The organism is Deltaproteobacteria bacterium RIFCSPHIGHO2_02_FULL_44_16 (assembly GCA_001798185.1).
Classification (GTDB): Bacteria; UBA10199; UBA10199; order 2-02-FULL-44-16; family 2-02-FULL-44-16; genus 2-02-FULL-44-16.
In genome coordinates, this window is sequence record MGRM01000009.1 from 1 (window position 1) to 57,671 (window position 57,671).

At 45.3% G+C, this 57,671-nt stretch carries 50 protein-coding genes and 2 tRNA genes (1 of these 52 running past the window's edge); 13 read left to right on the forward strand and 39 right to left on the reverse strand.

Annotated features, from left to right (window positions below; all coding sequences use genetic code 11):
• Positions 1–107: 107 nt before the first annotated feature.
• The 5 genes from A3C46_04465 to A3C46_04485 all read right to left on the reverse strand — a co-directional run bounded on the left by A3C46_04465 (position 108) and on the right by A3C46_04485 (position 5,231).
• Positions 108–1,151, reverse strand: a complete 1,044-nt coding sequence (locus tag A3C46_04465; GenBank protein OGQ22715.1) for a ferrochelatase — start codon at positions 1,149–1,151, stop codon at positions 108–110.
• Positions 1,111–2,001, reverse strand: coding sequence for an iron ABC transporter (locus A3C46_04470; protein ID OGQ22716.1), 891 nt, complete (start codon positions 1,999–2,001; stop codon positions 1,111–1,113). The genes A3C46_04465 and A3C46_04470 overlap by 41 nt, the downstream gene beginning before the upstream one ends.
• A 207-nt stretch (positions 2,002–2,208) precedes the next feature.
• On the reverse strand, positions 2,209–3,489 hold the full coding sequence (locus tag A3C46_04475) for a hypothetical protein (GenBank protein OGQ22717.1): 1,281 nt from the start codon (positions 3,487–3,489) through the stop codon (positions 2,209–2,211).
• Entirely contained in the window at positions 3,473–4,270 is a 798-nt protein-coding gene (locus A3C46_04480; GenBank protein ID OGQ22718.1) for a manganese ABC transporter ATP-binding protein, read from the reverse strand. The genes A3C46_04475 and A3C46_04480 overlap by 17 nt, the downstream gene beginning before the upstream one ends.
• Entirely contained in the window at positions 4,254–5,231 is a 978-nt protein-coding gene (locus tag A3C46_04485) for a manganese transporter (protein OGQ22719.1), read from the reverse strand. The genes A3C46_04480 and A3C46_04485 overlap by 17 nt, the downstream gene beginning before the upstream one ends.
• 185 nt (positions 5,232–5,416) lie before the next feature.
• Here A3C46_04485 and A3C46_04490 point away from each other — a divergent pair, with 185 nt between their 5' ends.
• The gene (locus tag A3C46_04490; GenBank protein OGQ22720.1) at positions 5,417–5,824 is read left to right on the forward strand and encodes a transcriptional regulator MntR; all 408 of its coding nucleotides are present in this window, start codon (positions 5,417–5,419) and stop codon (positions 5,822–5,824) included.
• A gap of 14 nt (positions 5,825–5,838) precedes the next feature.
• Complete coding sequence (locus A3C46_04495; protein ID OGQ22721.1) at positions 5,839–6,780, forward strand: hypothetical protein; 942 nt, start codon at positions 5,839–5,841, stop codon at positions 6,778–6,780.
• Here the strand turns inward: A3C46_04495 and A3C46_04500 are convergent.
• The 8 genes from A3C46_04500 to A3C46_04535 all read right to left on the reverse strand — a co-directional run bounded on the left by A3C46_04500 (position 6,777) and on the right by A3C46_04535 (position 13,834).
• Positions 6,777–8,300, reverse strand: a complete 1,524-nt coding sequence (locus tag A3C46_04500; GenBank protein OGQ22722.1) for a hypothetical protein — start codon at positions 8,298–8,300, stop codon at positions 6,777–6,779. The two genes, A3C46_04495 and A3C46_04500, sit on opposite strands and share 4 nt — an antisense overlap.
• Before the next feature lie 69 nt (positions 8,301–8,369).
• Positions 8,370–9,938 (reverse strand): hypothetical protein, encoded by a 1,569-nt coding sequence (locus A3C46_04505; protein ID OGQ22723.1) that lies wholly within the window; start codon positions 9,936–9,938, stop codon positions 8,370–8,372.
• Between the two features lie 11 nt (positions 9,939–9,949).
• On the reverse strand, positions 9,950–11,059 hold the full coding sequence (locus A3C46_04510; protein OGQ22724.1) for a chromate transporter: 1,110 nt from the start codon (positions 11,057–11,059) through the stop codon (positions 9,950–9,952).
• Positions 11,060–11,149: 90 nt separating this feature from the next.
• Complete coding sequence (locus tag A3C46_04515; GenBank protein ID OGQ22725.1) at positions 11,150–12,628, reverse strand: hypothetical protein; 1,479 nt, start codon at positions 12,626–12,628, stop codon at positions 11,150–11,152.
• A gap of 143 nt (positions 12,629–12,771) precedes the next feature.
• Positions 12,772–12,858 (reverse strand) — tRNA-Ser (locus A3C46_04520).
• 10 nt (positions 12,859–12,868) lie between these two features.
• Positions 12,869–13,228 carry a hypothetical protein gene (locus tag A3C46_04525; GenBank protein OGQ22726.1) on the reverse strand — a complete coding sequence of 120 codons (360 nt, stop codon included), beginning with the start codon at positions 13,226–13,228 and terminating at the stop codon, positions 12,869–12,871.
• A gap of 10 nt (positions 13,229–13,238) precedes the next feature.
• Positions 13,239–13,326 (reverse strand) — tRNA-Ser (locus A3C46_04530).
• 43 nt (positions 13,327–13,369) lie between these two features.
• Complete coding sequence (locus A3C46_04535) at positions 13,370–13,834, reverse strand: tRNA-specific adenosine deaminase (GenBank protein ID OGQ22727.1); 465 nt, start codon at positions 13,832–13,834, stop codon at positions 13,370–13,372.
• A gap of 121 nt (positions 13,835–13,955) precedes the next feature.
• Between A3C46_04535 and A3C46_04540 the strand changes: the two genes are divergently transcribed.
• Complete coding sequence (locus A3C46_04540) at positions 13,956–14,927, forward strand: hypothetical protein (protein ID OGQ22728.1); 972 nt, start codon at positions 13,956–13,958, stop codon at positions 14,925–14,927.
• A 6-nt stretch (positions 14,928–14,933) separates the two neighbouring features.
• Positions 14,934–16,094 (forward strand): hypothetical protein, encoded by a 1,161-nt coding sequence (locus A3C46_04545; GenBank protein OGQ22729.1) that lies wholly within the window; start codon positions 14,934–14,936, stop codon positions 16,092–16,094.
• Here A3C46_04545 and A3C46_04550 read toward each other — a convergent pair.
• From A3C46_04550 to A3C46_04565, 4 genes are all read right to left on the reverse strand, one after another.
• A complete protein-coding gene (locus A3C46_04550; GenBank protein ID OGQ22730.1) occupies positions 16,091–17,083 on the reverse strand; it encodes a hypothetical protein in 993 nt (330 codons plus the stop codon). The genes A3C46_04545 and A3C46_04550 overlap by 4 nt on opposite strands.
• Entirely contained in the window at positions 17,055–17,981 is a 927-nt protein-coding gene (locus tag A3C46_04555) for a hypothetical protein (GenBank protein OGQ22731.1), read from the reverse strand. Before A3C46_04555 ends, A3C46_04550 begins: the two co-directional genes overlap by 29 nt.
• Entirely contained in the window at positions 17,982–19,130 is a 1,149-nt protein-coding gene (locus A3C46_04560; protein OGQ22732.1) for a hypothetical protein, read from the reverse strand.
• Positions 19,131–19,192: 62 nt separating this feature from the next.
• On the reverse strand, positions 19,193–19,807 hold the full coding sequence (locus A3C46_04565; GenBank protein OGQ22733.1) for a hypothetical protein: 615 nt from the start codon (positions 19,805–19,807) through the stop codon (positions 19,193–19,195).
• 307 nt (positions 19,808–20,114) lie between these two features.
• Here A3C46_04565 and A3C46_04570 point away from each other — a divergent pair, with 307 nt between their 5' ends.
• Together A3C46_04570 and A3C46_04575 are read left to right on the forward strand one after the other, a co-directional pair.
• Entirely contained in the window at positions 20,115–23,381 is a 3,267-nt protein-coding gene (locus A3C46_04570) for a hypothetical protein (GenBank protein ID OGQ22734.1), read from the forward strand.
• 31 nt (positions 23,382–23,412) lie between these two features.
• Positions 23,413–24,639, forward strand: coding sequence for a hypothetical protein (locus tag A3C46_04575; GenBank protein OGQ22735.1), 1,227 nt, complete (start codon positions 23,413–23,415; stop codon positions 24,637–24,639).
• Positions 24,640–24,655: 16 nt separating this feature from the next.
• Here A3C46_04575 and A3C46_04580 read toward each other — a convergent pair whose 3' ends face one another.
• From A3C46_04580 to A3C46_04605, 6 genes are read right to left on the reverse strand one after another with little or no spacing between them, the layout of a single operon-like run.
• Complete coding sequence (locus A3C46_04580; protein OGQ22736.1) at positions 24,656–25,810, reverse strand: hypothetical protein; 1,155 nt, start codon at positions 25,808–25,810, stop codon at positions 24,656–24,658.
• A gap of 17 nt (positions 25,811–25,827) precedes the next feature.
• Positions 25,828–27,693, reverse strand: a complete 1,866-nt coding sequence (locus tag A3C46_04585) for an RNA polymerase sigma factor RpoD (protein OGQ22737.1) — start codon at positions 27,691–27,693, stop codon at positions 25,828–25,830.
• Between the two features lie 20 nt (positions 27,694–27,713).
• A complete protein-coding gene (locus tag A3C46_04590; protein OGQ22738.1) occupies positions 27,714–29,501 on the reverse strand; it encodes a DNA primase in 1,788 nt (595 codons plus the stop codon).
• An 11-nt stretch (positions 29,502–29,512) separates the two neighbouring features.
• Entirely contained in the window at positions 29,513–29,956 is a 444-nt protein-coding gene (locus A3C46_04595; protein ID OGQ22739.1) for a hypothetical protein, read from the reverse strand.
• 16 nt (positions 29,957–29,972) lie between these two features.
• The gene (locus A3C46_04600) at positions 29,973–30,173 is read right to left on the reverse strand and encodes a 30S ribosomal protein S21 (protein ID OGQ22926.1); all 201 of its coding nucleotides are present in this window, start codon (positions 30,171–30,173) and stop codon (positions 29,973–29,975) included.
• A gap of 58 nt (positions 30,174–30,231) precedes the next feature.
• Positions 30,232–31,344 carry a hypothetical protein gene (locus A3C46_04605; GenBank protein OGQ22740.1) on the reverse strand — a complete coding sequence of 371 codons (1,113 nt, stop codon included), beginning with the start codon at positions 31,342–31,344 and terminating at the stop codon, positions 30,232–30,234.
• A gap of 97 nt (positions 31,345–31,441) precedes the next feature.
• Here A3C46_04605 and A3C46_04610 point away from each other — a divergent pair, with 97 nt between their 5' ends.
• A complete protein-coding gene (locus A3C46_04610; GenBank protein OGQ22741.1) occupies positions 31,442–31,849 on the forward strand; it encodes a hypothetical protein in 408 nt (135 codons plus the stop codon).
• Between the two features lie 69 nt (positions 31,850–31,918).
• Here the strand turns inward: A3C46_04610 and A3C46_04615 are convergent, their stop codons facing one another.
• Positions 31,919–32,110 (reverse strand): hypothetical protein, encoded by a 192-nt coding sequence (locus tag A3C46_04615; protein OGQ22742.1) that lies wholly within the window; start codon positions 32,108–32,110, stop codon positions 31,919–31,921.
• A gap of 54 nt (positions 32,111–32,164) precedes the next feature.
• Here A3C46_04615 and A3C46_04620 point away from each other — a divergent pair, with 54 nt between their 5' ends.
• Together A3C46_04620 and A3C46_04625 are read left to right on the forward strand one after the other, a co-directional pair.
• Positions 32,165–32,374 (forward strand): hypothetical protein, encoded by a 210-nt coding sequence (locus tag A3C46_04620; protein OGQ22743.1) that lies wholly within the window; start codon positions 32,165–32,167, stop codon positions 32,372–32,374.
• Between the two features lie 10 nt (positions 32,375–32,384).
• Positions 32,385–37,376, forward strand: coding sequence for a hypothetical protein (locus tag A3C46_04625; GenBank protein ID OGQ22744.1), 4,992 nt, complete (start codon positions 32,385–32,387; stop codon positions 37,374–37,376).
• Positions 37,377–37,498: 122 nt separating this feature from the next.
• Here the strand turns inward: A3C46_04625 and A3C46_04630 are convergent, their stop codons facing one another.
• The 15 genes from A3C46_04630 to A3C46_04700 all read right to left on the reverse strand — a co-directional run bounded on the left by A3C46_04630 (position 37,499) and on the right by A3C46_04700 (position 53,269).
• Complete coding sequence (locus A3C46_04630) at positions 37,499–39,079, reverse strand: hypothetical protein (protein OGQ22745.1); 1,581 nt, start codon at positions 39,077–39,079, stop codon at positions 37,499–37,501.
• A 35-nt stretch (positions 39,080–39,114) separates the two neighbouring features.
• Positions 39,115–40,404 carry a cell division protein FtsZ gene (locus A3C46_04635; protein OGQ22746.1) on the reverse strand — a complete coding sequence of 430 codons (1,290 nt, stop codon included), beginning with the start codon at positions 40,402–40,404 and terminating at the stop codon, positions 39,115–39,117.
• A 16-nt stretch (positions 40,405–40,420) separates the two neighbouring features.
• Complete coding sequence (locus A3C46_04640) at positions 40,421–41,647, reverse strand: cell division protein FtsA (protein ID OGQ22747.1); 1,227 nt, start codon at positions 41,645–41,647, stop codon at positions 40,421–40,423.
• Between the two features lie 29 nt (positions 41,648–41,676).
• On the reverse strand, positions 41,677–42,447 hold the full coding sequence (locus A3C46_04645; GenBank protein ID OGQ22748.1) for a hypothetical protein: 771 nt from the start codon (positions 42,445–42,447) through the stop codon (positions 41,677–41,679).
• Entirely contained in the window at positions 42,444–43,391 is a 948-nt protein-coding gene (locus A3C46_04650; GenBank protein ID OGQ22749.1) for a hypothetical protein, read from the reverse strand. Before A3C46_04650 ends, A3C46_04645 begins: the two co-directional genes overlap by 4 nt.
• Positions 43,375–44,406 (reverse strand): hypothetical protein, encoded by a 1,032-nt coding sequence (locus tag A3C46_04655; GenBank protein ID OGQ22750.1) that lies wholly within the window; start codon positions 44,404–44,406, stop codon positions 43,375–43,377. The genes A3C46_04650 and A3C46_04655 overlap by 17 nt, the downstream gene beginning before the upstream one ends.
• Before the next feature lie 25 nt (positions 44,407–44,431).
• On the reverse strand, positions 44,432–45,508 hold the full coding sequence (locus A3C46_04660; protein OGQ22927.1) for an undecaprenyldiphospho-muramoylpentapeptide beta-N-acetylglucosaminyltransferase: 1,077 nt from the start codon (positions 45,506–45,508) through the stop codon (positions 44,432–44,434).
• Positions 45,509–45,519: 11 nt separating this feature from the next.
• Positions 45,520–46,641, reverse strand: coding sequence for a cell division protein FtsW (locus A3C46_04665; protein OGQ22751.1), 1,122 nt, complete (start codon positions 46,639–46,641; stop codon positions 45,520–45,522).
• Between the two features lie 106 nt (positions 46,642–46,747).
• Positions 46,748–47,824 (reverse strand): phospho-N-acetylmuramoyl-pentapeptide-transferase, encoded by a 1,077-nt coding sequence (locus tag A3C46_04670; protein ID OGQ22752.1) that lies wholly within the window; start codon positions 47,822–47,824, stop codon positions 46,748–46,750.
• Entirely contained in the window at positions 47,824–49,212 is a 1,389-nt protein-coding gene (locus tag A3C46_04675; protein ID OGQ22753.1) for a hypothetical protein, read from the reverse strand. The genes A3C46_04670 and A3C46_04675 overlap by 1 nt, the downstream gene beginning before the upstream one ends.
• Positions 49,213–49,221: 9 nt before the next feature.
• A complete protein-coding gene (locus tag A3C46_04680; protein ID OGQ22754.1) occupies positions 49,222–51,195 on the reverse strand; it encodes a hypothetical protein in 1,974 nt (657 codons plus the stop codon).
• Position 51,196: 1 nt separating this feature from the next.
• The gene (locus A3C46_04685) at positions 51,197–51,535 is read right to left on the reverse strand and encodes a hypothetical protein (GenBank protein OGQ22755.1); all 339 of its coding nucleotides are present in this window, start codon (positions 51,533–51,535) and stop codon (positions 51,197–51,199) included.
• Complete coding sequence (locus tag A3C46_04690; protein OGQ22756.1) at positions 51,532–52,476, reverse strand: 16S rRNA (cytosine(1402)-N(4))-methyltransferase; 945 nt, start codon at positions 52,474–52,476, stop codon at positions 51,532–51,534. Before A3C46_04690 ends, A3C46_04685 begins: the two co-directional genes overlap by 4 nt.
• Positions 52,460–52,813: a hypothetical protein gene (locus A3C46_04695; GenBank protein OGQ22757.1), complete on the reverse strand. Its 354-nt coding sequence runs from the start codon at positions 52,811–52,813 to the stop codon at positions 52,460–52,462. Before A3C46_04695 ends, A3C46_04690 begins: the two co-directional genes overlap by 17 nt.
• Before the next feature lie 15 nt (positions 52,814–52,828).
• Positions 52,829–53,269 carry a division/cell wall cluster transcriptional repressor MraZ gene (locus A3C46_04700; protein ID OGQ22758.1) on the reverse strand — a complete coding sequence of 147 codons (441 nt, stop codon included), beginning with the start codon at positions 53,267–53,269 and terminating at the stop codon, positions 52,829–52,831.
• A gap of 240 nt (positions 53,270–53,509) precedes the next feature.
• Here A3C46_04700 and A3C46_04705 point away from each other — a divergent pair, with 240 nt between their 5' ends.
• The 4 genes from A3C46_04705 to A3C46_04720 form a co-directional block, all read left to right on the forward strand.
• A complete protein-coding gene (locus A3C46_04705) occupies positions 53,510–54,316 on the forward strand; it encodes a hypothetical protein (GenBank protein OGQ22759.1) in 807 nt (268 codons plus the stop codon).
• Complete coding sequence (locus tag A3C46_04710) at positions 54,313–55,224, forward strand: hypothetical protein (GenBank protein ID OGQ22760.1); 912 nt, start codon at positions 54,313–54,315, stop codon at positions 55,222–55,224. The genes A3C46_04705 and A3C46_04710 overlap by 4 nt, the downstream gene beginning before the upstream one ends.
• A 160-nt stretch (positions 55,225–55,384) precedes the next feature.
• Positions 55,385–56,440: a hypothetical protein gene (locus A3C46_04715; protein OGQ22928.1), complete on the forward strand. Its 1,056-nt coding sequence runs from the start codon at positions 55,385–55,387 to the stop codon at positions 56,438–56,440.
• Between the two features lie 110 nt (positions 56,441–56,550).
• Positions 56,551–57,671, forward strand: partial view of a UDP-N-acetylmuramate--L-alanine ligase gene (locus A3C46_04720; GenBank protein ID OGQ22761.1) — the 5' portion only. It continues 352 nt past the right edge of the window; 1,121 of the gene's 1,473 nt are visible here — the first part of the coding sequence; the start codon lies at positions 56,551–56,553; the stop codon falls past the right edge of the window.

A 57,671-nucleotide genomic window follows, 5' to 3' on the forward strand; every position in this document is an offset into this window, starting at 1 on the left:
AGTGTATGAATGGAGTATGTCAATAAGTGCCGTGCACTTAATGTGAAAAAAGATGCCTTATAATGCACTTTCATCGCAATTAAGTGCACGGCACTTCATTGAAGAATTTATTTGCACCAAGCAGCTAAGGTCTCAATCCAAGCAGGATGATCATTCAGACAAGGAAGCAGCGTCAACTCCTCTCCTCCAGCTTCTCGAAAAACGTCTCGTCCCCGCATCCCAATCTCTTCCAAGGTTTCGAGACAATCGACTGTAAAGCCGGGAGAGAGGACGAGCAATTTTTTAACACCTCTTTTTGCTAAGGACCGAATCGTCTCTTCGGTAAAGGGGGTGAGCCACTCATCTTTTCCAAATCGAGATTGATATGCCATGGAATATTTTTCAGGTGAAAGCGAAAGTAAGTCCACGAGACCTTCGGTAGTTCGTTTTGTTTGTGCACGATAACAGGTTTCATGTGCAACCTGAAAAAGCACTGCCCCTCCCGTTGTTTGTGGTGGCGCACAACAGGCTTCAGAAGCAAGACAATATTTTCCCGTCGGATCAGTTTTGCGAAGATGACGAAGAGGGACTCCATGATATGTCAAAAGGAGATGGTCAAAATCTTTTGTGAGAAATGGTTTGATGCTTTCCACAATTGCCTTGAGGTAATCACGTCTTTCAAAAAACGGAGGGATAATTTTTAAAGTAACGTGACGAGCTTCTTTTTTTTGAAGAGAGCGCAGCTCTTTTTGCACTTCCACAACAGCCGTCTCATAACTTGCCATCGCATAATGAGGGTATTGCGGAATCAATAAAATTTCATCGAGCTCTGGATCAGAAAGTAATTCTTTCAGTGCTCCTCGAATGGAGGGATTTCCATAACGCATACCAAGCGCAACAGGGAACTTCGCTCTTTTCTGCACAAACCTTCGAACACGTTCACTGATAACGAGCAACGGAGAACCTTCTTCTGTCCAAATTTGCTGATAGGCATGTGCTGTCTGCTTCGAACGCTTTGGAAGCACACGACAACAAACAATGAACTTGCGAAGAAGATAAGGAACGTCCAGCACACGAGAATCCATCAAAAACTGATGAAGATAACGTCGCACATCAGCAATGGACGGGGAATCAGGAGAGCCTAAATTTACGAGTAAAACGCCGCGCGACATAAGAAGTCAGAACTCCATAACGGGGGCTTCCTAAAAAAGCGAGGAGAAAAAGAAATCCTGCGACGGCTGCCATAGCTCCTGCAATCGAAGCATCGAGGGCGTGCGCCAGAAGATATCCAAAAAGAGAAGAGAGCGCTCCGACGGCGGCCGCAATGACAAGCATCGATGAAAGTCGGTCGGTCAAAAGATAGGCTGTTGCCGCTGGAGCGATGAGCATGGCAACGACCAAAATAGCACCGATACTTTCAAATGCAGCAACCGTCGTCAGTGAAACAGCAGTCATGAGCATATAGTGAAAAAATCTCGTTGAGATACCGAGAGAATGCGCAAGCAGCGGGTCAAATGTGGTGACTTTCAACTCTTTATAACAGAAAAAAATAAAAAGAAGATCGAACAAAAAAATACTTCCTAAAATCCACACGGCTCGCGGTCCCCAGGAATTTCCGGCAACAATCCAGATATCCCAGGGAACATACGCAATTTCACCGTACAAAACACATTCTTGATCGAGATCTACTTGGCCTGCAAATGCAGAAATGAGAATCACTCCGAGCGCAAAAAGCCAGGTGAATGTCACGCCAATCGACGCATCTTGTTGAAGTCGTCCCGTACGATGCAAAAGTTCCGTGACAAACGCCGTAAGAAGTCCGCACGCTGCTGCGCCAAGCAGCATCGGAATGGGATGGCGACTGTTGGAGATGAGAAACGCAAGCGCAATACCGGGCAAAACTGCATGACTGATCGCATCACCAAGCATCGACATACGACGCAACACTAAAAAAGATCCCAGCATGCCGCACGATGCCGAAGCTAAAATACCGGTCATGATAATCCAAAAACTCGCTGTCATACTTTCCTCACTCTACTTATTACCAAACTGATTCACATTTTCTCTCGGGGAACCTCTGAAAAACTCTGACTCACTGCCGATGTTGTCATCCCTGCGAAGGCAGGGATCCAGAAGTGACTGACAATACTGGATTCCCGCCTACGCGGGAATGACATTATGAAGTTTTTCAGAGAGTCCTTAGGTCTTCGATCCATTATTTGCAGTGTATTATCCATGGTCGCTTTCAGGAATCGGTTTCAAATGAGGATCGCGCTTTGGATGCTGCAATAAGGTTTCAAGTTCTGCTTCCAGTTCAGGCGTCAAAATATGTTCGATCTCTTCTGCGTCAACGTGAACTTGTGTGTGACGCAGATGCAAATAGCGACTCAAATAGAGTTCCCAGAGTCGATGTCGACGTATCAGTTTCTTGGCTTCGGAGCGTCCATTGCTGGTGAGCTGCCAATGCTCAGGTTTTTCACCGCCAAGAATCAATTCTTTTTGTTCTAAGATCGAAAGCAATTGAAGTGCAGAGCGAACCGACAAAGCACGATAACGACGAATCTCATCCAGAGAAAAAAATCGCTCTGAGCCTTCTTCTTCTAAGCGATAGAACGTAAGTAAAATATTTTCGCAATTCATACGTCGGTGATTTCCTCGATGTCGTTGCCATCTCGGAAGAATGCCACGCTTTGGAGCCATGAGAATTGAAATCGCAAAAAAAAGTGTGATCGTCATCACAATCCAAGGACCTGTTGGCATGCGAGGAGCAAGCGCACTTGCAATCGCACCGGTTGCTCCTGAAAAAGCGCCAAAGAGACCAGCAAGCAGAAGCATGACCGGAAGACGATCGGTCCACTGACGAGCCGCAGCTGCAGGAGTAATCAGCATCGAGGCCATGAGCACAACACCGACCGCTTGAAGACCTGTCGTCACCACCAGAACAATGAGAAGGGTTAAGAAAACATCCATCAGAGTTGTGGGGAGTCCAATGGCTGAAGCAAAAGAACGATCAAACGCCATGAGTTTGAATTCTTTATACGCAAAGAAAACTGCAACGAGTAAAAGTACTGCGAGAGTTCCAAACACTTGAACATCGCGACCAATCAGAGAAGCAGCTTGACCAAAAAGAAATTTATCAAGCCCTGATTGATTTCCATAAGGTTGATGTTGAATATACGTAAGGAGTAAAATGCCGATCCCAAAAAAAACAGAGAGGACAAGTCCAATTGCCGCATCTTCCTTGATGCGACTTTTTTCTGTGATCACGTTGATTGCAAAACTTCCGAGAAGAGCTGTTGTTGCAGCTCCGAGAATAATCACGAGAGGATGTTTTGTCTGGGTCAGAAGATAGGCAATGCAAATGCCGGGGAGTGCCGCATGCGCGATAGCATCACCAACTAACGCACGCTTTCGAAGGAAAGCAAAACAACCGAGGACACCACTGCTGATCCCAAAAAAAACAGAACCGAAAAGAACATACTGAACATTCGCATCAAAGAGAATGTTCATGATCTTGTTCCTTCCGCTTTGCAATCTCTTCTCCCACTGCTGCTAACATATTCAGTCGTCCGCCGTATGTTTCTTGAATACGCTCTTCGGTAAAAACATCTTTGATCGGTCCAAAGGCAACCAAGCGTTGATTGAGAAGAAGCACATCATCAAAATAATGGGGAACCGTTTGAAGATCGTGATGAACGACCAGAATTGTTTTCCCCTGTTGTTTTAATTCGCGAAGCAGAAAAATAATCGCCTGCTCGGTCGCAGCGTCGACACCGGCAAAAGGTTCATCCATCAAATAAATAGTCGCTTCTTGCGCAAGCGCTCGCGCGAGAAAAACACGCTGCTGCTGACCTCCGGAGAGCTGACTGATCTGGCGATGCGCATAGCCTTGCATCCCGAGTTTTTCCAGACACTCCTGCGCAAACAAACGGTGTTGTTTGTTGGGGCGACGAAAAAGAGGAATCTTTCCATAGCGACCCATGAGCACCACATCGAGCGCGTTCGTCGGAAAATCCCAATCAACAGAACCACGCTGCGGAACATATCCTAAAAGATGTCGTTGACGTTTGAGTGATTCGCCAAAAACAGAAATCGTGCCGGAAGCAAGCGGAAGAAGTCCCATGATCGCTTTAATAAACGTCGACTTTCCCGCACCGTTTGGACCCACAATCCCGATCAAGCGACCTTCAGGAATATCAAGATTCACATTCCACAGCACTGGACGACGATGATACGCAACGGCCAGATCACGCACAGAAATGGGAGCTGCTTTCTCATTTGATGTCTGCATGATCCCCTCTCCCTAAAAGAGCATTGGTGATTGTGGTCACATTCGCACGGACCATGCCGATATAATTTCCTTCCGGAGTGCCGGGTTTCCCCATCGCATCAGAAAAAAGTGTTCCTCCAATAATGACATCGTGTCTTCGTTTTCGTACTCCTTCGACGACCGCTTCGATAGAGCGTTGCGGAATACTCGACTCTACAAAAACAGCTTTGATTTTTCGATCGACAATAAGATCGACTAAACGCTGGACATCTTTCAGACCAAACTCGGAAACCGTGCTAATCCCTTGAAGTGCCACGACATGAATATTGTAAGCTCGCCCAAAATATCCAAACGCATCGTGCGCGGTGACGAGTACTCGTTGTGGTGCTGGAATTTTTGCGATCGTATCACGACACCATTGATCCAGATGAAGTAACTCTTCGCGATACGCCTTCATATTGCGACGAAATTCATCAGCATGTTTTGGATCAAGATCAGCAAGCCCTTCAGCAATCATCGGAAGCGTTTCTGCCCAGAGTTTCACATCAAACCAGACGTGCGGATCATAGTGACCCTGAAACTCCGGAGGCTCACGTAACATCTCCGGATTCAAATTATCGGTGAGAGCTACCACAGGACGAGTGCGTGCCATCTTCACAAAAATATCTCCCATTTTTCCTTCGAGATTCAGACCATTATAAAAAATAATATCTGCATTCATGAGACGCTGAATGTCTCCTTCACTTGCTTTATACAGATGCGGATCAACTCCTGGTCCCATGAGACCCGTCACCTTTACGTACGAACCACCGATTCGCTCTACTGCATCAGCAATCATCCCGGTGGTGGTGACCGCATTGATCGGTGTCTCGATACTAAATGATTTCTTTGAACTTGAAGTCGTCGTTTCATCAGCTTTTGAGCAAGCGATAAGAAGAGCGAACACCATCATTCCAAAATAAAACCATCGAACTTTTTTCATACTCTCTCCTGTATTTTTAAATTACAACAAAAAAATCTATCGTCATTCCCGCATGTCGTAAGCGGGAATCTCATGAGATCCCCGCCTGCGCGGGGATGACATAAGTTTATTTTGTTACTCATTTTTAGTCATTACTTAAAATTTTAGCCTTGGCTAATTCTTTTCTCTGTGTAATAGGGATCGGCATGAGTGTCAAGAATCGAAAATTTACCAAGGTCCGTAACGATCATGTGCATGAAAAGGCGGAAGATTACGTCGAAATGATTCAGGAGCTGGTGAATGAACAGGGAGAAGCAAGAGTCACCGTTCTCGCAAAGCACTTTGGTGTCACTCCTGTCACTGCCCACAAAATTGTGGCTCGTCTGCAGCGAGAAAAACTTGTGACATCAAAACCCTATCGTTCCGTTTTTTTAACAGAGCACGGAAAACGACTCGCCAAACAAAGTCGCGAGCGACATCATATCGTGTATACCTTTTTACGAAAACTCGGAGTTCCGGAACCTATTGCAAATACTGATGCTGAAGGAATGGAGCATCACGTGAGTCCTGAAACACTTTCCAAAATGAAAGCATTTCTCAAAACCAAAATCTAAAAAGGAGTTATGACATGAAAAAATTTGGAGCTTATCTCATAAATCACTTTCATTGTCATTCCCGCGCAGGCGGGAATCCAGAAATATTAAAAACACTGGATCCCTGCCTTCGCAGGGATGACAAAAATGATCAAAAAGCCATTTATGAGCTGGGCTCTAGTTGGTTGCTCGCAATGATCTGCGTTGTATTCTTCGCGAACGAAGTAAACGCCGCTTCAAAAAATTGGGACGATGTTCTTGTCACCGATCGTCCTGACGCTGCAGAAGCAAGCGAGACTGTTGGAAAATATCGATTTCAAATTGAAACAAGTTTTGCCTTTGATCATGATGAAGATGCCGGTGTTTCAACAAACAATTACAATTTTCCAACACTCATCAAATTTGGGGTAACAGATTGGGCAGAAGTACGACTCGAAGCACCGTTTCTCAATATTCAAACACAAACTGGAACATCATCGACAACGGGGTTTACCGACATTGATCTTGGCACAAAAGTGCATCTCCAAGACAATGAGGGGGCTGCACCCTCTCTCGGGTTTCTCTTTCATCTGACCCTCCCGACAGGAAAAGATATTTTTTCAGCAAATACGGTCGAACCAAAATTTGTGGTGCTCATGGATTGGGAGCTTCCTCAAAAATTTTCGTTGGGAATAAACTTTGGGCTCGACATTCCTGTGACGGATGCTAACGGAAATAAATTTGCACGATTTCTGTATGCTGGAGCTCTTAATCGCCCTCTCCCTATTCCAGCGCTCGATGATCGTTTAGGAATGTTCATCGAATTTGCAGGAGCTGTCCCCATGATGGAAGGTCCAAAAGGAGAGCATCGCTTCGATACAGGTTTTGGGTTTCTCTTAACTCCTGACATGAAGATCGATACGTTTGCCCAAGTCGGACTGACTGAAGCTTCACCCGATATTGGAACTGGATTGGGTTTTAGTTGGAGAATTCTTTAACCCCCCACATCGGTCGGAGCAGTTGGAACCGTAAACGTGAAATCAGTGAGCGGAACCAAATTATTCGTGACATCACTTGTTGCTGCTGCACGATCGTTTGTGGGATTTCCACCATCAACTGAAGTATAGGTAAAATTGTCCCCTACTGAAGCATTGCAATCATTTTTGGGAGCAAACGTTATATTCGAGCTTGTCGCCGTAAATTCAGTGGCTCCACTTGCTTTGCTGATTTCCTGTCGCTGTGCTCGGGCAATACCAGTATGACTTTGTCCAGGACCCGCCCAATTACAAATAAATTTGGTCACCTTCCCGAGATCCGTTGTTGTTCCAATTTCAACACCCATACCTGCATACGCTGTTCCGGTAATATTTCCACTTGCGTCGGCTGTTGTCGTAATATTGAACACACGACTGCTATCATCACCCTGCCCTGCTTGCCATGCATACGCCACTGTCCCCGTTCCATTGCTTGGGTTAATGCTCGCAACCATATAGTTAGCATTATCTCCCCAACCACTCGCACTTGTTGCAAGCTGATCTGCAAGGCTGATGTTGTTATCACTATCGAGCTGTTTCCCTGTGCCGCAGAACTGGGCAAATTTCATTTCATAGCTCATCGCCGTTGCCGATGTCTTTTCATAGAGAATCGTTCCCGCTTGCGTCACACCACTTGCGCCGGATCCAGCACAATTTGATCCCTCACCTTGCGCTTGATTCATGGTCATTGATACTTTTCCTTTATACGTACTATTATCGGTCGCTGTGGGAATATGTTTTAAGACAATTTTTGCCGTTTGCGCGGTAGCCCCTCCAAATGACATCGACATCGTGAGCGTCGATTTATACACTGGATTTGCTCCAGAATCAGCAAGCCGCTCCAGCGTTGCAGCGCTAAAGGTCAAACCCGTCACAGAAACATAGGTTGAAAGAGCTGACGCAAGATCAACCGAGCTCCCAATCGCAGGGAGTGCAATGCTCGCCTTTTTTCCAGCACACGCAACGGCTCCAAAAACACTGACCATATTATCGACAATACTTGCCACTTTTTCCACGAGTTCCGTCATTTTTGCCGCAGCGCAGGCTTGAGTCCCTTGCGTCGCATTCCAAATCGCAAGATCCCCGCTTGGCATTTGTCCACTATTTGGTGAACCATCTGGATGACCGAGATAATTGACTGACGGCGCATAACAGGAAGTGGAGGTCACCGAGGGGAGCGCCATCGTAAATTTACAGTCATTAGTTCCAGCGATAAGAGCCTGAAGCGCTGTCTTTTTTGATGCAAAATCATCTGCAGCGGCATCACCCACTTCGGCCTTTGTCCAGAAAACGCGTTTTGAAATGGAAGTGCTGGCAGAGCTTGTCGCTGTCGGTGAACTAATCACAAGATCACCTGGGACAGTTTTCCCAGTGGTTGAATCAGTTGTTGTTGTCGTTGCAGTTGTTGTTGTCGCCGTCGTTCCACCACACGCATTGAAAAAAACGAGACTGACAAACATTCCCCAAATAGAAATCCGTTTCATTTCTCCCCCTTTGAGATTTTTAATTTTGCTATTATGCCTCAGACAAAAACATGTGGCAAAAGATTTATCTTACATTTTTTCAGAAACAGTTTGCCATTGTAAGAAACGAAGCAGGTGACTCCAATGTCCGGCTTTGTCATCAGTCCCTGATCCATACCATCCACCAAAAGGCTGTGTGCCGACATAGGCACCGGTACACTTTCGATTGAGGTAGGTATTTCCTGAACTGAATTCTGAAATCCGCGCTTGAAGTTTCGGATCCTCCGTAAAGAGCGAACCTGTTAAGGCATAAGGCGTTACATTTGCAATTTTTACTAACTCATCGAAATTTCGAGCTTTATAGATTCCAAAAACTGGTCCAAAAATTTCAACCGAAGCCATCTCACCATAAGGGTCTAAGCCTTCATGGAGACTTATGGGAATGCCGTATCCAGGATAACTATTTTCAGGTTTTCCTCCTACCAAAAACTTTCCACCTGCTTGCACGACTTGTCGACATTGTTCATCGATTGTCGTGAGGGATCGTTCATCGATCACACCTCCCATCATCGAAGAAGGCTCAAGCACATCCTTCAACGTGATCTTTGATAACCGCTCCACAATTCCTTGTTTTATATCATCATAAATATCTTCTTTGATAATAAGTCGTGATAGCGCAGAACATTTTTGTCCCTGAAATCCGGTTGCACTTGTTTCGATCGCATCAAGGAGTTGATCAAGATTGTTAACATCATGAACCGCAATAAAGTCACACCCTCCCATTTCAGCCACCACACGCTTGATCCACCTGGCGCTTGTTCTTGCCGCTGCTTTATTGATTTCAAGGCCAGCTCGTTTACTTCCGGTGAAGGTGACAAGAGCCACATCAGGATCCTCGACCAAAAATTTTCCAAGGGCATGATTCCCAACGCCACTATCAAGAACAAGTTGAACAGGTGCTCCTGCTTCCTGAAATATTTTTGCGCAGTAGATTCCTGTTGCAGGCGCGCGAGGCGATGGTTTCACCACCATCACATTTCCCATAACCGTTGGCGCTGCCCACATGCCAGTAAAAATGGCGCACGGAAAATTGAAAGGAGGAAGGCTCACACCAACACCAAGCGGTTTTGCAAGAAGACGATTACGATGACCTTGCATGTCGGTCACAGCTAAAAAATCACGATCATGAAGAAGTTCACATGAGTTTGCATAATAGTCGAGAAAGTCGACGGCTTCAGCCCATTCCGCATGCGCTTCGAGCGCTGTCTTTCCAATTTCAAGCATCAGAAAACCGATGAGTGTCCATCGCTCTTCTGCGAATTTTTTCCGGATCTGTCGCACGAGCTGCGCTCGTTTTCCATATGGCTGCACACTCCACGAAAGAAATATTTTTTGTGCATGATCGAGTGCAGCACGCGCTTGGCTTTCATCGCTCACAGAGAAAGGACCGAAGGCTTCTTCGCGGTTGTTCGGATTTTTTGTCGTATAGGTTCCGGCATTTCCTGGAACCCACGTTTCTCCCACAAGAACCTTGTGCGCCGAATGAAGAAAAGCTCGCGCTTTTTCAATGCCCCCAAGAAGGTTACGTTTCATTCCTTCATCGCTCCAGGGATTCAGCACCGGTTCATTGTGAAACTGACGAAATGTCGTGAGATTCATAACCTCTCCTTTCACGTCAGAAATCTGCTGACACAAAAGCCCATAGCAGCTCCAGCAACGACAAGCCAGGCGGAATTCAGACGAAAACGCCATAAAAGAAAAAAACTCAGCAACATCATAAAAATAGCTGGAACATCGGGAAGAGCTTCTTTTCCAAGCTTGACGGTCACGACCGCCATCAACGCAAGTGAGGCAACATTGACGCCATCAAGAAAACTGCTCGCAAGACGCGACGTTCGAAGGCGCGGAATGAGAGGATGACTGATCGCGACAAAAAAAAATGCAGGAAGAAAAATTCCTATCGTCGCAAGCAAAGCTCCTCCATGACCTGCGATGAGATATCCAACAAACGTCGCTGCCGTGAAGACGGGACCGGGTGTGAACTGGCCAACAGTAACCGCATCAATAAGTTGTGATGACGTAAGCCACTGACGATGATCGACAAAATCGGTCTGCAAAAATGCGAGCAACACATAGCCGCTGCCAAAAAGAACTGAACCGATCTTGAGAAAAATCAAAAATAATTCACTGAGCCGTGATGAAGCATCATTTATCACAAAAGGAAGCGCACTCAAAAAATTGAGACTGAGCATTCTCCCCTCTTTTATTTGCCGCCAGAGCATGGCAAGGAAACCAGTGCCAAACAAAACCAAAAGTTCATTCATGCCAAAAGCATTTGTGACTAGAGCTGCAAGACAAAAGACCATGAGCATTTTTGTTTTCAGAGCAGTTCGACCAAGACGATAAAGTGCATGCGCAACAATCGCAATCATCACGGGTTTCACTCCATAAAGTAAACTCTGTATTTCTGGAAGTGAACCAAAGCGAACATAAGCCCATGCAATGATCCAAACAATGATGACAGCAGGAAGAATAAAACAGATACCAGCCACAAGAAGTCCCTTCCATCCTGCCTGTTTGTGGCCAATGTGAATGGCAAGTTCCGTGGAATTGGGACCAGGAATGAGATTGGTTGCGCCGAGAAGATCGAGAAATGTTTCTGATGAAAGCCATTTTTTTTTGCGCACGACTTCATCTTCCATCATTGCGATGTGCGCCGCAGGACCACCAAAGGAAATCGTACCGAGTTTGAGAAAAAGCAGTGCAAGTTGTTTGAGCATAAGCAAGTGATCAATCTTATTTCAACAAATCATCCACTTCGCAAGAAAGTAACTTTGATGTATCGACGAAAATTTCCTGTGAATAAAGTGTCAATTCAAACGGGCTAATGGCATATCGGTAATTGTAATGTGCCGAGATGTTGATTCTTTTACCACAACTCCCCATTCGTGAAACTGACTCATAAAAATTTCTTGCGCGTTCAATAAAGGGCCGTGCGAAAGAATTTTTATTTTTTCGCTGAGTTGTTTGTTGTCAATGATTTCTTCGAGTGTCGTGAAATACAGGTCTTCGGTGTAAAGTTTCCCTTCTTTTTGCACTCGCTTGAAGAGTTGATTCCAGAAATAAAACAGGTCATTCCCGGTTTTTCTTACAAGAGCAGCATGGGTAAGGAGGGAAAAAATCGCTCCACATCGATAATGTGCTCGCCGATTCGGATCTTCATTTACTTCCATAAGTGGCCTATTCTTCAGCATTGAGAGACAAGCGTTGAATGCTTCCGTTTGAAAATCAAGGAGTCTCTGTTTGGAGATGTATTTCAAATCGTAAAGAGCAAGGTAAGAAAATGCATCGGCCCCGCCTTCATGCATCCATATATCTCCAGATTTATATTGAAATAACTGACCATTCCAGAGATGAGCCGTCTCATGTGCAAGAAATCGTGTCAGGTCAATGAATGATTCTTCATCCTCTTCTGCCCAACTTTTTCCCAAGAGAGACAATTGAATAAGGCCAGGAAGAGTTCCCCCACTACTGTTCTTTCCTCCTCCTTCAGATGAGTAACTTAAAAATACAAAGGGCTTGAATGAAAGAGCATATCCTGTTTTCTTGGCATAATAATCGAAGAGATTTGGTAACAGAGAATTGAAACGATCTTTTAACCACTTCGGTAATGCAGGGTCAACAATCGCTGTAAGAGACGTTGTTTCGATTGGATTCAAATTTCCGAAGTAGACATACGTTCCTCTTCGGGTTTTATCTCGCCACATTATTGAAGAACGAAAAACTTTTCCCTCCACAATTCCTTCTTCGTGGCTTCTTGGGATAAAAAGAAACTCAACGGGTTCATGACAATCCTCTGTTTCCGGACAAGCATGAAGATGACCCGTGTACATGACAACACTGGAATCGCTAAAGGACTGAAAGAACTCATAATCTTTGGGGGTCATCTCATAATAGGAAGCAAACTCAAAGGATGCTTCTTGAAACGGTTTGGAATTGAGACTTACCAATTGTTCTTTGCCATTGATTTCCTTCACCACTATTCCTGAAGTCAAAGGCTTCCAGGTATTCACTTTGAAACGATTCGCTTGTCGGTCAAAAATTAAATTCGGTACTGGCTGCGAAGTTTGAAATGTGACCTTCCAGGCATCCTTGTAAGAAAGATGTTCGACCGTCACTTTAAGGGAGAAAAGACTTTCTGGTTTTCGCGGTAACTTGCTACAGCCAACTAAAATTAAAAGAAGGGACATGACAACCACCCCTCCTAAATTCAAATGCTGAGTAAACCATAACGCGGAAATATCAATGGTCCCAAGTTTTAAAAAGAGAAGCTCGAGTTGTTTGAACATAGGGGAAAGCGACTATGAAAAAAATACGAAATGAACTCCAGAAAAAAGTATCGTTCCCTGCAGATGAGAACCTTCCTTAAATTTGAATCCGCCCATGACAAAACGCTACGGCTTCATACGCTGATCTTTCAAGACTTTCTCTGCGGAGAGGGAGGGATTTGAACCCTCGATACCGTTTCCGGTATAACGGTTTTCGAGACCGTCCTATTCAACCGCTCTAGCACCTCTCCATCTTACATATTAATTTTTTACAGCAATGCTTGGGGATATTTCTTCTGATGGTGTCATCACCCTCACAAATGCTTCAAAATGTTTTGCTGGAACTTGTCGAGGATCACATGTGTTATTTTCAAATGAAAAATCGTGCCAACCATAACGTCTTTCAAACCATCTCACGCGATAAGAAAAAGTGTCACTCCACCGGTGATGAATTTTTTCAAAATACCAGAGTGAATTCCCACTGGGATCCTCTACACGCACATAGTCATCAAAAAATGGATCCCTTCCAGATGTAATCCCTGCTTCTCCCACATGCTCGAGAACTCGCTCATAAGCTTCCTGATTTGAGCGCGGGCCATTTCGCAAACAAACTTCTGCCATTTTTTACTCCTGGCGGAGAGAGTGGGATTCGAACCCACGTTACCGTAAGGTAAACACGCTTTCCAAGCGTGCGCCTTCAGCCGCTCGGCCATCTCTCCAAAGTCGTGGTTTAAAACCATACTTTGTTTCGTGTCGCAACCTTTACTTCTTCTCCCGTAAATCGCGAAAAAACTGACTCAGAAGCGCTCCGCATTCTTCTGCTAAAACTCCCTGAATCACTTCAATCTGATGATTGAAGCGAGCATCCTCGACAACATTATATAAAGAGCCGCAAGCTCCTGCTTTGGGATCACGACATCCATAGACAAGCCGACGAACTCGAGCTTGAAGAAGAGCGCCAGCACACATCAAACAAGGCTCGCAGGTGACATACAGAGTAACCTCCTCTAAGCGCCAGCTTTTGTGCATCTTTGCAAGCTGATCAAGAAGTAAAAGTTCTGCATGTCCCAAAGGGTTATGAGTACGTTCACGAAGATTATGCGAACGGCAAACGACCTTCTCATCAACAACAGCTACCGCTCCGATCGGAACCTCACCGCAAGCACTTGCTTTGTGCGCTTCAGCAATCGCTTCACGCATAAAAGATTCTTCTAATGTGGAAGACATAAACATTTCCTTCAAAAAGTGTTGATTTTTAGTCCCAAATCCGTACGATGCGCCCTCATTTAGAAACAAAAGTTTTTTGCAATCATTATTTTGCAGCATCCATTAAAAAGAAGGAGTCACCATGTTGTTGCAACATCTTCCCGTTTCCAACATCAATATTGCAGACGATAGTTATCGTATGACGTTTTCTCCACAACTTGAAAATCTCAAACGCTCTATCAAAGCAGTCGGTCTTGTTCAACCTATTCTCGTTCGTCACACACCCGAAGGAACCTATCAACTTGTGTGTGGTTACAAACGTGTTCTTGTTTTTCAAGAACTCAATCGACAATCTATTCCAGCACTGGTCTCTGAACCAAATGAACTCACACCAGCACAAGCATTCCTCATGAACTTTCATGATAATGCGGCCTCGAGAAATCTGAATATCATTGAAAAAGCAAATGCGGTGATGAAACTCCGACAATTTTGCGCTCTTCCTGAAGAAGAATTAGTGAAACAATATCTTCCCCTTTTTGGAGAAGAACCAAGTTACAAACTGCTGCATGAATTGTTGGCGCTTTCAACACTGACCGAACCGATGAAAAACCATGTGGTCCAAGCAGATATTGCGGTCACTTCTGCTTCCCGTATTGCTGAGTTCACACCTTCGACACAGCAATCATTACTTGCGGTACTTTCTTACATTCGTCCGACAGCTGGAAAGCTCAATGAACTTCTTTCTCTCATTCGTGAAATTTCCGCACGCGACGGGATGTCCGTCGAAAGTGTTCTTGAACGTTATCAACTTCTCGCTATTGTTGCCGATGAACAAGCATCGCCTCCGGAAAAAGTAAAAGCACTTCGTCAAACACTTCGTGGAATTCGCCTGCCACAGTTGACAGAACGACAACAACATTTAGCACAGCTCATTCAGAGTTTGGAATTACCCGACACAGCAAAGCTCATTGCTGATCCTTACTTTGAAAGTCAAAAATTTAAATTGCAGTATCAATTTAGCAATCCGGAAGAGCTGGATCAATTAATCGATAAAATTAAATCTGCCTTTGACAAACAACAATGGCGACAAATTTTTGATTGGTATCAAACGTAATTATCCGTGAGCACATCCTTTGTTGAAATCGCTGGTTATTCTCCTGAGCGTCGTGTTCGGACAAAAAAACATCTGTCTCCTTTTGAGCCCGAACAAATTTGGGTTGATCAATCGATAGAAAATCATCCTGAAGTCTTACGACTTCTTAATTCTCTTCGCGACGTTGAAATTGATGTCGTTGAAGATGTCTCCCGCATTCACATTCCTTCAACGCTTGACATCGCAAAGCAGCAATTAATTCTCACAAAGCAAAAAGGTCGCGTTCTTCGTCCTCCTCTTGGAACAAAAACAAGAGACATTGATCTCGAGATTGCTTCCATGATGGGAACTCCTTACGAATGCAGCTATTGTCCTTTGCAACTCTACCTTCGAGAACACCCTATTCCCCATCTTTCCGTGGATATCGAAACCATTTTTGAAGAAATGTCTTCTTTTCTCGATAAACACCCAGATCAATTTTTTCGAATTGGATGTGGTGAATATCACGATCCTCTTGTTTTTGATTCTCTGACCGGATTTGCAAGTCTTCTCATCGCGTTTTTTGCCGGAAAACAAAATGCTTTCCTTGAGCTGAAAACACGCATGACGAACATCGATCATCTTCTCTCGCTTCGACATTGCAAACATACCATCCTCTCGTGGTATCTCAATACACCGGAAATCATAGCTTCGGAAGAACGCGGCACTACTTCATTTGAAGAGCGCCTGGATGCTGCAAGCCGCGCAGTACACGCAGGATATCGTATCGCCTTTCATCTCGATCCCATCATTCTTCTGCGAAGCGACGGCGAAGAAATGGAAAACTATCTTCAGGTGATCGAGAAGATTTTTGAACGCTTTTCTCTGGAGCATATTGCGTGGATTCAAATGGGGTTACTTCGTTATCCAAAAGAACTTCCGGAAATCGCAAAAGAACGATTTCCTTCAACCCGCATTTTTACCGGAGAAGTTTTTCTCGATGGGAACATCATGCGCGCTCCACGCTTTATTCGTGAAGCTTCTTATCGACCTCTTTGGGAAAAATTAAAAACAAAACTACCATCGGAAAAAATCTTTTTTTCCGCAGAAACAATTCAAGTGTGTGAAAAATTTGATCCTGCAATCACGTCGCCAGGAATACGTGAGCAGCGTTTACGAAATTCCATCATCAAACCTTTTGCGTATTAATCCTTCGGAATGGGAATTGATGTTACTTCCTTTTTTTCTGAAAAAACGATGACGAGTTCTTTTTTTGGAAGAAGAAATCCGATGTCGGTCACTTCTCCGATTCCTGGTTGAAAGGACGTCAGAGCAAACGTTGGTTTGATGCGGAAGAGCGAACGAAGCGCGAGACTTGTCACGTAGACCTGTTCGCGGTCGTCGCGTGCCATCCCTTCAAGTGTTTTGAGCAAAAGAGAGGGAATATATTTTTGTTTCCCTTGAAGATCCCAAGCGGTCACTTCACCTGAACTCCATCCCGCGACTAAAAAATACTGTTTTGAAGCATTCCAAAGAAGTGAGTGCGGTTGACCAAGGCGATCGTGTTGCACAAAAATTTCTGCTTTTCCATCCGCAATGCGATAGATGGTATTCGTCAACGCATCCACAGCAAAGAGTTTTCCCTCAGGACCAACGGCAATATCATACAGATGCTGAGGAGGATGCGTTCCAAAATCAATATCCGAAAGAAACTTTCCCTCGGGAAGGGAAAAATGGTGAAGGGCAGTGATATCCGCGACATATAATTTCCTCTCCACAATCACCATTCCCTTTGGCGCATGGAGTCCTGTGGAAAGTTTCTCGCCATCAATGAATCGAAGCATTTCAAGAGCGCCTTCACTTGAGAGTCGAGAAATAAATCCATTGGCATCCTTCACATCTGCGGTTCCATTCATATTTGAAACATAGATCTGATTGGTAACAGGATCGATGACCACGCCATATGGCTGTGAGAAACCAGAAACGGTAAAAGCATATGTTGTCATCGAAAGAAAAAATGTGAAAAAAAAACTAAAAAAATATAACCAAATGAAGCTGCCGCCGTCATTCCCGCATGCTGTAAGCGGGAATCTCATGAGATCCCCGCCTGCGCGGGGATGACATAAGTTCATTTTGTTACGAATTCTAAAAAAGAAATACATATATGCATTATTGAACCATCGAAGAAGATTTTGCAAATTCAATCACAATTCGTGCAAGCTCTTCTCCTGCACGTGCTTGCGCTTCCTTGGTTGAAGCCGCAATATGCGGGGTAAGAACCATTCCATTTTTTCCAACAAGAGGAGAATTGATCGGCGGTTCAATTTCAAAAACATCAAAAGCTGCTCCTTGAATCTGCCCACTTTCCAGAGCATCGGCCAAAGCGGCTTCATCTACAATACCACCACGTGAACAATTGATGAGACGCGCTCCCTTTTTCATTTGCGAAAAAGCTTTTGCATTCAACATATGCTTGGTTTCAGGTGTGAAAGGAAGGTGGAGCGAAAGAATATCAGCCTTTGTGAGGACGTCTTCATACGACATCATTGTTACCTGAGAGTTCACGGTAAAATTTTTATCCACGAAAGGATCACACACAATCACACTCATCCCAAACGCTTGCGCACGACGAGCAACTTCACGAGCTATGCGACCAAAACCTACAAGGCCAAGACATTTTCCGAAAAGTTCTTCTCCCAAAAATGCCTGCTTTTCCCATTTGCCAGCTGACACTGATATATGCGCATCAGGAACTGAGCGCATTAAAGCGAAAAGAAGCGCAAACGTATGTTCTGCAACTGAAAGTGACGTGGCTTCAGGAGTATTTGCAACGACGATATGACGTTTTTTAGCCGCGTCTTGATCGACATTATCAAGACCAACACCTGCTCGGACAATGAGCTGAAGTTTCGTCGCTGCATCGATAACAGATTGAGTCACTTTGGTTTTACTGCGAATGGCGAGAACGTCAAAGTAAGGGATCGTCGCAATAAGTTCATCCGGAGAAAGCGATGTCTTCACCGTGACATCAAGGCCATGTGATTGAAGCAAAGCAAGAGCTTTTGCATCAATCGGATCTGTCACGAGTACCTTCATTTAAAAAGGCTCCGCTAAAATTTTTTGTGCTGCTGTAATTCCCTTTCCTAAACTCCCTTTTTCTCCAAGATGAGAAAGCGCAATTTCAACACTTCCAACTGCTGCTAAAATATCGAAACGATCGATATAACCTAAATGTGCAATACGAAAAATTTTATCTTTCAGTTCATCTTGTCCACCAGCTACCGTGACCCCAAGCTCTGTTTTCATAATGTTGATCATCGCCTTCGCATCGACATGCGTTGGCATATAAACTGCGGTGAGAGCATTGGAAGAACGCTTTGCAAAGAGTTGAAGCCCCAAAGCTTCCATACCTGCACGTGTTGCTCTGGCAAGAATTTCATGTCGACGCCAAATATGTTCGATGGTTTCTTCTTGAAGCAAACGGAGCGATTCTTCCAGTTGAATGTAAAGACCGATCGCAGGCGTAAAGGGATGATCTCCTTGATCATGTCCTTTACGATAGCGCTTGAGATCAAAATAGTATTTTGGGCACGTCGATGTCTCAACACACTTCCACGCTTTTTGAGAGAGGCTGATAAATGCAAGTCCTGGAGGAAGCATGAGTGCTTTTTGTGATCCTGTCACCACAACATCAACACCCCAGGCATCTGGAAGAAAACGATCTGCAGCTAAACCTGAAATCGCATCAACCACAAAGATAGCGTCTGTTCCTGAAATCATTTTTCCCATGGCTTCAAGATCAAAGGTAACACCTGTTGATGTTTCGGTCAGTTGCGTAAAGACAGCCTTGATGTTTGGTTTTTGACGAAGCGCATTTTGAAGTTCAGCCGGATCAAGTGTTTCTCCTCGTGGGACCACAAGTTCAATCACTTCCATGCCGTAGCGTTTGCAGAGATCAACCCAACGATGTCCAAATTTTCCGGCATTTACACAAAGGACAACATCTCCAGGTGAAAGGAGAGAAACAACAGAAGCTTCCATGGCGCCTGATCCAGAACAGGTCATGGAATAAACATCGTGTGACGTACAAAAAATATTTTTCAATTGTTCATGAACTTTTTGCGTCAGAGCTCGAAATTCGGGAGTGCGATGATGCGGAATCTCCTTGGCACGCGCAGCAGTGACCGAAGGAGGAATCATCGTGGGTCCAGGAGTAAAAAGATAACGCTTATGAGATATCGTCATAATCAGCTTTTGTAATGAATCAGCAATGTTCTGACAAGAGAAGAAATACGAGTGGTGCGCCGCTAGAAACCGAAGGTCATTCCAAAGCGAACGGGAATCACAAAGACAAGCGTATTGTTTCGAGTAAGACGATCCCCAAAAAAGAGGATCGAACGAATCGGTATTTGAAGTGTCAGAGCCCCACTCAATGTTTTCGCGCGGGCAAAATACCAGGAAACACCGGGTCCCACATTTATATTAGCGCCGTAACTTGCCGAGCGATCAAATGTCTCCCCTTCGCGCAAATAATTGATACCGCCACCGGCAACCAAATGAACATCAATTCCATTTTCCCATGAAGCAATGTGATAAATGACTTCGGAGTTCACGGTAAGAAGTTGTGTCCGCTCATTGCCATTGATTCTCAGACTTACAAATTCAACAGGGACTTGGAAGCCCCAACGAGTTTTGCAAACGTCATACCCAAGGACTGCATGTCCACCAAAACCAGGTCCAAACGTGATGCGACGGTTGACATTCGAATTCGCAAAAAATCTTGTTTCATGCGTAAAAAGATGAGACTGAGCATATCCTCCACCAAAGAAAAAACCATCATGTCCACAGGCGAAACTTGCTTGAGGAAAGAGTATAAAGAGAACCATGGTCACACATGCAGCACTCCCAATGAAAAATCGCATACAACATCCTTTCTCTCCCCGTATATGCTTTCTCTGAGAGCTTCTGCCAAAGGTTTTCCCGAATGACAAGCTTACAATTGACCGACATCATGATGATGTCATTTTTTTGTCTGCTCTTTCTTGAGAGAAATCAAATCGTTATATCTTTTTTCTCGCTTTCTTGACGCTTGACCTCATTTGAGCTGATGCCGTTTTAACCTCCTTGAGCAATCGAAAAAAACTGCCTTTCTCGAAGGTTACCCTCGTTCTCCTGTTTGGCATCTCAATTGCTATGAAGAGGGTGTTGGAACTTTTCGATGGAGGGATCATGCGCTTCTTTTTTATTCTTTCTGTCCTGATCATCGTCATCCTCTGCAACCTCTCTTCTCTTGCAGATGCCGACACGTGTTATGGTTCTACCGGAGGCGACGGAAACACCTATCTTGAAGTGACGGTAACCGCAGGTGGAAATCCTGTAGAAGATATATACCTTTATCTTCAACCCAAAACATACACAGGAGGAGACGCTTATGAAACACCGTGTAGCAACTCCAGTGGAAAGGGCTATTTTAAGTTAGAAACGAATCCCTCCAAAAACTGTTTCTCCTCTTACACTGACTATAAAGGAGTCACGCGGAGTTACTGTAGTCCTCGCAGCGCTCACTGTTATCAGTATTGCTATGGAAGTTCGTTATTGGATTCATGGTATTCTTCAAAAACACTCGCAACTGAAAATTATTTTATTGAAGCCCGTCCTCCTTACGGTTCAAGTATTGCAGACCGCTATGGGACATGCCGTATTTCAGATATCAATCTCGATTTCAACAGTTCTCAATCCGTAAGCTGCGAAGTCACTGAAAAAAGTGAACTCTTACGAGTGAAAGTTCTCGATGACAATGACAAACCCATTACTTCAAGCCTTAATATTTATCTCGGAAGTACTTCGTCATATCTGACAAAAGAAGTCGTTGCTTCAACAACCGATTTTTATGTCATTCCTGATGAACGACTCACCATCTCCGCAGGTTGTAAGGATTCCCAAAATTGCAAATACCGATGCGTCAGCAACAAGGTCACCAGTGTCAGCGCAGCAGAAGGGACAAAAACCATCACACTCAAAGCCAAGGAAAGCAACGCAACGATTACAGGGCAAATTACGGGAAGTGATGGCAGCGTTTTACAAGAAGCTTATGTCAGCATGTATACCGAATGGTCTGGCGAAACTTCAGACAATGAGAGTTGCTATGCCTATGGTTATGCACAAACAGATTCGAACGGATCGTATTCACTGTCCATGCCCGCCGGAACCTATAATGTTTCTGCGAATCCAAAATGGGTGGATGGCGGATCTCCTTATGCGGGAAAAAATCTTTCTGCAACGCTCGCTTCAAGCGAAACAGCCACCAAAAATTTCGTTCTGGTAAAAAAAGATAAAAGCATCACCGCAACCGTTAAAGACGACAAAGGAAACCTGCTTCAAAATGCTTATGTGTCTGCTTATTCGTATGACAAAGAAGATACCTTCTCTGCTTGGTCACAAAGCAATGCACAAGGGGTAGCGCAAATTGCAGTCCTCGATGGAAAACACAATGTCTTTGCATCTTACTGGTCAGCAGAAACAAACGATAGCTCAAGAACCATGGGACATTGTCCGACGGAAGGAGCGCAAGCAGTGACAGCCCCTGCTGATATTTCATTTACCTTTCCTGTGCTCGATCACACCATGAATATTATGTTTGTGGATGAATCGAATAATCTGATCAACGATATTTCTGGAGGCGTGAGCATTCGTCCTGCAGAGACCAAAGGCTGGTGCAGCGACTGGGCAAGCATTGAAAATGGAAATACACGAAAATTAGTGGGAGCAAATGCCACATGGCATGTTCAAGGATGGGTTTATGGAGGAACGAGTTATGTTCCCAAAGAATTAAGTGTTGAATGTACTGCAGGGGCGAGTGGAAGCTCTTCGACGTGTAAAATTCCTATGGTCGCTATGAATAAAACATTGAAAGGAAATTTTGTCGATGGAGATGGCAATATTCTTGATCTTTCTGATCAAGGCTATCTCTATGTGAGTGTTAATCGAGGACCAATCTGGCAAACAGCAACCGTGACGGATACGGGATATAGCGCTGCTGTCTCAACAGGACTCTGGTCGGTCAATCCATGGAGCGGTTGGAATAACGAATATGTATCGCGCGCCGTAACAACGCTTATTTCGATCAAGGAGAGCGATACTGTTGTTCAGCAGGATTTAATGTATCTTGCGACGGGGAAAATTGAAGTGACGCTCGAACCGGCTCAAAAATGGGCATGGATGGAAGCAACTGTTTTTCGTGCTGATGAATTTGGGAAAAAAGACGAAGAACGACGTTACTATTATAACAACGGCTGTAGCACGAACAGTGAGGGGAAATGTACGATTACGGTTGCTTCAAAGAGGCGTGAAAAAGGTGGTTTAAAATACTACGTCAATCTCCATAGGCCCATGGATGCTATTCTCGAAGACGGCCGAGTCTCGAATGGAGAATTTGAAGTTCTCACCTATGCGGGTGAAACGGTTACGGCCAACGTGACGACCCGAACGCTCGATGCCGATATCAATGTGAATATTCTTGTCGCCGCCGATGCGGTGACAAATGTCAGCAAAGGAGTTGCACGTATCAATCCGATAAAAAATTCGAGCGCTACGACCGAAGAGGATCTCAAAAATGATGCCTTTGTCAGTTGTTTTTCGGATCTCGGAGGAGCAACAGAGGCCACGAGCAGCGACGGAGTAGCCATGATCAAAGCCACAAGTGGCGATATCTGGCACTGTTTTGCGGTCAATGAGCTGGGACAAAAAATTTATATTTCAGAAGAGGGAGAAATCACCGTCAATGCTGGCACAAATGAAATGAATCTCAAACTCAATTATGTCACTGACATTTCTGAAAATTATTCTGCGACGTGGGATGCGAGCGTGGCAAATACCATTAAACTCGCAAACGGTTATACGGAAATCTATCCCGCACTTTCTCTTGCAGAGAGTGGGATGGTCACGTGTTCCGTTCAGGAAACCGCACGATTACCGTATTTAGCTGCGAAGAGACCAGCAGCTATCACTGGATTTGATTCCGTTTGTAATGATGAAAATGGAAACGAAATTAAAACCATGCGTTCAAATTTTACACTTTGTATGCCCTTGAATACAAACCAACTTGAAAAACTTGACCTTACCGCAGATGATATTCAGTTTACGTATTATGATCCTTCAAGTGGAACATACGTCACGGTGAATGATGCCGCCATTGATAGCACGACAGGTATTGCCTGTGCACAGCTCGATCACAAAACCGAATTTGCACTTATCGGCAATGGGAATTTAACCGGTGTTGACGGAGATAGTGAAGATGCCGCAGGTGAAGCAGAACGAACTGGTGAAACAGGATCTGGAGCTCTTGGCGGATCTGGTTGCGGTTGTCGGGTTGGCGCCACATCGCAAACTCCGCAGACAGCCTACTTCTTTGTCTTCGCCATCGCAGTTCTCATATTGATGAGAAGACAATGGAAACGCGTTACCGTACGACCGAGAAATAAAGATGATCATCATTGACGTTCTGAAGAGGAGCCGTTAATCCGATTGCATGCCATTTCCACGAACATTTTTAACCGCAATTCCAAAGGCTGATCTCCACGTTCACCTTGGGGGATCGCTTCGACTCTCCACCCTCATTCAACTTGCGAAAGATCAAGGAGTGAAACTCCCCTCTTTTACCGAAGAGGGTTTGCGAGAACTTGTTTTTAAAAATGAATATAAAAACCTTCCCGAATATCTTTTAGGCTTTCGTTATACAGAAGCCGTGATGAGAAATCCGGAAAGCTTAGAACAAGTAGCGTATGAACTTGCTTACGATTGTTTTGAAGAGAATGTCTGCTACGTTGAAGTCCGCTTTGCCCCGCAACGTTATCTTTCAAGCGCTTTTCCCATTGATGCGATTTTTACCAGTGTCAACAAGGGACTTGCTCGAGCCACATCTGAAATCAATCAACAAACACTTATCCGCGAAGGACGAGTTCCTGCTTTTCACTACGGGATCATTGGATGTGCCATGAGAAAAATTCGTCCGGAGTTTTCAGAATATTATGAAATGCTCACCAAATTTCATCCGACGATGCCCGAAGGAGAATGTCATGCGCTAGCAGCACGCGAATTGGTGCGAAGTCTTATCAAGGCACGCGATGAACAAGGAATTCCTGCTGTTGGCTTTGATCTCGCAGGAGAGGAAAAGGGTTATCCTGCTGAAGATTTCAAAAATGCTTTTGATCTCGCGCACCGTCATTTTCTGATGAAGACGGTACATGCAGGAGAAGCCTTTGGCCCTCCCTCTATTTTTCAAGCCATAACCGATTGCCATACAGACCGTATTGGACATGGAACGCATCTGTTTGACACCTCTCGCGTTGATCTTCCGACAGAAGGAGAGCGACAACGATATGTCCATGCGCTTGCAGAGTATATCGCTGAACGCCGGATTACGATCGAAGTCTGTCTGACCTCCAATCTGCAAACAATTCCTGAGCTCGCGGATCTTTCACGTCATCCTTTTCGACGAATGGTAGAAGAACGGCTCTCGTGTACGCTGTGCACCGATAATCGATTAATCTCCCATACCACCATGACCGATGAAATTGAAAAAGCGGTCAATACGTTCAATCTCTCGGCACATCGCCTTCGAAACGTAATCATTTGTGGATTTAAACGAAGCTTCTATCACGGAACCTATCGCGAAAAACGAAAATACGTTCGCCACATTATCGATCGTTTCGACGAACTGATGCGTGAGTTTAATATTGCGGATGTCGCGGATTAAGGACTGTGTACTTTTCTTACTGGTTTTTAGTTCGTCGTAACTCTTCTTTCACCAGCGCTTGTAAAAATTTTCCATCGAACCAAAAGCGGGATTCACGGCCATTCACCAAAATCGTCGGCGTTGCGGCAATATAATAGCGGTGTGCTGTGTGAATGTCTTCTTGAAGACGCTTCTCTGTTTCGGGCGAAGCAAGACAGGTATCAAACTCTTCTTTTGTCCAATCACGTTGCAAGGCAATCTCTCCAATCACTTCTGCGCTGAGATCACGTTGACGTTTAAAAAGTTCATCATGGAAATCCCAAAAATCGTTCCGCGCTGCTGCACAGATCGTCGCCTTTGACGCCAAGCAGGAAAAGGGATGCATGGCTTGCTGTACTCGCGGGTTACACGCTTGATCCAGCGGCATATGAATATATCGAAGTTGCACCACATCTTGAAATTCTCGAAGATAAGGCCAAAGTGTTGAGGCAGCACGCTGACAATGGGGACACTGAAAATCAGAAAATTCCAAAATCAAGACTTTCGCCTGTGGATTGCCTCTCACAGGCCAGTTTGGATTGACTTCAATGGGATAGAGCGAACCGAGATAATGGGCCTTTAACTTTTCTTCAAGCGAGATGTCAGGTTGCTGAGGATCTTTTCCCATCTCTTGCCACACAACGCCACCCACACCAAAAAGCACAGCGATGACAATGCCGTACATCAACAAACGACGAAATGGAACTCTCCACGAATGAAAACCAATGGCCACAAAAAGCGCCATAAAGATGAGGGCATTCAGAACATACATCGTGACACATTTCTCGCAGAAAGCATGAAGGACAAAACGAAGCAGATACGCCATACGCAAACTAAACAAGAGGCCAAAAAACGAAAGAAACCACAAAGCGAGAATAAGCGTGCGTTGCTCACCGCGCCAAAAAAGAGCAATCAGAGTTGTGAGAGCCATAACAACATAAAAAAGAAATCCCCACCAAGCAACGGGAGTACCGAGAAACGAGGCATAAGAACTTGCGTTGACAATGGCACAATCCGCATTCCCACCGCTACACGTCATCGACTGATCAAAACCATTTTTTTGAATATCACGATATTGAGAAAACGAAGTAGAGGAAACCACCATCCCGACAATGGATGCCGCAATGACAACCAAGAGCGCTATCTTTTTCATTCTCTCCCCCGAGGTTTCTACCAATCAACAAAACTTTTGAGTTTCTTTGCCCGACTTGGATGCCGAAGCTTGCGAAGCGCTTTCGCTTCGATTTGACGAATACGCTCACGTGTAACGGCAAAATCACGTCCTACTTCTTCCAGCGTATGATCTGATTTTTCACCAATTCCAAAACGCATGCGTAATACTTTTTCTTCTCGCGGTGTCAGCGTTGCCAATACTTTTTGCGTCTGTTCGTTCAAATTAAAATTCACCACAGCATCAGAAGGAGAAACCACAGATTTGTCTTCAATAAAATCTCCCAAATGACTGTCCTCTTCTTCTCCAATAGGAGTCTCAAGAGAAATGGGTTCTTTTGCAATTTTCAAAACCTTTCGCACTTTGTCGACAGGAAGTTCCATTTTTTCTGCAATTTCTTCTGGGAGAGGTTCGCGTCCAAGAGCCTGCACCAGATAACGCGAGGTACGCACAAGTTTGTTAATCGTTTCGATCATATGCACTGGAATTCGAATCGTTCGGGCTTGATCCGCAATCGCTCGCGTAATCGCCTGACGAATCCACCATGTCGCGTATGTCGAAAATTTATAGCCACGTCGATATTCAAATTTATCGACCGCTTTCATCAGACCAATGTTTCCCTCTTGGATTAAATCTAAAAATTGAAGTCCGCGATTGGTATATTTTTTAGCAATGGAAACTACAAGACGAAGATTTGCTTCGACCAGTTCATTTTTTGCTCGTTCTGCAAATTGATCAGAACGCTTGATAGCGCGAAACGTTTCGCGAAGGCTTGCTGCATCTTGTCCGGCTTCTTTTTCAATGTTGCGAACGGCATTTTCAGCCTCTTTACAGGTAATCATAATCTCCGCAATATCTTCGCGTGACAATTTCAACGTTTTCGTCAGCTTTCGTCGTTGATAGTCATTGCGACGATAACTCCGAAATGCTTCTTTTAATTCCTCATAATTCACTTTCATTTTTCGAGCTGATTGCTTCAAAAGGTGCTCGTGAGTTTCGATCGTTTTAATTTTTTCTTCAATTTTTCCAATGATATGAGCAATTGTTTTTTGGGAAAGATTGACTTCTTTAAATTGAACCAGAAGATTTTGCTGAGCTTCTGCAATTTTTTTCTCAAGTTTATTCTTCCCCGCCGCTGAAGCAGGTTTTATCAACTTTTCCTTGAGAGTCCGTAACTGTTTATCACAAGACCGAAGACGATGAATCTCTTTAATGAAAGCCTGACGCTGCGCTTGATCGTCAACATCTTCTTTCTTTTGCTCTGGAAGTTCGACCTCTTCTTCTTCCTCATCATCTTCATTTTTCCGAACAACGACTGGTTCTTCCTCTTCTTCTTCCTCTTCTTCGATGACTTCAACTTCTTGCACAATTTCTGCGAGACGGAGTTTATTTTTTGATAAGAGTTCTCCAAGAGATAAAATCGCCTGCATGCCAAGAGCGCTCGATAAAAGAAAATTGAGCATTTCATTTTGACCCTGTTCAATACGCTTTGCGATTTCGACTTCTCCTTCGCGGGTGAGCAGAGGAACTTGACCCATTTTGCGAAGATAAAGTCGAACAGGATCCGTTGAACGTCCCACTTCTTTTACTTCATCCGTCGCTGGAGCTTCGTCATCGTCTTTCGCGCGTGCTTGCGCTTTTTCCGCGACACGCTTGCCTTCGTCTTCGTTATCAACAATTTCGATTCCCATTTCATCGAAGGTCGCAAGAACCGTATCGAGTTGATCCGAAGAGACAAGCTCAGGAGGCAAAACTTTATTAATTTCAACAAAGGTCAAAAAACCCTTTTTCTTTCCAATTTCAATAAGGCTTTTGACTTGTTCCATCTTTGTGGGAATTTGTTTTTTTGTTTTTACCTGTTTCATATGACTCCTTGAGACTTTTTTCATGACGCGCGTTGCTCCACCTTCAGCTCGCACGTTAATTCTTGTTTCGTTTTCAATAAACTCATTAATTTCGTCTCATCATGTTCTACTTCCGCTTGTCGGATCGATTCATTAATCGTTCTCATGCGCTCCATCACAGATCGACGCTTAATACTTTCAATACAATCCTCGACAAGCAACTGCACATTGGTTTCTGTAAAATCTTTCTCAGCAACCGCAATAGCTCGTAATTCCTCTGCAAGCGCTGGATCACCAAAAGCATCGAGCATATCCGTAAGATGAACATCCGGTGCAGTGATCTGCTGTTCCAAAAAAACCTTCATGATATGTTGACACCATTCATCGAGAAAATCCTCAGCCGCGAGTTTTGTTTTTACACATGCAATATACGTCGGGAAGCGAATCAAAATTTCAAGCAACGTACGTTCCGCTGACGGAACAATCACATTCGAGGTCCTCTGTATTTTTATTCCCGGAGCAAGAATGGGATCACCTTTCTTTTCCATCGCTTTTTGAATCATCCCTTCATCAACAGAAATGATACGTGCTAAATAAGCTTGATATAATTTCCGCTCTATGGAGTCTGTCACTTTCTCAAGAAGTGGTAAAATTTGTCGTGTTGCCGATGTTTTTCCGACAAGATCTCTTCCCGTCTCCTCCACAACCCCATCAATAAAAAATTCAAAGAGCGATCTTGCCTGCTGACATCTTTCTTGAAAATGTTCCACTCCATTCTGACGTACAAAACTATCAGGATCCTCTCCCTTGGGAAGACACACAACCCGAGGCATCATTCCTGCCTCTAAAAAAAGAGGGAGTGTCCTTAGTGTCGCTCTTCTTCCCGCTTCATCTCCATCAAATGCGAGAAACATATTCTTCGTATAACGTGTCAGCAGCTGAAGATGACCCGTCGTTAAAGCTGTTCCAAGTGGGGCAACCACGTAGCCAAGCCCCACACTCACAAGTCGAAGCACATCGGTGTATCCTTCAACAATAATCACTTGTTCTTGTTGTCGGATAGCGTTTTTTGCCTCACTTAAACCAAAAACACTACTCGATTTATGATAAATGAGAGAATCAGGCGAATTGATATATTTTGCCATCTCATGTTCATCAAGAGTTCGACCTCCAAACCCGAGAATTTCACCCCGCGGAGACGTGATCGGAAAAATGATACGATCACGAAAAAAGTCGTAATATCCCTCCCCCTCTTTTTTCCGCAGAAGCCCAAGTTCAGCCGCCAATGCAAGTGGTGCGCCCTTTTCCTTCAAATGCTTCTCTAAACCGTCCCAGCCTTTGTCGGCATAGCCCAAAAAATGTTGCTTCCAAAGATGTGATGGAATGACTCGTTCCTGCAAATAATCTCGAGCTTTCTTCCCTTTGACCGGATGAGCGAGGGTTGCCGCAAAATAATCGAGTGCAATCTGATTGAGACGAAGAGACCATTTCCGTTGACGTTGTTGATCAACTTCGTGGGTTGATAAAGCTTTATTTTTTTCAGTGGGAAGTTTCAGGCCTACTCGATCCGCAAGGAGTTTGACCGCTTCGGGAAAACTCATCCCTTCGAATTTCATAAAGAAGGTGATCACATCACCCCCTTCACCACACCCAAAACAGTGAAAAATCTGTTTTTCTTCGCTGACCAAAAAAGAAGGGGATTTTTCGATGTGAAAAGGACAAAGGCCTTTAAAGTTTACTCCGGCCTTTTTAAGAGAGACTCTCTCATTGATAAGAGAGACAAGAGACAACCGCTCTCGGAGTTCATGAAGAAAAGAACGTGGAAACATGGAACTCCACCTTACGACAATTTCTTTCGAACGAGATCACTGACCCATTTTCCATCAACCCGTCCTTGAATTTTGGGCATTAAGAGTTTCATAACAGCACCCATAGCTTGATTCCCCTTTTCACCTACTTCAGCAATTGCAGCATCAATCAGCTTTTCCGCTTCTGTTGCTGAAAGTTGTTCAGGAAGATACGCTTTTAAAAGCTCCGTCTCCACTTCCTCTTCGTGCGCTTTTTCCGGACGATTCCCTTTTCGAAAAAGCTCTGCTGCTTCTTGTCGTTGCTTGATAAGAACACCGATCAGTTTGAGAATCGTCTCATCGTTTAAAGGACCTTTCTCTTCGATCCGTTTATTTTTAATGGCTGCAACGACCATACGAAGAGTTCGGACCTTCATCAGATCTTTGCTTTTCATGGCTTTGTGCAGATCTTCTTCGATGCGTTCCTGAAACAGCATAATTCACCTGATCTTTTTATGAGATAGAGGGTCGAATTCCGGTTCGTCGAACTCGCTTGCGTGCTTGAGCTGATTTTCGTTTACGTCGAACGGACGGTTTTTCATAATGTTCACGTTTACGAAGTTCAGAAAGAATTCCCGATTTTTCACACTGTTTTTTAAAACGACGAAGTGCCTGTTCGAATGATTCACCTTCTCGAATCTTGACGCCTGGCATAAAAAAATCACCACCTTTGCGGGGAAAATCTAGAGTCAAGCTCTAGAGCCGAATGTTTCTATGTGAGTGCCTTCTCATTGTCAACGGGGAGTTTTTTCAGTTTTTTCAGTTTTTTCAGCAACGTCATCGACTCGATATGGTGCGTTTGAGGGAACATGTCGATGGGGAGACTCTTCTGGAACATATAGCCATGCTTTTGCAGCCAGGCGATATCGCGAGCTAAGGTCGAGGGGTTACAGGAGACATATATCATGAAGGAGGGAGCGACTTTGACAATGGCCTCAAGAGCCTCAAAAGCCCCTTTTCGAGGGGGATCTAAAACAAGAAGATCAACCTCTCCCTGAACAAACTGTTCTACCTCCGCGGCTTCGGCTGCATAAAAATGGAGCTGCGCTCTTTTCTCTTGAAATGCTTTTTTTTGCGCAGAGTCCACGGCTCTTTTATCCACTTCGACAGCAATGACTTCTGAAGCTTTTTTCGCAATTTCAAAAGAAAAATTGCCCTCTCCAGCATAGAGCTCAACCACTCGTCGGTGCGGTAAAGCATTCACCCATTCGATAAGGGTTTTGCGAAGAACTTGATTTTGCTCAGAGTTAATCTGAAGAAAAGAGGCCTCACTCTCATCCAGGCGCAGCGCCACTCCTTTTCCTCGTTTCCGAAAATATTCTCGCTCTTTCTGCAGCTGTTCATTGAGGCGTTCATCAGCAATATAACATTTTTCAAACTCAACAACCTCTTTTGAACGAGGACGATAAAATCCGAGCCGCTCTTTGGAATCAACATGAAGTTGAATGCGATTCCGATAATGCCATTGCTTGGGCGAAGGGAGTGTCAGGGCGATTTTCGCTTCGATGTCATCGCGTTTCATATGAGCAATGCGTTCAAATGCTTCGAGCAGAATTTCTCGTTTCCAGTGAAGTTGCGTTTCAGAGGAGAGATGTTGCCACTGACAACCGCCACAGAGACCAAAGACAGGACATAGTGGGAGTGCTCGATCTTTTGAGGGAGTGATGATCTTCACTATTTTTGCCTCAAGATAATCAGGATAGGTTTTCACGATCTCAATTTCCAGTTCGTCGCCAACAGCAGCGTACGGAATAAAAACTGTCTTGCCGTTCACGGAAGCAAGACCAGATCCTCCTGAAATCAATTTTTGAACGACCACTCGCATCCGACTCCCCATGCAGAAATAAACTGACGAAGGCAAGCAGTTATGTTAGAAAAGTGGCGACTTTTAAAAAAAGAAAAATATTTCTAAGGAGGAAAATATGGGCAGTTGTCTTCTCAGCGTTGAAACAGTAGCAACAGGTAAAAATGAAACAGGCGCTCTTGCACGAGCAACACTTCCGCTTGCACAAAATAAAGTGAATATCGATTGCACATGCTGCTACAGCACGAACAATGAAGCAACCTTTCATTTTGTGACGAACAATGCATCGAAAGCAAAAGAGCTTCTCTCTAAAAATGGTTTTCGTTGCACTGAAAATGAAGTCTGTCGCTGGTCAACCAATAATCATCCAGGAATTCTTAATAAAGGAACAACTGCTCTTGCTGAAGCGGGGATTGAAATTGAATATTGCTATACCGCAACTCCGGCAAGTAATAACGGCATGACCGATGTGATTTTCTGCACGAATAATAATAAAAAAGCAGCCGAAGTATTACGTCGTTATTAAACTTTGTGTGTCACAAATAAAAACCCCCATGAACTTTGGGGGTTTTTTGTTTCTCTCTCTCGATATCATTTAAGCTTTATTGAGTCTTTTCTTTTTGACATACGCCCAAAGTTTTTTGGTCATCGCACTTGGAGCAATGGGTTTATTGCCAAATACTTTTTGTAAGGGATCCTTACAACCTTTGAAGTTGATGGTGTATCCCCCAAACGCTCCCTTTTTCTTTCCGCGTTTGTGAAGTCTCTTTCGTTTTTTCACTGGCATGTGTATCCCCTTTGCGATTGGCTTCTTCTATTCCCTTCACTCGAAAGAAATAAAATGGCCTGTTTGATTTGCCCTCATGATATCAATTTCAGGCTCGAATCAGAAATAAAAAATGAAGAGCAACTCTTGAGAGATTTCAACGATACTTGGGGAGAGAAGACATCAGATGGCCAAGGAAATGATTGTAACTATTTGAAATCATTATTATTTTTTAGATCCTACTTGGCACTCGACTTGCATCTGATATCCCTCTTTCTCTCATGAGGCATAGAACATGGTAGGTTCACGTCCAATAGGTGAGAAGCAAAACAACATCTGTGATGAAACAAGCGTGCTCGTCTGCGAAGAAGCGCCTTCAGAAAGTGCACAAACAACAACCTCATCAGTGGCACATGAAGATACTTACGCAGCTTCTTTGAGAACCAGGGAAGATTCCCTAACCGCAGAAACACTACAACGAAATGCCCTTCGCATAACACCACAGACTCCACCTCCTCTCGATGCTGCAAGTGCCATAAAAGAATTATTGCGTATCGCACCGCCTGAGCTCGCAAATCAGATCAGATTTTCGAATGAACTTGTTCCAACCATTCGCGATTATGCTCGGATCATTGAAGAACTCGCCATAGCAAGAAATGACCTTTTATCACTGTCATTAAAAGGATTAAGAAACCTTGTTGAATTTTTATCAGAGCGAATGGGAAAATATCGAACGTTCCTTCTTGCGGAAAACGATCGCATTAAAAAAGAAGAAGATCGTATTCGGCCGTCAATATTCGATCCTCTTAATATGATTCCTGTTTCTGATGACAATTGGCAAAGTGATGAAGGAAAAGCAGTGCGTGCAGCGCTTGCAGCGCTTGAAAAAGATTTGGTTCACTTAGGGTTTCTTCGCGCTCCTTATGAACACCGAAGCATTGGGCAGTCGTATTTGTTCACCAATACAATGTCTCTTTCAAAGGGGCTTGAGCTACTGGATGAAATGACACGTCGTTTTCTCACCCATGAAGAGAAACGTATGCGTTTGTTGACAGAGCAGCGACTGCGAGAAGTAAGAAAAATCTCAGCGACACATCATCGCATGGGAACGCTCAAAGCGCTTTATGCCAGAATCGCACCGATTAATGCTCTTCATCTTTCAGCATCTGACATTGGCCAGGAAGTGGAGAATCAAATTGCACGCTACGAAGATCTCATGGGGAAAACAGGAGTAAAGCTCGGGAAACTCAATGAAGCAGCTCTCATTCGCACCAATGAAGCCATGATCGAGATGGCGGAAGCACAACAGGAGATAGTTGCTTCTGCAGACCTGCAAAAAAACGGAGTGATTACTCTTGGAAGCGCTTGGCTTTGGGGAATTGAAAAAACTCTCTCTCCGCTCAATCCTGTTGTTCACGATCGATCCCGTGAGCTGCATGTTCACAATGCCCATCGTTTTGACACTATGCTCGCCACACTTCGCAAAGCAAAAGAAGCCTATGACAATGGAAGTTTTGAGACCGGACAAAAACTTTTTTTGTCACTTGATCAGAAAGAATTTGAAGAACTTCAGAAACTTTTTTCCTCTGCACAAACGCAGCAGTTCTATGTCAACATGGGGCTTGTTGTTGTCTCAGCCTCAATCACAGGTCCTCTGGTTGGTTTAGCTGGTGGGCTCATCGGTTTTGCGAAAGGAAGTATTGGCGCTTATCTTGCTTCTGGAGTTATCTTCACGATCGCGCGTCGTCTTGGCGCGGCAGCCGTAACGACCTCCACTCTCTATAATCAAAAGGAACCGGTCGCCATGAATGCTGGCTCGTGGTTGGGAGAGATGGCGCTTGCCTCAACGATGTTTGGAGTACTTGGCAAATCCATGCAAGCATACGAAGCGTATGCACTCTCAAGAATGGGTCAAGTGGCTGCGCAGCGTATCGCTGCGCGACAAACTTCGACAGCGGTAGCTGGAAAAACGTTGAGTGAAGCTGAATACAACGCACTTCTCACCGAAGAAGTCGCAGCAATTCTCAAGCATCCGATTTACGGCGACGCCTACAAGGCAGGTGCATTTGCTGCTGAGCTTGCGGGCTTTACGGGATTTGAATGGGTTGTGCGTATCGGACAAATTGCGTGGGAAGGCTATAAACAACTGGAAGAAGTTGATTTTGATCCTGCACGCGCGGCCTCTGAACTTCTTACTTATGAAGCCTGGAAAGATCGCTTTATCTTTCTTGCGGGACTCAAAGCTGGTGGATGGCTTACTCAAGATATCACTGATGCCTTTCATGGCAGGGTCGGAGACTTCCTCAGGCGCAGAGTAGAAGTAAGATGGCAAGCTTTTTGCGTTAAAGCAAAAATGCTCGAAGCGAAGTGGGCTGAATTTGCTCGAAGCGAAGTCCCTTCACCGGAACGAATGATACGACTTGCCAAAGAAGGCATAGCTCTTTTTCGCGAGTATATAGACATACTCAAAGGCAATAGAGAACCAGCCAGTAAAATCGCAAAGTATGAAAAGGCGATAGAAGAAATTGACAGTTTGGTAAGACGCCTTGTCGAGTATATCAAACAGATTGGCAACAAATGGCCGCAACCAGCATGGGAGGCTGCCCCTGGAGGAGATGAAAGTGGCGGAGCTCGTCCATGGCTTCAGGTCTTGCGACCTTCACCGATAATGAGTGAAGGTCGACACGATGGCTTTGGTGATCCCCAATCGTTTGGAATACCAATGGATGATCCGATGGACGGACCAACACGTGTTGGCCCGATGATCGTTGCTGGAAGTGATCCGAGTGGCAGTGGAAAAAAACCAGAAGAACCTGATACGTTGAGTGAACGACGAGGGCTTTCAAATGAAGAGGAAGTCGACGAAGAAATAGAGCCTGGAGAAAGAACCGCATCTGACCAAACAGCTGACATTCTACCAGATGAAACTGCGACACGCGATACGGTGCTAGATACACCTCTCTCTGACCTTATCGGAGATCTTTCTCTTGAAGATGTAACTGCGGGAGGTTTGGAAGCACGACAAATACGTGCTCTGACACCAGAAGAAATCGAGGTCATCGCCAGCACTGCGGAAACAACGGCCGATCGACCTGGAATTCTTGAAAGTGCGGAAACAGCAAGCGGTACTCTTCTCGACCCTGCGGATATTCCAGCTCCTGCAGAAAGTGGTGAAGGCTCTCTTGAAATTCCAGTGCATGCACTGTCTCCTGGTCAACTCGCAAGTCTCGCACGACCCGATGATGACGAAGCACCCACGACTGATTACTTACTCCCTCCTGATTTAGTGCAACGTTTTCTGGACGTCCATAAAGCTCCAACACTTGGAACAGTAGCCAAGACACCAGAAGGAATCGAACCAGCTCCGTCACCTCCTGTAGAGCAAAAACCGCCGCCTCTGACGGTTTTCCTCGCTGGACGACCGGTCCCCTCTCCAGAAGTAATAGAGCGGAGCCTCGTTCTGACAGACACCCCCATTGGAGAAATGTCGGATCAGATTGACGCCGCGGGATCAGAAGCAGGCATCACACTCTATGGCGATGTACAAAAATATGGCGACAATAATTATGATGCGACGTTAAAGTATAAAAGAGGTGGAGGAGTCTTTGATGGTGGAGGCGATGGAGCGCAAACTACTCATGCCGTGAAAATAGCAACGACAGAAGTTGCTGCACATACGCGTGAACTTCCAACCACGGTTGCGGCTGACCCGGAAGCTTTCAACGAAAGAGAAACTGTAGCTCTCATGGCAAGAGGGGGAAGAGACCGGGTACTCAGTCAAAAAAATTACTTAGCAAAAGTTCGCGTCCATACTCGACGGGAACCAGTTGATCTTGCACATGCAACCGCGACTGAAGCAAGAGAAAAACTCGGAACTGAAATGTACGGTCTTGTTCTTGAAGCTCTTGGACGAGCAGAGCCGCTCTTTACAGCAATCGCAACAGCTCACGAAGCAGTCAACGAAAGTCCACTTCCAGGGAAACCGACTGGGTTTATGACCTTTGTGGTCGATCTCATCGTTGAAGTCGTTGATGCAAAAGGACATCGTCATTACTTTGATGTGACCTACCATGCGGGAGATGCGAGAAAAATTCATTACGATGCCACGGGCCGTATCGTCTTTAAGACAGAAGATCATACCAAGGCTTTAGCCACAACCACTGTTGATCCTCTCTTACCTGGTTCCAAAACAGGATACGCAAAAGCACTCACCGGTTCTCATGTCGTCACTCACTATCTCGGCGGAGGAGAGGGACATATACTTGTCGGTGATGTCGATATTGCCGAAATTCACGATGGAGATATTACGGTGAAAGGATCTGATAGCATCTCCACTGCTCCTTCTGGAGAGATGGGTGCCATTGCATTAAGTAAAGATACTGCACTCGAGGGAGCTCGTGGTATTGCGATTGCTCTTTTGCAAAACACAACTCGATTCCATGTTGGAAGAAGAATTCTTGAAGCCTATGAACAGAGACAGGATCGCACGATAGATGATTGGGGCTACGTCAGAGCAGTCCTGCCACTGCGTGAAGAGTTTCAAAACAGTGGAGATTCCGCAAAGCTTGCAAATGATCCTGTCGTCCTTCTCCAAGGTACTTTCGACAATGGCACTGAACCGCAAACAATACCGGCAGTTTCTTTTACAGAACCAGATGGAACCACACTCTACTACACACGCAACAGAAACAGAGTTTATATTCAGGATCCAAGCCAGTCGGATCATTACATTTTGCATGCAGTCTGGGGAGGAGACAATATAACAGTTCAGGTAAGAAGAGTGAGGATCCAACAATCGCCCGCTGATGTTTATGTTTCTGCAGCAGGAGATCTCGTCGTCTTGGCACATTCAAATGTTCCGATAGATACTGTATATATATCTCGGGATAAAAATCATCGTATTCGTTTCTCTTCGACATCACAACCTGGTCATTTGGGAACCGCGCAAATAACCATTGAAAAAGATCGTGGAGGAAAGCCGAAAAAAATAACGCTCGCGGTATCAACGAAAGCTAAAGTTCCAGTTGAAGAACTTCCTGTCATTGGTCAAGCTGTCAAACAAGCAAATGAAAGCCTCGCAGATGCTCTCTCATCAGGACCTGCAACACGACATGAAGCAGATGCTCCGGCACTATCCGTGAATGACTGGATGATTTTAAATGAAGCTGCAGTCGAGGTAGGGCTCAGCCCTCCACGCGATCCTGCAGAACGTCCACCTGAAATTGTTATCGAACAACGTGGATTAGATGAAAAACCAAAGAAACGTTGGTGGGAGTTCTGGAAATAGGAAATTTGGAGAAGCGAGAAATAATTTCTAGATGCAAACCCTTCTATGTCATCCCCGTGGAAACGGGGATCTCCTGAGAACACCTGAGATTCCCGCTTTCGCGGGAATGACGGTAAAAGTCTCTACAACCCAATCGATGTTCGTTTCACTTCTAAAATTGTTCCCGCACGGACGCGACGTGGATTGCGAATGCCATTCCATTGCATGATGTCGCGAGCACGAACTCCATATTTTTCTGCGACGTGGCCAAGCGTCTCACCTGGCTGAAGATGATGCTTGATCGCCGCCTCTTCGACTGCAACCACAACATTGCTTGAAGGGAGCGGGGAGGAGATATCAGTCGGAAGCGTCAGTTTTTGTCCCGGATGAAGACGAGATCCGCGCATCACATGATTGACTTTCATCAGTTCCGAAAGTCCAACATTATAATGTTGTGAAATCGTCCAAAGACTCTCTCCTCGACGAACCGTGTGAACGGCTTGAGCAGTCGGAGTCACCGACTCTTGTCCTGTCGGTTTTGACTCTAAAGCAGCTGTCGCTGTTTCTGTCATCTCTTCCGGTGTCGAATCTGCTCTTGGAACAGGTTTGGCTTGAGGAGCACGCGCAATCACTCTCCCCTCACGTGGGATGACTAATTGTTGGCCCGGATGAATATGCGAACGTTGACGTAAATTGTTGGCAACTCTCAGTTCTGCAATACCGACCCCATAACGATTCGCAATTTTTGAAAGCGTCTCTCCACGCTGCACGCGATGCGATGCAATCGTCACCCGTTTTTCAACAGGGACCGCTGCATAATTTTCTTTAAATTGTTCTTTGGTGCCTGCAGGAATTTTGACTCGATAATCTCTTTTGCCATGAGGAGTCACATCGCGAAGAAGATGCGGATTCAAATCGCGAATGTCACTGATCGAAACACCAGCAGAGGTCGCAATCACATTGAAATCAGTTTGCGAAGGAACCGTCACGTGGTCATACGCCAAAGGTTTTTCATACTCAATATCATCAAAACCAAATTTTTTTGGATTCTTTGCCATGAGCATTGCCGCTATATATTTTGGAACATAGTCACGCGTTTCAGGACGAAGGAGTTTTCGACGCGGCTCCGCGATCACCCAAAAATCGCGACTCCCGGATTGAGCCATAGCACGTCGCACTTTTCCCACTCCAGCATTATAGGCTGCCATACACAGATACCAGTCCCCGAGTTCCTGATAGAGATCTTTAAAATGACGAGCCGCAGCACGGGTCGCTTGTTCCGGATCACGGCGTTCATCTTCCCAGGGAGTCGCATACAAACCATACATACGGCCGGTTCCACTCATGAATTGCCACGCCCCCATGGCTCGAGCACGTGAACGGGCATGGGGATTAAATCCACTTTCGATCAGAGAAATAAAAACGAGGTCCTCAGGAACTCCTTCTTCCTTCAAAATACGTTGCATCATCGGCAGATACCGCCCGGAACGGGCAAGATATCGCTCAAAATGACGTCTCCCCGGACCTTGAAAGTATTCCATCCAGGCAAGGACATTGTCATTGACGACGACCGGCATATCAGAATGAAAACGCTTCGCCACGCGCTCACGTTTATACTCACCGCTTTCGATATTTTTTGCTCTCCATGCTCCGGTACTGGAGCAACCTTCAAAAAAAACGATAAGAATCAGATATTTTGCGACGACAAACAGATGGCGTTTCATGCTTCACCTCAAAAAAGTAGCTCCAGTATAGCAGCTTAATCTGCCTGCTTCCTCAAAAAAGTTGGAATATCATATTGATCACTTTGATATTCTAAAACTCCGATATCTTTATTGACCTCACGATGAAGATCCCGATCACGAATCGGAAGTGGAACTTCCACATGTTTGGTCGCAACTGCAAGCTCTTCATGATACATTGCAGCACGCGTTCCCGGCATGTTGCGCATCCCCCCGGAAGGAAAGACATTTTCTTCTATCATCGCATAATCCATGTCCTGCCTCGGTTCTGGCATTTTCTGTTGAAAATTTTCGTTTTGAAAATGAGAGATACGATGCGCAGGTGTCGGTGTGGTGCGAACTCGATGCAGTGGTTTATTAAAGCCAGTTGCAATCACCGTGACACGCATATTGCCTTTCATCGACTCATCAATCACCGCGCCAAAAAGAATATTGGCATCTTCATGCGCTTCTTCTTGAATGATTTTCGAAGCTTCGCTGATTTCATGAAGTGTCATGTCTGGACCACCGGTCACATTAATCAGAATTCCGGTTGCTCCCTTAATCGACACATCTTCCAGCAGAGGTGAAGAAATAGCGCGAGTTGCTGCTTCAATGGCTCGCGCTTCCCCTGTTGCTGTCCCTGCTCCCATAAGAGCCATCCCCATTTCATTCATCACGGTTCTGACATCGGCAAAATCAAGATTGATAAGACCGTGCACCGTGATGAGATCTGAAATTCCTTTCACCGCTTGATAGAGCACGCGATCTGCTTGCTTGAAGGCGTCGAGCATCGTCACATCCCGCTCGACAATACCAAGCAATTTTTCGTTTGGAATGGTGATGAGCGTATCAACGACTTCGCGCAGTTCATGAATACCGCGATCTGCTTGCGCCATGCGATGCTTCCCTTCGAACGCAAAAGGTTTCGTCACCACACCAACCGTGAGCGCTCCCATTTCCTTGGCAAGTTTTGCAATCACAGGAGCGCCACCTGTTCCCGTTCCACCACCCATACCGGCAGTAATGAAGACCATGTCGCATCCTTCGAGATGTTCTGCGAGCGCGCGTTGATCTTCAATCGCCGCATTTTTCCCTACTTCTGGATTTGCGCCTGCCCCGAGACCCTTGGTCAGTTCACGGCCAATCTGAATTTTGCGAGGCGCTCGACTAAAGCGAAGCGCCTGCATATCCGTATTGGCAGCGATAAACTCGACCCCTTCAAGTCCCGCTTCCATCATCGTATTTATAGCATTGCCGCCACCTCCACCAATGCCAACGACTTTAATTTGTGCGTTTTGCGCCATTTGTTCTACGAGTTCAAACATGTGACCCCCCTATGAGTTAAAATATTTCCCCTAACCATTCCTTCATTCGGTCTTTGACTTTTCCATAGACATTTCGATCTCGAACTCGAAAGCGTCGCTGATCAAAATTCTTAGCGCCCGTAATGACAAGTCCCACACCAGTTGAGTACATCGGACTACGCACCACATCGACGAGTCCACCGATTGCAATCGGAATACCGCGACGCACCGGAAGATTGAAGACTTGCTCTGCCAGCTCCACCGCTCCTTCAACGAGCGTTGCGCCACCTGTCAACACCACTCCTGCTGCAACCATATCTTCACATCCGCCACGCACAATCTCTTGCTGAATCATCGTAAAAATTTCTTCCATACGAGGTTCAGAAATTTCACCCAGAATTTGTCGTGAAAGAATGCGAGGATTTCGTCCACCCACCGACGGCACTTCAATGGTTTCATCTTTGTGCACCATTCCCGCAACACAGCATCCATATTTTTGCTTAATCTTTTCGGCTTCATGTGTTGGCGTACGAATTCCCACCGCGATATCATTGGTGAGATGATTTCCACCGACAGAAAGCACGGCGGTATGCACAATGCTTCCACCCGAGAAAATGGCGATGTCCGTGGTTCCCCCACCGATATCGACCAGGACCACGCCGAGTTCTCGCTCATCTCCTGACAGAACAGCCTCAGCAGACGCAAGCTGCTGCAAAACAATGTCGTTCACATTGAGTCCTGCTCTGTTACAACATTTAATGATATTTTGTGCAGACGTCACAGCGCCGGTCACAATGTGAACCTTCGCCTCCAGACGCACACCACTCATTCCCACAGGATCACGAACTCCATCCTGATCATCAACAATAAATTGTTGTGGAATGACATGGATCACTTCGCGATCGAGCGGAATTGAAACTGCTTGCGCCGCATCGATCACACGATCCACATCTGTCTGGCGAACTTCTTTCTCTTTAATCGCCACAATGCCATGACTGTTGAGTCCCTTGATGTGACCACCAGCAATGCCGGCATAGACCGATGTGATGTCACATCCTGCCATGAGTTCAGCCTCTTCGATCGCTTTTTTAATCGAAGAAACCGTACTATCGATGTTAATCACCACCCCCTTCCGAAGTCCTTTCGAAGGATGAGATCCTATCCCGACGATATCGATCCCGTCATCGGTGACCTCTCCGACAATGGCACAGATCTTCGTCGTCCCAATGTCGAGGCCAACGATTAAATCCTCGTTTTTTGCCATACGCTTTTCCCCCTTTCCTAAAATGCTTTTTATGTTGAGTACTTTACCACAATTCGATGCTGATCATGCATCACAATATACTGAATTCGTCGTCCTTGTTGATAGATCGCATCTCGAAAACGATCGAGTTGTTCCATTCGCTTTTCCAAATCATAATGACCAAGCAATACAAACACTGGCCGCATCGTCATCGTGAATGAATATCCTTTCACCGGATGAAAATTTACTTCAGCAACCTCTTCACCGGGGAAAAGAGAAGAGCGATCAAACCAAGCGAGAATCGAAAAAGCCTGCGTGATTCTCTGTTTTTCATGCTGCATCATGCCAGTGAAAACGGGATAACTTTTGTCATCCACCGTTTCTACTTTTTTAAACGGTTCTCCTTTTCGATTCATCAGAAAGAGTCCTTGAGACGACAAAATCGCAATCGGCTCTTCTTCTTCAATATACATCCACAATGTATGAGGAGGACGACGACGAACCGAAGCAATTCGAATCCAGGGATCTGCTTTGAGGCGTTGATAAATCGCAGACACATCGATCCAAAAAAGATTATCTCCGACTTCAACGCCGGTAAGCCTTGCCACTTGATCTGTGGTCAGCCGTTTCGTCTCCCCTTCGACCACAATTTCGCGAATGGAAAAATAAGGGGAGAAAAAAACAACGCGGTAGAGACCATAAAAGAAGACCAGTCCAAAAAGAACGATCACGCTTATCATCATAAATCGCTCAAGACGTCGCATCAGTTTTTTCACTTCGCGCCGTTTACGAACCTGTTGTCGTTTCAAAAAAACACTCATTGCTTCACCTTTAAGGATGCTGTTTTTAAAATCTGTTCGCAGAGTTCATCAAAAGAAATCCCTGCCGATGCTGCAGCCTTTGGAACCAGTGATGTTTCGGTCATGCCAGGAATGGTATTGATTTCGAGAAAAACAATTCGTTCATTGTCTCCGATCATATAATCCGCTCGTGCGAATCCTGAACCATCGATCGTATCAATCGCCGCAAAAAGTTTTTCGGAAAGTTTTCCCAGATGCTCCGAAAGTTTTGCGCTGATATTCGCAGGAACTATATAGTCAGTTTTCCCTTTGGTATATTTTGATTCAAAATCGTAAAAACCACTTTTCGGCACAATCTCCACAATCGGCAAACTTTTTCCACGCAGAAGTCCCACCGTCACTTCCCTTCCGCGCACATATTCTTCGACTAACACCGTATCATCGGAAAGAAGAGCGCGTTCGAGCGCTTCACCTAAGAGATGAGCTTCATGCACAATCGTGACATGAATCGTGGAACCCTCTCGTGATGGTTTCACAATCACGGGATACGGAAGGGTCAGGCGTTCAATAAAACTCGTGATCTCATTTCCCGCAACATAGACCTCATCGCGCGCAACAGGAACGCCAAAGCTCGTTGCAAGTCGCTTACACAAAACTTTATTCATCGCTATCGCCGAGCCACAAACACCGGCTCCCGTATAAGGGATGCGCATCCATTCCAAAAGTCCCTGAATGCATCCATCTTCTCCATATTTTCCATGAAGCGCGATGAAGGCGACGTCGATTTTTTCTTGCGTCAAACGCGTCATCACATCACGCTGCGCATCGATTTCAACGACATCATACTCACGACGTTTGAGAGCCGCGGCAATAGCAATTCCTGTCTTGAGAGAAATATCCCGTTCTCTGGATTCTCCCCCAAACAATACAGCAATTCTCTTTTTTTTCTTATCGTTGTTTGTCATTCCCCACCACGATCATTTTTTGTTCCAACGCCACGCCGCTACTCTGTTTCACACGATCTTTGACAAGACCCACAAGCACGAGAAGATCGCGCGCTGTGGCATCGCCTTCATTGAGAATAAAATCAGGATGTAACGTGGAGACGCGCGCACTCCCTACTCGAACGCCCTGCAGACCCGCATCTGCAATCAGTTGACGCGCTTCCACTTTTTCTGGATCAGCAAAAGGCGCGATCGAAAAAACATCCCCTTCGGGATAGAGCTTTCGCTCTTCATGATGTTCGTCACTCTTTTGAATCGCAATTTTTAAAAGAACACGCAGGATGGGAGTGGTTCGAGGAAGCTTCAACTTTCCTCCTTCAAAACGAAGAGATTTTCCCTGCAACGTGATTTCTTTTTGCTGCGCATTCAACACCGTGATCTCTTCCACCTTATGTTCGAGCGAAAGATGTCGCAGAGAATGACCACTCTGAAGTGCGCCGGCAACCGTCCCTGGCAGATTGACAAAACGCTCATATCCACTGAGATGAAAAGCTTCCGCAAAACGCGCAAATTCTTTCAGTTCAACTCCTGCATGTACACTTACTTTAGCTTGCTCATCAGAGGTTCGCATCATTTCACAACGACAAAACTCTCCCCCAAAACGGATGACCATCCCGAGCATTCCCCCATCGCGCACCAGAAGGTTTCGCCCTTTTCCGAGAAAAAGATACGACACGCCGCTGTCGTGTGCGAACTCCATCACCGCTTTGAGGCCCTTCACATGTTTTACCGTCACCAGCGCTTCCACCGCTCCTCCGACCCCAAAGCCGGTATACTCCCTCATCGCTTCATCAAAGCGAACTTCAGTGATTCTCGAAAGTCTCTCTTTTTGATCGTGTGACATGTGCTGTGCTTCAAATGAGCGTTCAAGCCGTGCTCGCTCACGCGGATGCAAAAGCGAGAGATCAATGTCATCAAAAGAGGGAAGATCTTTTTCTTTGGCTTGCTCTCGTTCTTCTTCTTTGATCTCTTCCATCATATACCCCCTTAAGTGTGCTTCTTTATTTCACGTTCAAACATTCATTCACTATACGCTCCGCAGCATCTGGTTGCCGCCGCTTGAGAAGCGCCTGCGACATCGACAGAAGATGTCGTGAATCTTCGGTTAATTTTTTTATTTCATTCGCAAGACGCTCGCCTGTTAACTCTGCCTCCAAAATCATTGTCGCACCGCCAATACGGACTAAACTTTCAGCATTCGCACGTTGATGATCGTCAGCAGAATACGGATACGGAATTAAAATAGAAGGGAGAGTGGCAATGGTCAGCTCTGCAATGGTCATGGCACCTGCTCGTGCAATCACGAGATCAGCTTCTTCATATACTTTTTCCATTGCTCCAATAAATTCAAAAACACTCGCCTCAAAACCTCTCTCTGTATACACCTGCTTGACTCGCTCTCTCTTTTCTTGAGTTCCTATTTGATGAATAAAACGGAGAGAAGATGTGAGTTCTTGTAAATGTGGAAGCGCTTCCAATACCGCACGATTTATTTTTTGTGCTCCTTGAGATCCTCCAAAACAGAGAACCGTAAAAGGTTTCACTTTTTCTTTTGAAGATTTGGAACGAACTCCCAAAATAGATTTTCGTACTGGTGTTCCAGTCAGCATCACTTTCTTTTGCGGAAGGGCTCGAGCTGCTTCAGGTAAACCGAGACAAATAAGCGAAACCCATCGCGCAAGAAGTCGAGTCGTTAATCCCGGAATGGCATTTGGCTCAAGAAGAACCGTGGGGATGCGAAGCAGTGACGCCACAAGCGTCACCGGTCCCGCAGCATATCCTCCAATACTGACGACGCGAGATGGTTTCTCGAACATCACCAAACAAAAAGCGCGGAAAAGAAGAAGAGGAAGACGCGCATACGACGTTATTTTTTTTATTCCATGTCGATCTTTGAGAGAAACAGCGGGCAAAAGAAGAAGTTTCCAACCAAGCGGTGGAAGAAGTTTTGTTTCCAAACCACGCATCGTGCCCACAAAGAGAACAGAGATTCCATCTCGCTTTACAAATGATTCAGCAAGCGCAACCCCAGGAAAAAGATGTCCTCCTGTCCCACCTGCAGCAATCAAGATTTTCATCTGCTTCTGTTTCATGAAAATGCGCTCTCGCTTCGTCGATAGGAAGAAATATTCAGTAATATTCCGACCGCAATTAAAAACATGACCACTGATGAACCTCCATAACTTAAAAAAGGAAGCACCAGACCCTTCGTCGGCAAAAGTCCCATGACCACGCCCATATTGAGCAGCGCCTGGATCCCAATGAGGCCCGTAATCCCAAGAGCGATGTAACGCCCAAAAAGATCGGGAGCTTGAAGAGAAATGCGAAAACCGCGATAACAAAAAAAGAGAAAAAGTCCCATGATGAAAAAAACACCGAGAAGTCCTAACTCTTCTCCGACAACGGAAAAAATAAAATCGGTGTGAGCATCAGGGAGATAAAAAAGTTTCTGTTGACCCTGTCCCAAACCTTGGCCAAACAGTCCCCCTTCATTAAAGGCCACAAAAGATTGAATCATCTGAAAACCTGAACCGTATTGATCGTTCCACGGATTTAAAAAAGCGAGAATACGCTGACGGCGATACGGTGCTTTTGCAATGAGAAGAATGACGAGGGGAAGAAGTGTGGCCAAAATTCCTCCGAGATAACGAAGTCTGGCTCCGGCCACAAAAAGCATCATCCATGTGATCATCGCGATAATGACTGCGGCGCCAAAATCGCGTTGAAGCAAAATAATCCCGCTGACAGCAGTCATCACGAGCACATGAGGAACAATACCAACGGCGAGACTCCTCATACGAGCAGATTTTTTTTCAAGAGAGTACGCTAAAAAAAGAATCATGACGAGTTTTGCAAACTCAGAAGGCTGAAAACCGAACATTCCTATTTTGATCCAACGCGTCGCGCCCCCAATCGTTCTTCCAATGCCAGGAATAAAAACAAGACCGAGAAGAATGAGACTTGCGAAAAGAAAAATATAAATGAAGCGACGATAAAAGTGATAGTGACATGCTGAGGCGGCAAAAAGTCCCACAAGTCCGAGACCCGTAAAACAGAGCGAACGTTTAAGAAAATAATAGCTATCGCCATAGAGTTCGAGCGCACGGACCGCAGAAGCGCTATAAACCATGATCACCCCGAAGACGACAAGCATCATAACGGTAAAGAGCAGCCAAATATCGAAATGATTTTTTTGAAATTCTCCGTTCATAAACCTCTATTCGCTCGCGCGGAGTAAATCCGCGACTCGCTAACGTCAGGGGGAGATCCTGACACTCCCCCTGACCACCCCCATCGAGCATTCACGCCGTGGGTATTTATCGAATTTTCAATGTTGCCAAACTCATACACGCCAAAATAAGAGCGACAATCCAAAAACGGACGATCACTTTTGATTCCGCCCATCCTTTGAGCTCAAAATGATGATGAAGAGGGGCCATCCGAAATACTCGTTTTCCCGTGAGCTTGAAGGAGATCACTTGTGTGATGACCGAAATCGTCTCCAAAACAAAAATGCCACCAACAGCGAGAAGTAAAATTTCATTTTTCGTGACAATCGCCACATATCCCAGAAGCGCCCCGAGCGGAAGCGAACCGACATCTCCCATAAAAACAGAAGCCGGATGAGCATTGAACCACAAAAATCCAATGAGCGCGCCAATGACCGCCCCACAAAGTACCGTGAGCTCACCACTTCCTGGAATCCAAGGAATCTGAAGATATTCTGCAATCGTGGCATGTCCTGCGACATAGGCAAACATACCATAAGCAAAAAATGCAATGATCGACGGCATGCTGACAAGACCATCTAATCCATCTGTCAGATTGACAGCATTCGAAGCTCCTACAATGACACACACCGCAAAAGGAATATACCATCCGTGAAGATCGGGTTGAAACGATTTCAGAAAAGGAAATGAAAGTTGTGTGCTAATTCCAAAACCATCAAAAAGAATGAAAACAAAAACAGTTGCCACAAGCACTTGCAATGGAAATTTCCACCGCGCGCGAAGACCTTTTGCATCTCGCAAAATGACTTTCCGATAGTCATCGATGTAGCCGATGACGGCAAAACAGAGCACCAGAAGCATCCCCAAAATCACATAGGGTTCATCGAATCGTGCGCACAAAAGTAACGCGACAAACATTGAAAACCAGAGAAGAAGCCCTCCCATGGTCGGCGTCCCGCGTTTATCCATGTGCGTTACCGGGCCATCATCACGAACCGTCTGCCAAAATTGTCGACGTGAAAGAAGACCAATAAATGTTCGACCGAGCAAAAGATAAAGACTCATGGCAATGAAACCAGCAAGAAATGTACGCACCGTAATATATTTGAGGACATTCAAAAAACTGTACGTTTCATGAAGAGGATAGAGAAAATGATAAAGCATTATGGTTTTCCCTCTTGCTGTTGCAGCGCTGCCACAATTTCTTCCATTTTCATTCCGCGAGAACCTTTAACGAGAATACAATCTTGTCCACTCATCTGCTCACGCAGCGCACGTATCAATTCGTCACGAGTTGTAAAAACGTTGATTTGCTCTGATGTCATGCCATGTTTCTGCGCACCTTTCGCAACAGAAGATGCAAAATCGCCCACTAAAAAAAGGTGATCAATACGAAGCCGAGCCACTTCATTTCCAATCTCTTCGTGCAACGATGCGGACTGTTTTCCGAGTTCTAACATATCTCCGAGCACGGCAATCGACGTGGTGTGATGAGAACAGTTTTTTAAAACTTCAAGCGCTGCTTTCGTGGAACTCGGATTGGCATTATAGGTATCATTTAAAAGAAGCGATCCATTTTTGAGATGCAAGGGTTGCAATCGCATACGAAACGACTTCATCGTTTCCAAAATCGCTGCGGCTTCAGAGAGATCCATCTTCATCACATAAGCCACCGCCATGGCAGCGGCAGCGTTCCATGCATTGTGTTTTCCGAGCAGTGGGAGGTGAAAGTGAATTTTTTTCTGATCGATTCGCAATGTCACTTCAATTCCCTCACGCTCTTTTTCTTCGATGTTGAGAAGTTGGATATCGCATTCTGGTGAGCTGCCATACCGAATGATGTTGGCCTTCGTCCGTTTGATCAATTTTTGAGCAAAGGGATCATCACTATTCACAATCGCTGTCGCATCAGAACTCAGAGCTTCAAAAAGTTCTCCTTTCGCCTGAGCAACGTGTTCAATATCGCCAAGTCCTTCAAGATGAGCTGGAGCAATATTGGTGATCACACCAATGGTAGGCGCTGCAATCTCCGCAAGCCGTTTGAGTTCTCCAGATCGATTCATCGCCATCTCTACCACCGCAGCGGTATGATGCTCTTCCAATTGCAAAAGGGTCAGAGGGACTCCCACCAGGTTATTCACATTTCCTTCATTCTTCAGCACTCGCTCTGTATGTTCAAAAAGTGCTGCCACCATTTCTTTGGTGGTGGTCTTTCCATTACTTCCCGTAATCGCCACGAGCGAAAGAGAAAAACGCCGCCGCCACCACGAAGCAAGATCCCCAAGCGCTGTCAGTGTATCTTTGACATTGATCACCGACACTTTTTGAGGAATCTCGACGCTGCGCGAAACAACGACCGCGAAAGCGCCCCGGTCCACCGCTTCCCGACAAAAGTCATGACCATCAAATTGCGCTCCCTGAATGGCAAAAAAGAGATCTCCTGCTCGCGTTTTCCGCGAATCGATTGTCACCCCTAAGAGCTGTGTCTGTTCTCCTTGTTGCATGACGACTCCTTGCACCGCGTTCACCATGTCATCACCCGAAAACTGCAAACGATCTCCTTACAACGACGAATGAAAAACCACTCGACACATTGTCCCCGACGCCACCACACTTCCTGCCGCCGGTGTCTGCTGAATCGCCACTCCGCTTCCACGAAAATCGACCTGCAGATCTGATTTCCCAAGCGCTTTCAAGACACCGCGCATGGTGAGCCCCTGGAAATCAGGAACTTTCCATTTTCCAGATCCTGCAGAAAGAACAGAAACATTCTGATCAATCTCTTTTTCTTCAACCTGGGGTTGATCAACATAGTGAGGTTCATGACGCGATGGCACTTTCAAATATCGAAGTGAAGACTCTACAATACGCTTGAAGACAGGAGCAGCGACTTGTCCTCCGTAATAACGTTCCCCTTCTGGCTCATCGAGTCCGACGTACACCACTAAGCGTGGTTCTTCGACCGGCGCAAAGCCCACAAAAGAAGCAAAGTATTTTCCATTCGCATATCCACGCGTAAGTTCATATGCTTTTTGAGCTGTTCCTGTTTTTCCTGCCACACGATATTCGCTACTGGCGGCAAGCGTTCCGGTTCCACCCTCTTTCACCACGGTTTCGAGCATTGTTGTCATAATCTGCGTTGTCTCTGGGCGAAGAGGTCGAGAAAGCACTTCACGTCCACGAACAGGTTTTTCCTCTCCATCAGCAGTAACAATACGTTGAAAAATGCGTGGTCGAAGAAGCTCTCCACCATTTGCAATAGCCGCAAATGCCATGGTCATTTGAAGTGGCGTCACACTAATCCCTTGTCCAAAGGCAATGGTCATATGAACAAGATCAGACCAGGTTGAAGCAGCAGAAAGAATACCCGCTGCTTCTCCCGGAAGTTCAATCTCTAATTTTTTTCCAAATCCAAAATCGCGAAGCGACTGCGCAAGTTGTTCTGGAGAAAGCATCATGCCAATGCGACCCGCTCCAATGTTACTCGAGACACGGATGATATCTGAGACATTCAAAATGCCATGCGGATGTGTATCTTGAATTATTTTTTTTCCGATTTGATAGCGGCCATTGAAACAATCAATCTTTGCATCGGGAGAAAGGATACCTTGATTCAGCGCAGCAGCCATCACCATGACTTTCAAGGTAGAACCTGGTTCATAGCTATCGGTGATGGCGCGATTTTTCCAAAAATGCGAAGCATATTCATTATAACGATTCGGATCAAAGGTCGGCGCATTCGCCATAGCCAAAATTTCTCCTGTGGTCGGATCTGCAACCACCACGATCCCAATTTTGGCTCCACTCTCTGTCAGCGCAACCTCGAGCTCGCGCTCAGCAATATATTGAAGTGTTTTATCAATCGTAAGTTCCACCTGCGCAACATCACGAATAACCGTATAATCTGTGGGCGAAAGATAGAGATGCCCGCGCGCATCGCGTCGGTATTCGCCAGGATTCGATTGAAGCGTTAAAATGTCATGGACCGCAAGTTCAACGCCACCAAGAGCTTGAGCATCAAACCCGACAGCGCCCAAAATAGAAGCAGCCAATTTCCCATTCGGATAACTTCGTTTACTTTCTTGAACCGTCGCAATCCCCGCAAGATTGAGAGAGGAGACAGTTTCGGATTCTTTTTTCGTCACGCGACGTTTAAGCCACACAAATTTTCGTTTTGATTTCAGTTGAGAAAGTATTTTTTCCCGACTCATATCCAGAAGTGGTGAGAGTTTGCGAGCATAGGTCGAAGGATCTTTCATGCCTTGAGGATTCGCAAAGATCGAATCAACAGAAACATTCACGGCAAGTTCTCGCGAAGCACGATCTAAAATTTTTCCGCGCCAAGTACTTTGACGAACCGCTGTTCGATATTGTCGAAGCGCCACGCGAGAAAGTTTTTCATTTTCTTGAAGATGGAAAAAAAGCGCGCGGAGACTCAGGATAAAAAATCCGCCCGCAAAAAAAAGACCGATCACAGCAATGCGCGCTCGCTGACGTCGTTCTGCTTGATCTTGTGGTGACAGTTGAGGTTTCATTTTATTGATCAATAAAAATGATTTCGCTCCCCCTTGGAAGACGCATATGAAATCGTTCATGGGCAACTCTCTCCAGACGATCTGGAGATTTCAGTTTTGCGACTTCAGCTTCAAGCATCGCTCGCTCTTGCGTCAGATCAGCCACTTCGCGATGAAGGCGCGTTACTTCATATCCAAGCGCAATGACACGAACGCGCGTCCAAACAACACACAGAAGAATAAGAGCTCCCAGACAAAAAAACAAAAACACGCGACGAATATAACGATTGCGAATCGCCACCGACTTTTTTGATAGATGCTGTTGACCCACCGTGTGTGCCAACGCGACGACCGATCTCATGCATCGATCCTTTCAAGAACACGCAATTTTGCGCTTCGCGCTCGAGGATTATGAGCAATCTCTTCTTCTTGAGGTTTTTGCGCTTTTCGCATCGGCAAAGAAAATCCCTCCGTGGCTAAAGCACGAAACGCGCGCTTCACCATGCGATCCTCAAGCGAATGATAACTGATCACGACACATCTCCCGCTCTGATGTAAACAGAAGGGAGCTTTATGAAGAAAATGTTCAAGCTCCTGAAGCTCTTCATTCAGAGCAATGCGAATGGCTTGAAACACACGCGTCGCCGGATGAATTCTTTTCCCCCCTTTGGTACGAGGAAAACGGGCAGATGGCGGAAGCGCTTTTCGTATTTCCTCGGCAAGATCAACTGTGGTCTCAAAAGATTTTTGTTCCCGTCGCACGCAGAGATGACGTGCAATGCGCTGCGCAAAGCGTTCTTCTCCATATTCAAAAAAAATGTGCGCCATTTCTTCTTCTTCCGTTGTTGCAATCCACGTTGCTGCGGTTGGTTCCTTTGTTGTATCCATGCGCATATCCAGCGGACCTTCTCGCCGAAAACTAAAACCGCGATCAGCTTCATCGAGTTGAAAACTCGAAACGCCAAGATCGGCAATAATGCCGTCGACACGGTCCCAACCAACCGATGCCAGATGTTCTGAAAGCAAAGAAAATCTCCCCTGTGTGAATACAACCCGTTTCCCGAATTCAGCGAGCCGCTCTTTCGCTCGCTTCAACACTTTTTCATCTTGATCAACGCCCAACAGTTCGCTGTGAGGCGCTGCTTTCAAAAGAGCTGCTGCATGTCCTCCCCCGCCAAGGGTCACATCGACATAGCGCTTGCACTCTTTCTCCATCTGAGAAGCAGTGAGCCATACGACGACTTCGTGTTCCAAAACAGGGAGATGCAAAAGCGTTCGTTCTTCTTTATTGAAGCTCTCCAGAAGGTTCTCCCTGTAAGAAACTCAATAAGGCTTCTTCCACTGTTCCATACATCTCTTCTTCAACGCCCATGGCCTGAAGAATTTGACGAATGTACATACTGGCATTCGCCATTTTCAGATCTCCCCCATCACACTGAAATTGAATCACACGATCGACAATGCGTTGAACAAGTCGATAATCAAGATGTCGTAGTTTTCCCAAATTCAACACCACATTGCGACAATCACTCTGTGAAAGATGCTCCAGAATATTTTCGAAAATGTGCATATTATTGCGAGAGAGTTCTCCTTCGGTATCAATCACCGAAACATCACGAACTTGTTTGACTCGAAACATATCTCCCTCCTTCATTTAAAGCCCCAAGTCGGCGAGTTTTGAGCCGAGTGATTCGAGCTTTTTCTGCGCAGAATCAAAAATTTCTGACCAACGCTCTGCTGCCCAGAACTCAATGCGCTTGGTCATCCCCACAATCACAATCTCTTCTTGAAGTCCGGCATACTCGCGAAGCTCTGGAGGAAGAAGAATGCGACCTTGTTTATCGAAAGGACACTCGACTGCTGCCGAAATAAAAGCTCGTTGAAGAGCTTTGACCTCATCCAAAAATTGGGGGAGCTGACTGACTTTCTGTTCTAACTTCTGCCACTCGAGCGCTGGATACGCCCAAAGACACTGATCAAAATTCGTGACAATAAGACGCTCGTCAAAGCTCGTGGCCAACACCTCCCGAAACTTGGAAGGAATGGAAAGCCGACCTTTGCTATCAATGCTGTGGCGGTAGCGTCCCCGAAACATCCACAATCCTCATAAGTTAGACCTGATTTCCCACAATTCCCCACTTCTTGGGAGAATACGTGAAAAAACTTCACTTCGTCAAGAGAAATTCTTTCTAATTGCTTGAAATTTCGTCGTTTTTTGTGGTTTAAGATGTTCATATTTTACTTTAAAAAAGCATCTCTATATTGAGGAGTTATATTAAATCTTCTACGTAAATTATTGGAATAACGTTTAATTATCTGATAAATAAGATTATTCATGATGAGATTCCTTTTCGTTTCCACTTTACCCTCAGGAGACCGCGTCCCCACGCATACCACGGTCTTTGTGACGTTAACGCTCATTGCGCTGTTTCAATTGGTCATCTCCCTGGTCACCAAACATTTTTTTGCCCTCGGAATTCTCGTGAACGAAATCATCATTATTGCCGGTCTCCCTTTTCTCGTTGCACGACTTCTTCGAACTCGATCCCAACTTCTTTTCCCTTTTCACGCTCCTTCCTTTCGATCAATTTTCTTCTCCCTCCTTTTTATGTTGGGAGTTGTCATCGTGATCGACTATCTCGTGTTCATCAGCGAAATCTTTTTTCCTCTCCCTCTCAGCTATCGAGAAGCTTTAGAACGAGCACTTGAAACATCATCGTCCGTTGAAGTCGTATGGAAATTTTTTCTTCTCTGTCTTGTTCCTGGCGTCTGTGAAGAAATTTTCTTCCGAGGCTTTTGCCAAACAACCTTTCAATTTCAGCTCAACAAAAAAATCGCCCTTTTTCTGACTGCGTTTCTTTTTGCCCTCCTTCACGGCAATCTCTGGTATGTTCATCTCTACTTTCTTTTGGGCCTCGCCCTTTCATGGGTTTTTTCAATAACCAAAACGTTATGGGTCCCAATATGCTGTCACATCTTTAATAATAGCTGGACGTTTTTACATGCGACGTGGAAGACAACCCTCCCGCTACGCTCAACGATGAATGTCTCTGATATTCTTCTCTTTGCATTCGGAATGCTTCTTCTTATAATTTCAACACGCATTCTGAACAGCGATAAAAAGAAAGGTGTACCTATATGAAAAGGGCACAGCCCTTGAAAAAGGGAGATACCATTGGGATTGCAGCCGTAAGTGGCACTTTTGAACGCGATGCTTTTGAAAAAGGAATTACGGTTCTCGAATCGCTTGGGTTCAAAACTTTTTTTCATGAAAGCATTTTTAAAAAAGAGCGGTATCTCGCGGGAAGTGATCAACGTCGCTCGCAAGAACTCGTATCCCTTTTCGAAAATCCAGAAATCAAGGCAATCATGTTTGTCCGCGGTGGTTATGGGGCCATGCGGATTCTTCCGATTCTTGACACAAAGCTCATTGCAGCGAATCCAAAACTGGTGATTGGATATTCAGATCTCACACCACTCCTTGCGTGGTTATCTCAAAATTTCGGTTATCCTGTAGCTTATGGACCGATGGTCCTTGGACTTGGAAAAGGAGTTCCAGAACTCACCCTTGAACACCTGGTTCGTGCTCTCACATCAGAAAAAGCACTTGGGATACTTCCTGGAGGAAACGCAAAAACACTCAAAGAAGGAGAAGCCAAAGGGAAACTTCGTGGAGGATGTCTCGTGATGATCAATGCAAGTCTTCGAACACCATATGAAGTGAATACAGATGATGCGATTCTCTTTTTTGAAGATATCAATGAATGGGTTCCTCAACTTGATCGACTGCTCACGCAACTGAAACACGCAGGGAAACTCAAAAAAGTTCGAGGCATTGTGATTGGAACTCTTGTGTTGCGAAGTGACGATACTCACGATGTTGTTGCGATGCTTCAAGATGTCTTCTCCGATTTTCAAGGTCCGGTTATTTTCAATTACCCTGCGGGACACGATACTGCATTTGTCACTCTCCCTCTTGGAGTTGATGCAGCACTGATCGCTTCCGAAACATCGTGCTCATTGACCATCACGTCAGGTCTCTTTGAATGAGACGCGATTTCAAAATGGACAAATTACACGGGTGGCGCCGACGTTGGATCCCAGGGGCGCCCCACCCACGGTTTATGGGTGGGGAGGTGGAACGACGGAGGCGACAGGACCCGTGACCACAAAACGTTTTGAAATCGCGTCTCATTCAATTTCTGAGGCAATGAAAGACGCCATCGAAGAGGGTGTTTTTCCCGATGCAGAACTTCTGGTTGCTCATCACGAAGAAATTCTTTTTCATAAATCTTATGGCCGCGCACGAAAAGGGAGTCTCTTTGATATCGCATCTCTGACAAAACCGATCTGTACTGCAACGCTTACCATGCTCTTTCACGCCAAAGAGCTTATCAAACTTGAAGATACGGTCTATCAATGGCTTGCAGGCGCGAGACTTCCTTTTCATCGACAGATCACCGTCGAGATGCTGCTCCATCACTTTGCGGGCTATATCGCATGGCAACCCTATTATCGCGAACTTCCTCTATCGATGATCGGTACCGAAGAAGGGAGAGATTTCATCTTCCAAGAATGTCTTCGTGAACCGCTGATTCACGCTCCAGGGGAAAAAACAGTCTACAGTGATATTGGCTCTATTCTTTTAGGAAAAATTCTGGAAGAAGCTGGCGATCATCCGCTTGATATCCTTTTTCAAGAATACATCGCCGCACCTCTCAAACTTCACGATACGTTTTTTATTCCGACGCACACTCACTCCGCGCGAGCGAATAGACGATTCATTCCGACACAGGACTGTCCTTGGCGAGGACGCATTCTCAAAGGAGAAGTCGATAATGCGAATGCGTATGCACTGGGAGGAGTAGCAGGTCACGCCGGACTTTTTTCAACTGCTTCGGATCTTCATATCTTTCTGAAGGCTTTCACCCAGAGTTTGTCCGGAAAAAATGATTGGATTCCCCCAGAAACAGTGCGAGCGTTTTTTGACTTTGAAAAAGCGTGGAGTCGAAAAGAAAACGATACATTTGTGGGCGGGTGGAACCTCATTACCCCTGGTCGCTCTTCATCGGGACACTCTTTCTCAAAACGCTCCATCGGGCATCTCGCGTATACCGGATGTTCTCTCTGGATCGATCTCGAAAAAGAGGTCTGGGTTATTCTGCTCACGAACCGCGTTCATCCGAGCATGACCAATGAAAAGATCAAAAGCTTTCGACCTCAATTGCATGATTTGATTATGAAAGAGCTGATTCTCAACGTTTGAGATCCTCTTATGACACTTTTTTAGTAACTATTTTTTAGTAATTTTGTTGAAGTCGAGATATTCTCTCTCCCATTGCAATTCATCAAAATTCCCTGCTAGAAAGTAACCTCATGATGGAACAGAAGAAAAAAAATATTCATCTTCTTGGCATTGGTGGAACAGGAATGGGGGCCCTCGCGGGCCTTCTCAAAGAAATTGGTTATCACGTCACGGGAAGTGACAATGAAATCTATTCTCCGATGAAAGAAGAACTCGAGCGTCTGGAGATTACGCCTTATAAAGGATATAGCGAAAAAAATCTAGACGATCGACCAGACCACGTCGTGATTGGAAATGTCATCACGAAAATAAATCCTGAAGCGATCGCAGTTGAAAAACAGGGTATTCCTTATCTCTCCATGCCACAAGCGCTGGCGCGCTTTTTCTTAAAAGATCGTCAAACACTTGTGGTTACTGGAACGCATGGAAAGACGACAGTCTCGACACTTCTGGCGTGGTTTTTAACGGCAGCGCAAAAAGATCCTGGATTTTTTATTGGCGGCATTGGAAAAAATTTCGGAAGAAGCGCTGCGCGCGGTTCCGGAAAATATTTTGTTGTTGAAGGAGATGAATACGACACCGCCTATTTCGATAAAGGACCAAAATTTCTTCATTATCGTCCTTTTGGGAGCATCTTGACGTCGATTGAATTTGATCATGCTGACATCTACAGAAGCCTTCATCATGTTCTGGAAGCTTTTCGAAAGTTTGTCGCTCTCATGCCTCACAATGGAGTGCTCATTGCCAATATCGATGATGCCAATGTAAAACGAGTGATTGCAGAAGCCCCTTGTCGGGTCGTGACCTATGGTTTTTCTCCTGAGGCGCATTATGCCATCACTCATCTTTCTCTGACGCCCGAAGGAAGTTCATGTGAAATCACGACAAAGAAGGAAAAAATATCTCTTCACTCCCCTCTTGCCGGACGTCACAACATCGTGAATACGGTGGCAGCATGTGCTCTCTTACATGAACTTGGAATGTCGTTTGACGAACTCCAACAAGGACTTTCAACTTTTGAAGGAGTCAAACGACGACAAGAAGTGGTTGGAAATATCAAAGACATCACGATTATCGATGATTTTGCGCATCATCCCACAGCGATTTCAGAAACCATTGATGCCATCAAAGCACGTTATCCCAAAAGACGTGTTTGGGCTCTTTTTGAACCGCGATCCAACACAAGTTGCAG

Bases quoted from the DNA above. Each gene is read 5' to 3' on its own strand.
- A3C46_04615 (OGQ22742.1), bottom strand. From the start codon at position 32,110: ATGCCAGTGAAAAAACGAAAGAGACTTCACAAACGCGGAAAGAAAAAG.
- A3C46_04560 (OGQ22732.1), bottom strand. From the start codon at position 19,130: ATGACGATATCTCATAAGCGTTATCTTTTTACTCCTGGACCCACGATG.
- A3C46_04620 (OGQ22743.1), top strand. From the start codon at position 32,165: ATGGCCTGTTTGATTTGCCCTCATGATATCAATTTCAGGCTCGAATCA.
- A3C46_04570 (OGQ22734.1), top strand. From the start codon at position 20,115: ATGCGCTTCTTTTTTATTCTTTCTGTCCTGATCATCGTCATCCTCTGC.
- A3C46_04600 (OGQ22926.1), bottom strand. From the start codon at position 30,173: ATGCCAGGCGTCAAGATTCGAGAAGGTGAATCATTCGAACAGGCACTT.
- A3C46_04705 (OGQ22759.1), top strand. From the start codon at position 53,510: ATGATGAGATTCCTTTTCGTTTCCACTTTACCCTCAGGAGACCGCGTC.
- A3C46_04565 (OGQ22733.1), bottom strand. From the start codon at position 19,807: ATGCGATTTTTCATTGGGAGTGCTGCATGTGTGACCATGGTTCTCTTT.
- A3C46_04680 (OGQ22754.1), bottom strand. From the start codon at position 51,195: ATGAAACCTCAACTGTCACCACAAGATCAAGCAGAACGACGTCAGCGA.
- A3C46_04700 (OGQ22758.1), bottom strand. From the start codon at position 53,269: ATGTTTCGGGGACGCTACCGCCACAGCATTGATAGCAAAGGTCGGCTT.
- A3C46_04525 (OGQ22726.1), bottom strand. From the start codon at position 13,228: ATGGCAGAAGTTTGTTTGCGAAATGGCCCGCGCTCAAATCAGGAAGCT.
- A3C46_04660 (OGQ22927.1), bottom strand. From the start codon at position 45,508: ATGAAAATCTTGATTGCTGCAGGTGGGACAGGAGGACATCTTTTTCCT.
- A3C46_04625 (OGQ22744.1), top strand. From the start codon at position 32,385: ATGGTAGGTTCACGTCCAATAGGTGAGAAGCAAAACAACATCTGTGAT.
- A3C46_04635 (OGQ22746.1), bottom strand. From the start codon at position 40,404: ATGTTTGAACTCGTAGAACAAATGGCGCAAAACGCACAAATTAAAGTC.
- A3C46_04650 (OGQ22749.1), bottom strand. From the start codon at position 43,391: ATGACAAACAACGATAAGAAAAAAAAGAGAATTGCTGTATTGTTTGGG.
- A3C46_04475 (OGQ22717.1), bottom strand. From the start codon at position 3,489: ATGAACATTCTCTTTGATGCGAATGTTCAGTATGTTCTTTTCGGTTCT.
- A3C46_04540 (OGQ22728.1), top strand. From the start codon at position 13,956: ATGTTGTTGCAACATCTTCCCGTTTCCAACATCAATATTGCAGACGAT.
- A3C46_04640 (OGQ22747.1), bottom strand. From the start codon at position 41,647: ATGGCAAAAAACGAGGATTTAATCGTTGGCCTCGACATTGGGACGACG.
- A3C46_04645 (OGQ22748.1), bottom strand. From the start codon at position 42,447: ATGAGTGTTTTTTTGAAACGACAACAGGTTCGTAAACGGCGCGAAGTG.
- A3C46_04695 (OGQ22757.1), bottom strand. From the start codon at position 52,813: ATGTTTCGAGTCAAACAAGTTCGTGATGTTTCGGTGATTGATACCGAA.
- A3C46_04685 (OGQ22755.1), bottom strand. From the start codon at position 51,535: ATGAGATCGGTCGTCGCGTTGGCACACACGGTGGGTCAACAGCATCTA.
- A3C46_04465 (OGQ22715.1), bottom strand. From the start codon at position 1,151: ATGTCGCGCGGCGTTTTACTCGTAAATTTAGGCTCTCCTGATTCCCCG.
- A3C46_04585 (OGQ22737.1), bottom strand. From the start codon at position 27,693: ATGAAACAGGTAAAAACAAAAAAACAAATTCCCACAAAGATGGAACAA.
- A3C46_04480 (OGQ22718.1), bottom strand. From the start codon at position 4,270: ATGCAGACATCAAATGAGAAAGCAGCTCCCATTTCTGTGCGTGATCTG.
- A3C46_04505 (OGQ22723.1), bottom strand. From the start codon at position 9,938: ATGAATCTCACGACATTTCGTCAGTTTCACAATGAACCGGTGCTGAAT.
- A3C46_04710 (OGQ22760.1), top strand. From the start codon at position 54,313: ATGAAAAGGGCACAGCCCTTGAAAAAGGGAGATACCATTGGGATTGCA.
- A3C46_04630 (OGQ22745.1), bottom strand. From the start codon at position 39,079: ATGAAACGCCATCTGTTTGTCGTCGCAAAATATCTGATTCTTATCGTT.
- A3C46_04555 (OGQ22731.1), bottom strand. From the start codon at position 17,981: ATGAAGGTACTCGTGACAGATCCGATTGATGCAAAAGCTCTTGCTTTG.
- A3C46_04485 (OGQ22719.1), bottom strand. From the start codon at position 5,231: ATGAAAAAAGTTCGATGGTTTTATTTTGGAATGATGGTGTTCGCTCTT.
- A3C46_04495 (OGQ22721.1), top strand. From the start codon at position 5,839: ATGAAAAAATTTGGAGCTTATCTCATAAATCACTTTCATTGTCATTCC.
- A3C46_04575 (OGQ22735.1), top strand. From the start codon at position 23,413: ATGCCATTTCCACGAACATTTTTAACCGCAATTCCAAAGGCTGATCTC.
- A3C46_04470 (OGQ22716.1), bottom strand. From the start codon at position 2,001: ATGACAGCGAGTTTTTGGATTATCATGACCGGTATTTTAGCTTCGGCA.
- A3C46_04670 (OGQ22752.1), bottom strand. From the start codon at position 47,824: ATGCTTTATCATTTTCTCTATCCTCTTCATGAAACGTACAGTTTTTTG.
- A3C46_04535 (OGQ22727.1), bottom strand. From the start codon at position 13,834: ATGTCTTCCACATTAGAAGAATCTTTTATGCGTGAAGCGATTGCTGAA.
- A3C46_04515 (OGQ22725.1), bottom strand. From the start codon at position 12,628: ATGTTCAAACAACTCGAGCTTCTCTTTTTAAAACTTGGGACCATTGAT.
- A3C46_04490 (OGQ22720.1), top strand. From the start codon at position 5,417: ATGAGTGTCAAGAATCGAAAATTTACCAAGGTCCGTAACGATCATGTG.
- A3C46_04500 (OGQ22722.1), bottom strand. From the start codon at position 8,300: ATGAAACGGATTTCTATTTGGGGAATGTTTGTCAGTCTCGTTTTTTTC.
- A3C46_04580 (OGQ22736.1), bottom strand. From the start codon at position 25,810: ATGAAAAAGATAGCGCTCTTGGTTGTCATTGCGGCATCCATTGTCGGG.
- A3C46_04610 (OGQ22741.1), top strand. From the start codon at position 31,442: ATGGGCAGTTGTCTTCTCAGCGTTGAAACAGTAGCAACAGGTAAAAAT.
- A3C46_04590 (OGQ22738.1), bottom strand. From the start codon at position 29,501: ATGTTTCCACGTTCTTTTCTTCATGAACTCCGAGAGCGGTTGTCTCTT.
- A3C46_04595 (OGQ22739.1), bottom strand. From the start codon at position 29,956: ATGCTGTTTCAGGAACGCATCGAAGAAGATCTGCACAAAGCCATGAAA.
- A3C46_04655 (OGQ22750.1), bottom strand. From the start codon at position 44,406: ATGGAAGAGATCAAAGAAGAAGAACGAGAGCAAGCCAAAGAAAAAGAT.
- A3C46_04510 (OGQ22724.1), bottom strand. From the start codon at position 11,059: ATGCTCAAACAACTTGCACTGCTTTTTCTCAAACTCGGTACGATTTCC.
- A3C46_04715 (OGQ22928.1), top strand. From the start codon at position 55,385: ATGAAAGACGCCATCGAAGAGGGTGTTTTTCCCGATGCAGAACTTCTG.
- A3C46_04605 (OGQ22740.1), bottom strand. From the start codon at position 31,344: ATGCGAGTGGTCGTTCAAAAATTGATTTCAGGAGGATCTGGTCTTGCT.
- A3C46_04665 (OGQ22751.1), bottom strand. From the start codon at position 46,641: ATGAACGGAGAATTTCAAAAAAATCATTTCGATATTTGGCTGCTCTTT.